Genomic DNA, 57,671 nt, shown 5'->3' with positions numbered 1-57,671 from the left:
ACATAAACTTCAGCGTATGATAGCTGAGGACTTCATTGTCCCTAGTGCTGAAGAAAGATCTCTAAAAGGATTTGAGAAAGACTATGCCAGTATTTATTTTGCGCACGCTATTTTTGGTGCTTGTCAAGCCTGGATAAATAAAGGAAAAAAAGAATCACCCCGAGAAATGACAGATTTTCTTCTACGATTTATTCCACAATAAAACAACTTCAAAAGCATAAAAAGCTGCAAACCATTTCAACAGTTAAAGCAGCTTTTTCTTTTACAATAAAATCCTTAAAATAAGGAAATGATAAGTGAAAGTAAGGTCAAGATTGCGGGTCCACCTTGCGTTAAAATAATTTTCTTATTTGCAGTTATAGCACCATAAATAGCAGCAAAGAAAACATTGAGTACAAAAACAGTTACAAGTAGCTGACTACTTGTGAAAATCCCATACAAGAGGAATACCGCAATCAAACCATTGTAAATCCCTTGATTTTTAAATAAGTGTGTAACAGAATCACGTTGAAGTTCTTCTTTACTCATATTGAAAACACGACTAGTCGTGTCTGAATGTGTCGCAAAAGTTTCCAAATACATAATATAGAGATGCTCCAAAGCAACAATCCCAGCTAAGATTAGTGTAATAATAGACATAGTAGCCTCCTTCTTAAATAACTTTGAGAGTATATCAAAAGTAAACTTTTAAAACAATATATTTACTTCATACAATTTGAAATATGGTAAAATAAAGAATGAAAGAGAGGTTCTTATGACAAAGACAGAAGTAATCCAACGTCTCCAAAAAGATTTGGGAATTCCTAGATTTCAGGCTTATATAGAGGATAAAGATTACTCCGAAGAGGAGTACGACCAACTAAAAAAAGATTTTGAAAGCTACTTCACCAACTACGTTTCAAACGTTTCAGCAGATTTTGAAGGCGGATTGGATAATAAATAATTTATACCTCAAAATCATCTATCATCATGTTACGAATCCCTTAGTCACTTTTATCAGACTAGGGGGCTTTTTAATATTCGAAAACAAAAAGCCGTCTCATTCTATGAAATAGCTTTAGGGAACTTGTAACTGAACAAACCTAGAAATCAATGATTTAAGACAAACAAAAAAGCCCATAATAACGGGCTTTTTGCAAAATGAATTTTAAAATTAAAGCATTTTGTTGTAGAGCTAAGCTAGGTTTTTCTTAGCTATCTATTCAACCTAAGAAGCTAGTAAAAACTAGCATTATATAGGAAGAAAGTTTTTATAGATTGCTTTACAATTTACCTAAAAGTTAGCAAATAGGTAAGCAAAATAGATTTACAACGTTGTCAATTTACGAGTTTAGCAGGCAAGAAACTAGCACCAGTAAGGTGCTTTTTTAGTTGTCCTCACCTAGTTCCTTTATTATATCCGATACCTTTTCTAAGCTCAAAATTTCGTGTGGCTCAACTCGTTCACCATCCAAAACATAGTCATGGATCTTACCATTCTTTCGGACAATCTGGACAGTATCACCTTTAATAAAACCATTGTCCATAGCCTCTTTAAATTCATCATAGGTTAGCATTATATTATTCTCCTTTCCTATACTATTCGTAATTAATACAGAAAAATACGTATCTTTTTTAGTAATTCTATTATAGCGAAAACCTCAGCATAAATTGGTATAGACACCCTATAAAAAACTGGAAAAATTGCGCGTGATGTAAGGCAACACCTTGTCGTGGCTCTCCAGACGGCAATATAGGGGCGGGGGTGCATTTAAAAATAGCCCGAATGTTATCGGACTATTCTTTGTATAGGGCGTGCTATGGACGTTATAGGGGTGTTTTAGTTTGTCTCTTTTGGGCTACCGTCTGGGTTAAGATAGCCTTGCTGAATACCCCATTCAACTTGGTCGTCATGCCATTGTTGACGTGCCTCATTCTGACCTTGCTCACGCGCAATCTCGGGTGAGTCTGCAGGTATGCCACCATAACCATACTGTTCTTGAGCTTGTTGTGACGTGTCTTGTGGTGGTGTTACTCCGTCAGCTTGCGTGCTAGGTGCTTGCTCGCTTTGTGTCGGTTGTTCCTGCGTTTGAGACGTTTCACTAGGTTTTTCTTTAGATGAACTATGTGAGCTATGTTTTGATACCTTTGTAACTGTCGTAGGTTTGTTTTTTACTTCCTTAGTTTTCTTACTTGGTTGCATAGTTACGATAGCAACAACAATTACAAGGATAGCTAATGGCAATATATACCACTTATATTTCTTAATGATACCCATATCTTCACCTTTTTCTACTTGGTTTCTATAACTCATTATAGACCAACTATTTCATTCATTCAATCCATTATCAAATATTGCTTTACTAATAACATTCCACTATTTATAGCGTTTCATTCCAACATTACCTATGCTTCACTACAACCCTTAGAATAGCTCTCAAAGCTCTTACAAATACGGTTAAACACCTTTGTAAGGTCTTCATCTTCCACGTACTCAATCACCAGTGTATAGGCGTTGTTAGCCTCGTTCTTGCTGATTGTGGTCTTTCCAGTCGGTTGTTCATACGTTCCGACCATGTAACCAAGGATAGCGCAAGATGTTGTCTGCGCGTGATCCATAGTTTCAAAGTCATGTTTGAAAGTGAACGACCTAGCGTTGTCAGTAAATAATTTAAGTGTCATGATGTTTCTCCTTTACTTAATCAGTATAAGTTACAAAGACACTATCTTTTAGGCTTTGCACACTTACAACTTTTTTATCAATCATAAAGTCATTGATACGAGTTTCAAACTCTACGTCGTTTTCAATTCTACCCTTTTCAAAACCAAATTTTTCATGTATTCCGTCTGATACGAGTTCCCTAGTAAATAGTTTAATTTTCATTGTTTGGTGTCCTTTCTTATTTTTCTAGCACACTTAGTACACTACAAAAAAGCAATGCGCTAAAAATAAACGTTGATATATCAAGGGTTTAGCACGGTTAGTACACAAAGTACACTTTTTTTTTGATATTTTCTCCTACGTACTTTTATTTTCTCCTACGTACTTTTTTATTTATTTTTATTTTATGTATTATATATTTTAAGTGTACTAGGTGTACTAGGTGTACTAAAGTATTGATATTAAAGCTTTTCTTTTTTTGATATACCGTACTAGAACCGTACTAGAACCGTGCTAGAAACTAAATTCTTTCATATCCACGCTCTTTTTTATCTCTTTTTTGGTTCTCTGCATGTTCTCTACCATTGGTATAAGCGTCAAAGTGCCAAGGGTTGTAAACTAATTTAGGGGAAAAATCCTCGAAAAATCTTCTTCCTTTTTTAATAGTTACTCCTTTAGCTCTAAACGTTTTAGGTAAAATTTGCTTTATCTGTTTGTGTAAAGCAGTTTCGTTTAAAAAATATTTGCTATTTCGGTGTTGTCTGCAATAGGCTTTAAAGCATTCAAAAACGTATCCGTTAGGGACGTACTTACATTGAATAACGTCATCATTGAAAAACCTATCTACGAAGTCCGCTACGGGGTTCATCTCTTTGTATTCTTCATCAAGAAATTTAATTGATTTTTGAGGTTCAACGTCCTTAAACGGTGTTTCAATGGCAACTTTAACAAGGTACTCCAACACTTCGGGGCGATTGATATAGTCACCCTTTATTCTCTTGTCTGGTTTTCCTTTGAGTTCGCTAAATGACAACACTCTAAAACGTCTGTCAATAGCTTTTTTATCTGCGTTCATTCTTGGAAAGCCATTAGATGACTGAACAACGGTCATTTTTAAACGTGTGGTATATGGTCGTTGTTTTTTATCCTCTATCCTAATCGGGTCGCCCGTAGCAAGACTGAATACAATAGAAGTGTCTTTGATAACAACGTCTTTTTGTACGTCATCACCAATGACTACCGACTTACCGATAAGAATAGAAGTCTCAAAGCGCCCGACAGTGGCATCAATTTTAAAACTAGCTATGTTCTCAGATCCCACTAAATTCTCTAACAAAGTTTGAAACGTTCCTTTACCCGTTCCACCTACTCCATGCAACCAAAATATATTTTCTAAGGTTTTGCCCGTGATAGTGGCTCTGATAATTTGTATAGCTAAGTCATAACTCTCTTTATCATTGTTAAAAAGCCCTTTTAGCCATTCAGTTGGTTTCCAGCCGTTGATAGTTGGTTCTTTTACGTGGGGATTGTACCCCACTTTAACTTTTCGGGTTACAATAATGCTCGGGTCAAACGGTTTAAATTTGCCCGTTTGGTTATTGTAAAGCTCGTTCCCAACGACTACAAAATTGTCTTGTTTATCTTTTAAAGGAACACTGTGAGATATTTTATATAGTGCATCATTAGCTAGTCTTTCCGTAGTGTCTGGGTTAATAGTTGCCATTAAATCTTGTAAGAACTCGTTATCCTCTGCGTAAACCCCACTATCTGGGTCGTAAAAAAATAATGGTGCTCTTTGTCCTTGCCCCTCGGGTCTAATTCGTACAAAGCGGATATATCTTTTTAAAAAGTCCGCACAACGCAGTGAAGTTGTGGGGACTACTTCCTTTTTAGCCTTTTCCCCCAGCTTAATTGCATCCGCCTCTACTTTTTTTCGTCTCAATTCTGAGTTGTTTTTGTCTTCTTCTGCGCTAGCTAGCTCCAGTAATGCTTTGGGGCTATTCATGTAAAAATCATAAGCCTTTTGATAAGCTATTTCTTTTCTTTTTTCTAAAATACTTATAAATTGTTTTTTGATACCCTTAAATGTTATTAGATGTCCGTCTTTATCAAACTGAGATTGTTCATCTTTCTTGCTTTTATCTAATTCTTTCTGCAAGTCATCAAAGTTTATTTCCATTGGCACCTCTCTTTCTTATTTCTGATCTAACAATACTTTCAAAAGTCCTTGCTAGTTCCTCGACTGGTAAAGGGTTATCTGTAACGCTATTCGCTATGGTTGTTAGCTCATAGGCAGTGGCTACGTCAGCATCAACCCACTTTGATAGTAATAATCCTACAAACCTAGTTACCGCAACATTACGCCCACCCTCGTCACCAAAGCCATGTAATAGGGTATCAAGCACGCGCATGGTAATTGTTTTATTACCGCTTGGGCGTGGTGTGTGATAGTGTGGTTTCTGATTAGCCGTAACTGTATTTGCTACGGGATAATCACGCCCTCTATTTACTATCTTTTCATAGTCAGCAGGGTCTCCCGTGGTTACTGGTAAGCCTTGTAACTGCGACCATGTTAGGCTTGTACTATCAAAAGGTAGCCCGATTTTGTCTGCTATCTCTTGGACAGTCTGCCTATAGGTTTGTTCATTCATTACGTCGCTAGGCTTCACTACAAGCCTATAACGTGGCTTTTCTTTGGTGTGTTTAATTGTGGGATAAACGATATATGAATAGCCATGTAAGGCGTTCTCGACAACGCTAGGAAAGTCTATGTTAGCCTCTAGCTCGTCATAGTCCAAGAAAATCAAGTCACGATAAACCAAACTAGCGTTATTGCGTTTGTAGTTGCCGTTCTCGTCTTGTTTCACCTTGCCAGTAATACAGTAAGGGGCTGAACTGCGCTTAAAATCGTCTATATTTGTACCTTGTGGCACTCTACTAGGTCTAAATTCAGCGATATAGTCAAAGGGGGCTTTTTTATCGAATAAATGCAAATCATTTCCAAAGCCCTTGCTTTCGTAGATAGGCATATTTAGCACCCCCTTTTTAGTTATACACGCCTAGAAAAGCTAGAATATCACTGACACGATAATATACTTTTCGAGTGTCTTCCACTGGTGGCTGATAGCGTTTAAGCCCTGCCTCTTCCCAGCGTCTTAGTGTGTTATACTTAAGCCCTAGCTCATCCATAGCTTGCTGGGCAGTGATTAACCCTAACTGGTGTTTATCGAGCTTAGAATAGCCCTCTAGGGCTTTATCTAGTACCGATATAACCCCTTGGGCAAGCTCTTTTTGGTATTCTTCACTCAATACTTGCATAGCAGTTCCTTTCTAGCGATTTTTCATACTCGGTCACGTCTTCAATAGACATTAGAACGTCGAGCCTTTTCTGCTCGTTCTTGACTTGGTTTTTAAGAGAAATAAGCCCCTCTAATAGTTCCTCTCTGCTTTCTGCGATATAGTAACCACTACGGATACCAACCCTAACACCAATGATAGGAACACCATAGCGAATAACTAGGTTACTGATAGCACTATATATTAGACGGGACTTGTAACCCGTGATAGTGGCTAGCTCTTTGCCAGTCGTAGCGTTAGCACGTCCTTTCTTTAGGATTGCTAAGACTGCCATTTCTGCCTCTTGTAGTCTATTTCTTTTCATTCATACCTCTTTCTTGACTACTTACAATAATTTGCCCATTCATCCACATATCAGTGACGTCCATTAAAAACTCAAGCACACTTTCTAACTTCTTGCGGTCTTGTGGTGGGTAACAATCTAATTTATTTTCAAGGGAAAAAGCCAACATAGTGTTATAAGCCTCTTCAAGATCTAAGCCAAAGTTTTTAGCTCTTTCTGCTGATAAGTTAAATTTTTCTGTCATGATATTCCTCTTTCTAGTTGTAATACTTGCCTTGAGATTGAATATAAGCCCCGTAACGTGTGCCTACGTTGCGCGTGGTGTTATCTGTCACGCTATCAGTTTTAGGCTCTATATCAAGCTGAAAATAGCTTTTCTTGAGCCATAAAGCAGTTAAAGCAAGCGTTAAAATGATAGCTAGGATAATAAACTGGTTTGCTGATAAGTTCAATTCAGTAGCCATGATTTACTCTCCTTTTTCCTCTGCCTCGTACGCTCTTAATTCCTCTGGGTTGTCACATTCGAGTAGGTAAAAGGCAACTCTATCTAACTCGTTAGAATAAATTTCTACCATATCAAAGACTGTTTCCAGAAAGTTATCTGTTTCAAGGCGTAGTAGTCCATTGTCTGCCCCTGCGTGCTTTGCGATCATAAGAGTGTTAGCATGGTGGCGTAGTGCTTGTAAACCAGACATGATATTAGTTAGGTCAGTGCCTAGTTTGTTAGTTTGTTTCACGGTAAGTGTGTTATTCTTTGTTTTTTTAGCCATTGTATTTTCCTCAATCATATTTTTTATCGCTATTTTTAAGAGGTAGCGCTCTAAGTAGGGGTATGCGATACCAGCAATTCATGGTATAATTGAGGTATCTAATTTCGATTGCTAAAACCTACTGAAATACAGACTTGCCTAGTTGTATTTATGTTATTTAGCAAAATTCAGTTAAAAGCCTCGTTAGTTTGGTCGCTCTCGTAGGCTTTTTTTGTTGTCTTTCTCCTAATAAAATAATTCATCAATAGTGATATCGGGTTTGATTTTAGCAACCATAGATTTTATAGCTAGTCTTTGCTTGTCGTTAAATGCAGTTTTACCAGTCTCTTTATTGTTATATGACTGAACAGAAATATTTAGTTCTTTTGCCATATCACGTTGAGTCTTACCTAGCATTACTCGATAACCTTTTAACTTCGTCATGTTGTTTACTCCTTTATTATTTTTTTGAAATCAGACAGTTATGTCTTATTCGAGAATAGTATATCAGACTTTTTTGTACGTTGCAAATAAAAATTTTATCTTTGTTAGGACATTTTTGTCTTTTTTATGTTACAATCAATAAGAAAGGTGATGAGTATGAGTAAATTAAGAGAATTACGAAAAGCAAGAAATATGACTCAAAGCGAGTTAGCAAAAGAGATAAAAGTATCTGAAAAAACTATCTCACGTTGGGAAAAAGATGAAACATTGATGAAAGCCAATAAAGCAAAAGAGTTAGCAAAATTCTTTGATGTTACTTTAGGTGATTTATTGGGCTATACCAATACGGGCGAGAATTATCTAAGTGACGAAATATTTATAGGCGACGGAAAAGGTGGCTACACTTCTTTAAGTGATGAACGTGAGGAAAAACTTAGCGAACTATTCTACAATCATGTAGAGGAAAAATTCACCGATTTTCTTAAGAGTTTTGATTTCGTTATCAGTGATAATGAGATAAAAGCAGTTCTAAGCCATATTTCAAACTTAAATATTAACAATGTAAAAAGCGATGAATACTCTCGTTTAATCGCTCCAGTGATGGATGATAAGATAAACTTAAAATATATGGGGTATTCAAAACTCGGTGATGGCTTTCATTCTTGGAAAGCATACGAAAATTTTAAAAAATCACTAGGCATTGATACCGAACACACTTTATAGATTATCGAGATAAACCAATCTAAAACCTACTGAAATACAGACTTGCCTGCTGATGTTTAGAAAGGTTTATCATGGAAATTAACGAGATAAAGAAAAAAGACGGGTCAACCGTCTATCGTGCTAATGTTTATCTTGGTGTTGATGTAATCACTGGCAAGAAAGTTACAACTAAAGTAACTGCTAGGACAAAGAAAGAACTCAAGACCAAAGTCCAACAAGCGCAATTTGATTTTAAAGCTAATGGATCAACACGCTTTAAGGCAAGCACTATTACAACATATAAAGAACTAGCTTTTTTGTGGTGGGATAGCTATAAGGATACTGTAAAGCCTAACACCCAAGATAATGTTTACAAGATTTTAAATAACCATATCTTGCCTTTGTTTGGCAGTTTTAAACTAGATAAGCTAACAACTCCACTAATACAGTCGATTATCAATAAGGTTGCTAATAAGACCAACAAAGGAGAAACGGGGGCTTATCTCTATTATGACAAGATACACGCGCTTAACAAGCGTATTTTACAGTATGGCGTAGTCATGCAAGCTATACCGTTTAACCCTGCGCGTGAGGTTATTCTCCCTAGAAATATCCAAAAAGCAAAGCGACAAAAGGTTAAGCACTTTAACAACGAGGAACTAAGACAATTCATTGATTACTTAGATAGCCTAGATAGTAATAGATACCGTTATTACTATGAAACCGTGCTATATAAGTTCTTACTTGCCACTGGTTGCCGTATTAACGAGGCTTTGGCTCTCTCATGGTCTGATATTGACCTTGATAACTCGGTTGTCCATATCACCAAGACTTTAAACTATAAACAAGAGGTAAACAGTCCTAAGTCAAAAGCTAGTTACCGAGATATCGACATAGATCAGCAAACCATAACCATGCTGAAAAGATACCAACGTAAACAAACCCAAGAGGCTTGGAAACTAGGCAGGACTGAAACAGTGGTATTCTCGGACTTTGTACACGAATACCCTAATAACCGTACCTTACAAACTCGATTAAGAACACACTTTAAACGTGCTGGGGTAAATAATATAGGTTTCCACGGTTTCCGACATACTCATGCTAGCTTGCTCCTTAATTCGGGTATTCCTTATAAGGAGTTGCAACACCGCCTAGGACATTCTACTCTTTCAATGACTATGGACACATACAGTCACTTATCAAAAGAGAACGCAAAAAAAGCCGTCTCATTCTATGAAATGGCTCTAAAATCTATATAAAAGTAAGCAAAAAGGTAAGCAAATTGCTGAAACAGTATTTTAAAACAAAGAAAAAGCCCATAACAACGGGCTTTTTGCAAAATGAATTTTAAAATTAAAGCATTTTGTTGTAGAATTCAACGACAAGTGCTTCGTTGATTTCTGGGTTGATTTCATCACGTTCTGGAAGACGTGTCAATGAACCTTCAAGTTTTTCAGCATCGAATGATACAAATGCTGGACGTCCGATAGTAGCTTCTACTGCTTCAAGGATAGCAGGAACTTTAGCTGATTTTTCACGAACTGAGATTACTTGACCAACTTCAACGCGGTATGAAGGGATATCAACACGTTTACCGTCAACAAGGATGTGACCGTGGTTTACGAATTGGCGTGCTTGACGACGAGTAGTTGCAAGACCAAGACGGTAAACAACGTTGTCAAGACGACGTTCCAAAAGAACCATAAAGTTGAAACCAAGTGTTCCACCTTTAACTTTAGTAGCTTGTACGAACAAGTTACGGAATTGTTTTTCACCCAAACCGTATGAGAAACGAAGTTTTTGTTTCTCAGCCAATTGCAAACCGTATTCTGAAAGTTTTGAACGGTTGTTTGGACCGTGTTGACCTGGTACGTAGTTACGACGTGCCAATTCTTTACCTGTGCCTGTAAGTGAGAAACCAAGGCGACGTGATTGTTTCCATGATGGACCTGTATAACGTGACATTAATAATGTCCTCCTATAAAAAATATTTTTAGGAAATAACGTTTTAGATAAACCTGATTCGTTCAGAAAGACTTCGCCCAAACAGCAAAGGTTACTTTTCTAGCCGACTTCCTGTTGACGAGCTTCATTTTATCCTGCTATTATTTCACATACCTAAATATTTTACCACGAAAAAAAGCCCAAGTAAAGGCTTTTTCTTATTTATTTTCGATTTCAGCTTGTTCCTCAGGACTCAAATAACGAATGAGAGTCTTCTCAGTCAAAATATCTGAATAAGTGTAAGATTCAACATAACTATTATTAATAGCTCCTGCTTGGGAACTGAAGTCTTGATATTCAACAATAAACAATGATGGATAAACTTCTGTCAATCGACCAATTTTATTCTTTTCACGTTTACGCCCATTCTCTAGGGTCAATTCTACTAGCTGACCTTCATGTGACTTAATAGCTTCCTTGATGTTTTTCATCTTAGCAACATCTGCAAATGCATCACTCATATATATATCTCCTTAAATCTGAAAATTATGATTCCTCAAACTGAGCAATCGATGAAAATTTATTGTATTCTTTTTGGAATAGTAACTTGACTGTTCCACGCGCACCAGCACGATTTTTTTCTAGGATAACTTCGATGGTATTATCTTCAATCGCATTTTCTGGTTCTTCACCCTCTTTTCGGTAGTAATCATCACGATACAAGAAGGCGACAATATCGGCATCCTGCTCGATAGATCCTGACTCACGGATATCAGATAAGACTGGACGTTTGTCCTGACGTTGTTCAACCCCACGAGATAACTGACTCAAGGCAATTACAGGAACTTTGAGCTCCTTGGCCAGGATTTTTAACTGTCTTGAAATATCTGAAACCTCTTGTTGACGATTTTCTGGTCGCGTACCTGTAATCAACTGCAAGTAGTCAATCACAATAAGACCAAGACCACCCTCTACTTCTTGTGACAATTTACGGGACCGTGCACGAATCTCAGTAATCTTTATACCAGGGGTATCATCTATGTAAATCGGTGCCTCAGCCAGTGCTCCTTGAGCAATCATAACATTATTCCAATCTTGCTCTGTCAATTGACCTGTACGTAAAGCATGAGAATCAATCATCCCTTCAGCTGCCAACATACGATCAACCAAGCTTTCTGCACCCATCTCTAATGAAAAGACTGCAACAGCTTTATTTTGCTTGGTGCCAACATTCTGAGCAATGTTCAACACAAAGGCTGTTTTACCAACTGCGGGGCGAGCTGCTAAAATAATTAATTGATCAGGGTGTAAACCTGTTGTAATCTTGTCAAGGTCACGGAAACCTGTTGGTAATCCTGTAACATCTGATGTTTGCTGGGAACGCATCTCCAAGGTATTAAAATTAACGTCAAGAACTTCAGATATTTTGCGGAAACCACTACGATTACTATGCTCTGAAACATCAACCAAGGCTTTCTCAGCATTCGCAATAATTTCATCAGATTCCGTTGCGCCCTCATATGCTTGGTTGACAGTCTCTGTCAGCCTATTTATAATACGTCGAAGCATGGCTTTCTCAGCCACAATCTTAGCATAGTACTCAGCATTTGCGGATGTTGGGACACTATTGACCAAATCTACAAGATAAGAAATACCCCCTATATTTTGGAGGTCATCTTGGTCATCTAAAATGGTACGTACTGTCGTGGCATCAATGGCATCATTTCGATCCGACAGCGTTACCATTGCTTTAAAAATGACACGATGGGAATACTTGTAAAAGTCGTCTGCTTCGATAAATTCTCGAACTGTAATCAACTTTTCTGGGTTAATGAGAATAGCCCCTAGAACAGACTGTTCCGCTACTAAATCATGAGGTTGTACTCGTAATTCTTGAGCCTCTGCCACAATTATTCCCTCCTTTACAAGATTTACTTATAGTGTCAACGAATTACTCAGCACTATTTTTGATGTTAAGTTTAATTTGTGCGCTAACTTCTTTATGAAGCTTTACAGGAACCTCAATCAGACCAATCGCACGAATAGGATGTTCAAGTTCAATATGACGTTTATCAACTTTTATACCAAATTGTTTTTGAAGTCCTTCTGCAATCTTTTTGGCTGTAATTGAACCAAAAGTACGTCCGTCTGGTCCGACCTTCTCAGTAAATTGAAGACGATTTTCTTCTTTTTCAAGTTGCTCTTTAACTTGCTTCGCTTCAGCCAACAACTCTGCTGCATGTTTTTCTTCAGATTTTTGCTTGCCTTTCAACTCACCGATAGCTTGGTTTGTCGCTTCCTTAGCAAGATTCTTTTTAATCAAGAAGTTTTGAGCATAACCTGATGGTACTTCTTTAATTTCGCCTTTTTTACCTTTACCTTTAACGTCTTGTAAGAAAATAACTTTCATTTTAGTCCTCCTTGGGAGCCAACTCTCCCATAATAGTTTCAATCAATTTATTTTTTGCTTGAGCAACACTACAGTCTCGCAATTGGCAGGCAGCTAAGTTAAAATGGCCACCACCACCCATTTTCTCCATAATACGTTGTACATTAATCGTTTTATGACTTCGAGCAGAGATATTCACAGTAGAATCGCTTGTCCTAGCGACAACAAAAGTTGCTTCAATACCTGCCATGGCAAGCATCGTATCTGCTGCCTTAGAAATCACAACATTATTATAACATTTAGGATTATCACCTGAGGCAACAATGATATCATCTGTAATACGTTCACCTGAGAGAATTAGCTCATTGATACGTCGATACTCTTCAAAATCAGTAGCAGAGATTGTTTGGATTTCTCCACTGTCACTTCCTAAACTACGTAGATAAGAGGCGACATCAAAGGTTCTACTAGTCACACGAGTTGAGAAATTTTTAGTATCTAGCATGATACCTGCCATAAGGATAGAGGCTTGGATTTTACTCAAACGTTCTGGGGCACCTTGGAATTGCAACAACTCCGTAACCAATTCACAGGCTGAGCTTGCCCCACTTTCAATAAAGGTCAAAACAGCATTTTCAGGAAAATCGTCATCTCGACGGTGATGATCTACCACAATAACTTCATTAAATCGATCATAAAAATCCTTAGACAAAGTTAAATTGATTTTAGAATGGTCAACCATAATTAGTAATGACTGTTGGTTGACTAACTCTTCAGCCTCTGAAAGTGTAACAAGAGGTGATTGACCATCTTCTTTTAAGCGTTCGACCGCACGCTCAATATCTGCATTCATAGCCGTATCATCGTAAACAGCATAGCTTTTTCGAACAATTTGACTAGCAAAATGAGCCATACCGACAGTGGCCCCTAGGGCATCCATATCGAGATTCTTATGTCCGACAACAAACACTTTTTCGACTGTTTTCAACTTATCTGAGATTGCAGTCATCATAGCCCTTGTTCTTGTACGAGAACGTTTTACTGTTGAGACAGAACCTCCTCCAAAATAAAGAAGTTCCTTGTGATCATCGTTTTCCTTGACAACAGCTTGATCTCCACCGCGAACTAGTGCGATGTTCAGATTCTGCAAGGCAACCTGACCGATTTGATCATGCTTAAGCGTGCCGAACGAAATTCCCATGCTCAAAGTCAGTGGTAAACCACGCTCTTGAGCCTGCTGACGAAAGTCATCCAAGACAGAAAACTTTTGATACATGAATTCTGTCAAGACACTGTAATTGGTGAAGAAGTAAAAACGATCGCCTTCAATACGTCGATAATGAATATGCTTAGCCTTAGCAAACTCAGAAATAAACCCTGCCACGAATGTGTTGATTTTTGAAACATCGGCATCGGGTAAACTTCCTGTCACATCGTCGTAGTTATCAACTGAAATAATCCCGATAACAGGACGAGTCATATTTGGATCAGCATTTTCATCTTGATCATAAACATTGTCAATAAAATATGTCAACTTATTGTCAAAATCCACAAAAGCGGCATATTTATTGTCACCAACGGTTATCACATTCGAAGGCGAACCTTTTCGTTTCTGGGAAATAAAATCCGCAATCAACTGTTTATTGAAATTTCCATTTTCATCCGAAAGTACTAGCTTCGCATAGGGGTTGAACCATTCAATATGATCGTTCTCATCAAAAGTAATAACCCCAACAGGCATCTTTCCGAGAAGGGTCTTCAAAGAATCTTCAACATCCTGATTCAGTTCATCTAATTGCTCTATTTCTAAGGACTCATATGTTGTCTTTTGGTAATGCAATAAGGCAACAACTACTACCATAATAATAAAAAGCGCAAAAATGAGGGCAGACTCCGATTTTAGTACGCGAACAAAAATAGTAGCAATTCCAAAAAGAATTAACCCAATCATTATAAGATGAATCGTTGCAAAGTGAAATCTTTTCATATAAAACCTCTTAATCTAACAATTATAACATAAAAAAGCCTTAATTAAAAGGCTTTTAAACGTGTTACCACCGTTAATCTACTTTTCTGCGGGCCTTATTATTGCCTTCAAGATAAACCATCAGAATTGAGATATCTGCTGGATTGACCCCTGAAATACGACTCGCTTGACCAATGGTCTCAGGATTGATTTTCTCAAATTTTTGACGAGCTTCAGTAGCAATAGAATCAATAGCATCCCAATCAATATTTTTGGGAATCCTCTTTTCTTCCATACGCTTCATCTTAGCTACTTGATCCAAAGCTTTATTGATATAACCTTCGTACTTGATTTCAGTCTCAAGCAACTCTATAATCTTAGCGTCCAAATTTTCTGCAGCTGGACCCACAAACTGAGTAGCTGTGGCGTAATCAATCTCTGGTCTACGCATAAACTCTTTAGCTGTCATGGCATCTGTCAATGGCTTAAAGCCTAGAGCTTGAATTTTCTCATTCGTTTCTTTAATTGGTTTTAATTTTTCTTTTGACAAACGTGTCAACTCGCTGTCAAACTGATTTTTCTTAATTTCAAAGATATTCCAACGTTCATCGTCAACCAAACCAACTTCTCGACCAATAGGTGTCAAGCGCATGTCAGCATTATCATGACGTAATATGAGACGATACTCTGCGCGTGATGTCAATAAACGATATGGCTCCAAGGTTCCTTTCGTGACAAGATCGTCAATCATTACACCAATATAGGCATCACTACGTTTGAGAATAAGCTCAGGTTTACCTTGGACTTTCAGAGCTGCATTGATACCAGCAACTAGACCTTGACCTGCTGCTTCCTCGTATCCAGAAGTTCCGTTGGTCTGTCCTGCTGTAAAGAGACCTGAAATTAACTTCGTTTCAAGTGTTGCACGTAATTGATGAGGGAGCACGATATCATATTCAATCGCATAACCAGTTCGCATCATCTCTGCCTTCTCGAGACCTTTAATTGAGTGAATCAACTCTTTTTGAACATCTTCTGGAAGACTAGTTGACAGGCCTTGCACATAGACTTCTTCAGTCTCTCTTCCTTCAGGTTCAAGGAAAAGTTGATGGCGATTCTTATCGGCAAATCGGACAATTTTATCTTCGATTGATGGACAATAACGAGGTCCTACACCCTTGACAATACCTGAAAACATTGGGGCACGGTGTAAATTGTTATTGATAATATCGTGGCTCTCTTGATTCGTATAAGTTAGCCAACAAGGAATTTGATCCTGAAGATAATCTTCATCCTTCGACAAGAATGAAAAATGATTCGGCTTTTCGTCACCTGGTTGAATTTCAGTTTCTTCATAATTAATTGATGATGCCTTGACACGAGGAGGGGTACCCGTTTTAAATCTTCCTATTTCAAGGCCAAGATCCCTCAGGTTATCTGCCAATGTAACAGATGCAAGGCTATTATTAGGACCTGAAGAATATTTGAGCTCACCTAGGATAATTTCACCACGCAAAGCCGTTCCTGTTGTTACAATAACCGCTTTTGCTCCGTATTTTTGATTTGTGGCTGTTCTGACACCAACTACCTTACCATCTTCAACAAGAATTTCATCAACCATTGACTGACGGAGAGTTAAGTTTTCCTGACGCTCAACTGTATGCTTCATCGTCATAGCATACAAGGCTTTATCTGCTTGTGCACGTAAAGCTCTGACAGCAGGTCCCTTACCAGTATTCAACATTTTCATTTGAATATAAGTTTTATCAATATTTTTACCCATCTCTCCGCCGAGGGCATCAATCTCACGGACAACAATACCCTTGGCCGATCCTCCAATAGAAGGATTACATGGCATAAATGCCAGCATCTCTAGGTTAATAGTCGCTAATAAAACCTTACATCCCATGCGGGCTGCAGCTAGGGAGGCTTCTACACCAGCGTGACCAGCACCAACAACAATTACATCAAAATTTTCATCAAACTCGTAAGACATTTTTTAGATTTATGCAGTGATTTACAATCAACTGCCCCATCCTTTCTTTATTTTTTTCCTACAAAAATAGCCAAAACTCCAGAAAACTGTACGCAAAAACGTACAATTCTCATGAGCTTTGACCATCATGACTATTGTTAAAGTTATTTTATCAAATCAAATCATTTTGTCAATGCAAATCACTGTTTGATCAAGGTCTGCACACTGACGATAATCATCTGTATTCCTATCGAGAATAGTAAAAGTCCCATCATTTTCGTTATAATTTTCATCAAATTTTTTCCCAAGAAGCCTGCAATTTGTTTTGCACTTCTTAGTAGGAGATAAGTGATTACACATAGTATAGCAAAAGCAACTACGGTTATTAGTTGATTCCGCAAACCTCCATTAGCCAAGCTTAAGGCAGTTGTAATTGTTCCTGGTCCTGCAAAAAGCGGCATTGCAAGAGGAGAAATAGCAATAGACATTGGATCTGAATTTACTGCTTGCTGCTCCATTCCTTTATAGCTAGGTGAATGATTACCATTAATCATATGATAACCGATAACGGCCACTAATATTCCACCAGCAATTCTGAAAGAAACAATTGTAATTCCAAATACTTTAAAAATGAAATCTCCTGAAAAGATAAAAACAGTTATAATAACAAAGGCAATCAAAAGACTCCTAAAAGCAATTTTTCGTGAAATTTTTTGACTATCATCTGCTACTAAAGCCATGTAAGCAGGAAGATTTGAAATTGGATTCATTATAGCGAAAAATGCCATAAATGCATAAAACAATTGGGAACCCATCGTTAATACTTACCTCCAGTTAGATATACTGACAAACTTTTCCGTCTTTATACGCTTGGTCAATAATACCGCCGCCCAAACATTCCTGACCATCATAGAAAACAACGGCTTGACCTGGTGTAATAGCACGCTGAGGTTCAGCAAAAATCACCTCTGCTTTATCACCTTTAACCTTTACAGTAACTTTACTATCAGGTTGACGATAACGGAATTTTGCTGTACATTCCATTTCAAATTCTTCTGGCATATCTCGAGTAAAGTGAATCATTGAAGCGTCAAGAGAAGTTGACATCAAGGACTCATGGTGGAAACCTTGACCCACGTAAAGAATATTTTTAGAAAGATCTTTTCCTACTACAAACCAAGGAGCATTATCTCCACCTTTTTGGCCACCAATACCCATACCACCACGTTGACCAATGGTATAATACATGAGTCCATTGTGTTCACCCATATCACGACCATCGACAGTCATCATACGACCTTTTTGAGCTGGTAAGTATTGACTAAGAAACTCTTTAAAGTTTTTCTCACCAATAAAACATATTCCTGTTGAATCTTTTTTATTGGCTGTTGCAAGACCTGCACGTTCAGCAATCTCACGAACTTCTGGTTTTTGTAGATGTCCTAAAGGAAACATCGTTTTCTGCAACTGCTCTTGCGAAAGTTGACTAAGGAAGTAGGTTTGATCTTTATTGTTATCTGCACCACGCAACATATGGAAAATGCCATCTTCATCGCGAACAACTTGAGCGTAATGTCCTGTAGCCACATAATCCGCTCCCAATGTCATCGCATAATCTAAGAAAGCCTTAAACTTGATTTCCTTATTACACATAACGTCTGGATTAGGGGTACGGCCTGCACGGTACTCTGCTAAGAAATACTCAAATACACGATCCCAGTACTCTTTTTCAAAGTTGACAGAGTAATAGGGGATACCAATCTGATCAGCTACTGCTGCTACATCTTTATAATCTTCGGTTGCTGTACACACACCAAATTCATCTGTGTCATCCCAGTTTTTCATGAAAACACCGATTACATCATAACCTTGCTCTTTTAAAAGTAAGGCTGTTACTGATGAATCAACGCCACCACTCATACCGACAACAACACGTGTTTTTGAATTATCAGTCATAGATAACTCCTCCCATCAAATAAAAATTAACATAGACTTGAAGGGTCTAGTTATTCAAATATCGATTTGAAGGTCGATTTTGAAGCGTAAAAGCACGCAAGCTTAATTATATCATGATTAAAGAATAATGCAAAAAGGTTACCACTAGGCAACCTTTTTGATACTTATTTTTGTGTAAAGCCACTGTAAACCTATTACTACCAAGACTATTATTGGAATCAATAACGCTACAAATAGCCATCCTGGCTCCTTATAACTTAATAAAAGTTTATTTTGTCCTTCTTGTGAGGAAACGGTCGGTGTACCAATCGTTGACAAGTCATAGTCATCCTTGTCTAGTTCTTTACCATTTAGTGTCAAGATAGAATCTTTATAGACAACTATCGGTAGATTCAGTTCCTCCCCTTCAGCAGCCTGCCAAGTTAATACAAGATAACCATCTTCGAGTAGCTTTTCTGCCTTCTGATTCGTAACGATATTTTCGTAATAAAGATCATAAGTGTTCTGCTTACCTATTGTCCCATAAATAGGTACGTAATCTGGTGTGGGTTTGACAACTAAATTTAAAAACTGTGACAAGTCACTGTCATTCATGGTAAGACTTATCGTCTGATAATCTCCTTCAACGTAAGTATGTTTAACAATGGAAATAAGTTCACCATCTTGTGCCGCCGTTTTTACACGATCGGTAGTATCCATCATGTTCTGAATAAGACCAACACCCGCAAAGGCAAAGAGTAAAACAGCAATACTTTTTCGCCAGTTTACAAATCGCGTGACCGTTAACCCCGTAATTGCTAAAAGTAAAATAGTGGCAGGAACAAAGAATCTAAATGGAAATTGAATCAGTTCAGCAAATGTATTTCCATTTTCTACTAGATACTGCCACGGAAAAAGACCTGTCGACAAGAAGAAGAAGACAAAATAAATAAAATGTAGTATTTTTTTCCATCTAGCAAATTTCTTCCAATTCAAAACAGCGTAAAGAAACTGTAAAATGAGTAACACCATTAAAGAAATTGGAGTATATAGCCAGTATCTTGCTGTTCCATCTATCCCATTCTTACCTATTTCTCTATTTATAAATGGATCTAAAAGGTGATTAGTCCCTCTCAAATATAGAAGTACTAACCAGACATTAACAGTCAGTAAGAGGAACAGAATGACTGCTATAAGGACTTGCACGAAGGTTTCCTTTTTCTTTGCGATAGGAGACTTTACAAAAGTGTAAAGATAAAAAGGAAGATACATCATCACTAGCATCAAAGCACTAAGTACGTGAACCTGAAAAATCAACGCCATAGATAAGGCAAGTCTAATTGGTTCTACTTTTTGATAAAAGACATAGTGAATTGCTGGAATAAAACAAAAAGGTAGTAAAGCTGCTCCCCAACTAGAGAACCCCTGACGCATCGTCCAGTATTGAATAGAGAATGTTGTCGCATAAAGTAAACCTAGTGACAAGGCAATTGTTGTCTTAACTTTACACTGCTTGAGCAAAGCATACATTGAAGACTCAGACAGTATATGTAGTAATACCCTTGACACAATCTGATAACGAAACCAAGTGCCACTTATTAAAACAAGCCCTCCTTGTAAATAGGCAAAAAAAGGACCGTAAAGAGCATTGACAATGCGGCCTGACTGTTGGAATCCATATAAAGATAAAAAGTAAGAAAGGTTACCATTTTTTAGTTGCATAGCAGCTTCATAGAATCTGTTATAGTGAAAGATGGAATCTGAACCTAAAATGACTTTTCTTGTAAATAGTTGTGGTGTAACCAATAACACAGCAAAAGCTATAATAATAAGAGAAACCCACAACTTTTCTCTTGATTTAAAAATTTGTTTCATTGCTATACCTTTCATTCCTATTATAACAAAAAGCTCTATAAAACATATTACCCACATCCAAATTAAAAAGCTGAGAGTATGCTCCCAACTTCTATTAATATTAGTAATTCCAAGCTGACAAACCTTGTGCGTTATAGGCATTCAAGGCTGATTGAATTTGATCCTCAACCGTTGCAGTAGAGCCCCATCCAGGCATTGTCTGAAAAAGACCTGATGCACCTGAACCATTTGCTGCAGTATGATCACCATTTGACTCACGCGCAATAATTGACTCCCAAGTTGACTGAGGAACACCAGTAGCTGCTGCCATCTGTGCCGCTGCATAAGAACCAACTTCTCCTGCAGTGTTACCATTTGAGAGAACAACTGACCCGCTACCAGTTGCAGCAACCGAAGGAGCTGTTCCAGTATTTTGAGTCGACGTAGTATCAGTATTCGTTGAAGCAACGCTTGTAGTAGCAGTATCTGACTGAGACTTTTCAGCTGCTTCTACCGATTCTCCTGTTGTTTCTGACTGAGGCTTACTTTCTTCAACCTTTTCTTTATTAGCTTTATTCTCTTTACTTGAGCTAATTTCTGTTGATTTAACTAAATCTGCTGTCGATTCTGATGTTGTTGATGCTGTTGAAGGTGCTGGGGTAACAGAATCTGAAAATGCATTAACCAACCCTTTATTAATTAGTGTAGACAGTGATACTGCCAAAATGACAATAAAACTTGTTACAATTGCCACTGGTACCGCCAATGATTTCTTCGCTGCTAATTTGATACGGCGTCCCTTATAACTTTTTTTAAACATAAATCCCTCCTAGTTAATTCTAGTTACATTCATCATAACTTAGTAATATTACTGCCGATTATTTGTATTATGTCTAATGTTACAATGATTTATCATTTTAATAAAAAAATGCCAAAAATCTGGCATTTTCCCCTTATTTGTATGAGATTTTACTAGTTTTCCTCATAAGTCAGTAATAATGATTTAGTACCAACCATTAGCATTCCAGAAAGCAAGAGCTGCTGTCCATGAACCATAACGGCTTGCTACATAATTATCTGCTACCTTCTCTTGATTTTCAGGAGACAAGTCTCCGTTCAAATATGATGAGGCTAATTGGTAACGTCCATAATATTGCCCATTTTGAGCTGTATAGCTACCGCTTGACTCACGTTGCGCGATTTCTTCTTTGGCAGCTGCCTCTGAAGAAGAAAGATTTGTATTGGTTGCTTGAGTATCTTCACTTTGTGTAGATTCTGTTGATTGTGTTGATTCAGCAGCTGCTTCTGTTGTAGCTGTTGTAGCTGTTGTAGCTGAAGGTTCTGTAGTCTCTTCAGTTGTTTCATTAATTGTTAAGTTTTGACCAATAGAAATCTTATTGGCGTCTTGAATACCGTTTTTTGAAACGATTTCATCTACGGTCGTACCATTTTTCTTAGCAATAGCTGAAAGTGTATCGCCTTTTTGAACTGTGTAAGTTTCTGCATTAGCTAAAGCTGTTGTCCCAAGTGTTGCTACTGTAACAAGTCCAAAAAGACCTAATTTTTTAGTGTTAGATGTATTCTTTTTTTGCATGATGATGCTCCTTTATCTATTTATAGTCCAATCCATATTAGTCAAAGATATTAAGTTATTTTATTGTTTATGACTAATAGGTAAATCAACTGGCTTACTCTATATAGGGATTCCTCAATCCAGACTAAGCTGAAGAACTATAACCATGTATCTATGATACCTTGGAAATATAACATCCCCTTGTTAGGGATATTAAAAATATTACAAGTAGGTTGGGATTAGACGAAAAAAGAACGCCTACGTGGGCGTCCATCTAAAACTTCTAGGTCTTAAGACCTAGTTTTTATTTATCTCAACGAATTAACTCTTAAGATAAAAAAGCATTAATCCTAAAGCTAAAATAGCAATAATTGATAAGGTATCTCGACCATTCCATGAAAGTCGACGATATTTTGTTCTTCCTTCACCACCTTGATAGCCTCGTGCTTCCATAGCAATCGCCAGAGCATCTGCTCGTTTAAAGCTTGATGCAAACAAAGGAATTAAAATAGGTATTATTGACCGTACCTTCTGAATAATATTTCCTTCACCAAAGTCAACACCACGCGCCTTTTGAGCATTCATAATACGAGTCGTATCATCCATCAAAGTTGGTACAAAACGTAGACTCAAAGATAGCATTAAACCAATTTCATGTGCTGGCACTCTGAAAACAGTAAGAGGTTTTAAAAGTGATTCAACTGCATCAGATAAACTTAAAGGTGTTGTCGTTAGAGTAAGTAGGGTGGAAAAACTAATAATGAGGATAAATCTAAGGAATATCATCCAACCTTGATTTAAACCGACTTCCGTAATCTTTAAAAAGCCGATAGACCAAAGCACACTCCCTTTTGTATTGAAGAAAACTTGAAATAGGGTAGAAAATAAAATAATCCAAATCATTGGTTTGATTCCACCTAAAAAGAAACCAAGTTTTATTTTAGACAAGAAAACCAAGAAAAGTGTAAATAAAGTTATTACAGCATAAGTTAAGGGATTATTAGCCCAAAAGATAATAACAATATAAATCAGCATGGCTAATAATTTACTTCTAGGGTCTAATCGGTGTATAAAAGAGTCCCCAACAATATAACGTCCAATAATTAACTTATCCATGCGACACCACCTCTACGAATTCCTCGATTGTAATAGGGAGACTTTCAAAGTGATAACCTTTTTCTTGTAGCTGTAGCGCAAACTCTGTGATTTTAGGAACACCTAACTGCTTTTCTTTAAGAAAAGTAACCTTTTGAAAAACATCTTTAGGAGCTCCCGACAACACTAGTTGCCCTTTTTCCATAACATTCACAGCTGTTGCATAATCGGCAACATCATCCATCAAGTGAGTTACTAAAACAATCGTCATTCCAGAAAGATGTAACTCCTTAAAGAGAGACATCAATTCCTTCCGGCCCTGTGGATCTAGACCAGCAGTCGGTTCATCCAGTACTAAAATATCTGGTTGCATAGCTAGAATCCCTGCGATGGCAACACGTCGCATTTGTCCCCCTGATAAATCAAAAGGATTCTGTCCATGAAACTCTTCTGGGAGTCCAACTAATTTTAGACTTTCAATAGCACGTTGTTCTGCTTCTTCCTTAGAAACTCCGAAATTTTGAGGTCCAAAGGCAACATCTTCTAAAACAGTTTCTGCAAATAACTGACTTTCTGGAAATTGAAAAACTAAACCTACCTTCTTACGAATTGGTTTTATGTCCTTATTCTTTGATTGACTGGTTATGATCGTATCATCAACGTGAACCTGACCACTAGTGGGTAAATAAAGGCCATTCAAGAGCTGCATAATAGTAGATTTACCACTTCCTGTATGTCCAATAAAGGCCGTATATGAACCATCTTTTACCGTCGTCGTCATATCAAAAAGGGCACGCCCCTCAAAAGGAGTACCCGCTTGATAGATATAACTTACATTTTTGAGAGAGATTCCCATAGTTGTTCTACCAATTCCTTTTCTGTCAGATAGTCTTCACAATCTATCAGACCTTTATTTCTTAGCTTTTGAGTTAATAATGCACTAAAAGGGATATCCAAACCTAAGTCAACCAACTCTGAGCCTCTACTAAATAGTTCACGAGGACTTGAAACAGACTCCACTTTACCTTTTTTCAAAACCAAAACACGGTCACTCAAAGCGACCTCATCGAGATCATGAGTAATTGATAAAACAGTCATTCCGTACTCTTTACGAATAGCTTTAATAGATTGAATCAATTCCTGGCGACCTTCTGGGTCAAGCATGCTGGTTGCCTCATCCAAAATCAAAATAGATGGTCTCATAGCTACAATACCTGCGATAGCCACACGTTGTTTTTGACCTCCAGATAATCTAGCTGGCTCTCTATCCTTAAATTCTGACATTCCTACAAATTCCAGAGCCTCTTGAACTCTTGAAGCCATTTCTTCATAGGGAACACCTTTATTTTCAAGACCAAAAGCAACATCGTCTTCAACAGTTGCCCCAACAAATTGATTATCTGGATTTTGAAAGACCATGCCAATCTTATCACGAATATCCCAGACATTCTCTTCTGTTAATTCTTGACCATCAACGATAATCTGCCCAGACTCTGCCACTAATAGTCCGTCAATAAGACGTGCTGTCGTGGATTTTCCAGAACCATTATGCCCTACAATGGATAGCCACTCCCCACGTTTCACGTGAAACGATACATCATCAAGAATATAGGATGGTTGATCTTGATGATATTTAAATTTTAAATTTTTTATTTCAATCATTTGTTTATCGTACTACTTGAAAGTATCCTTAAATAAGAAACCTGCACCTTTGAAATAATCATAGCCTGAGTAAATTGTAAAGAACAAAGCGATATAAAGCATAATTGTTCCAATAAAATGCAAATGACACAATAATAGAATGATAGATAACATCTGAGTCACTGTCTTAATCTTACCAGGCATAGCTGCAGCGAGAACTGTACCACCGTTTTCCACTAATAAAAGACGAAGACCTGTGACTGCAAGCTCACGACAGATAATAACTGAAACCACCCAGGCTGGCGCTTGATCAATACCGACTAACATAATAAATGCTGACATCACTAGCATCTTATCTGCCAATGGATCTGCAAATTTCCCGAAATTAGTAACAACATGCCATTTTCGTGCCAAATAGCCATCTAAATAATCTGTAATACTGGCAATAGCAAAGACAACCGCCGCAGCAATATGCATAACATTACTTGACGCAAGTGATGTCATCAGTAAAAAGATAGGAATCAAAACAATTCTAGCAAGTGTCAATAAATTAGGTAAATTTTCTTTTTTAAACATTTCTTCTCGATTCTATTGGATTCTTAATGTGAGGTAGCTAGGTGTATTTTTATCTAATTGAGATAAATCAAGTGACTCCCCATTTACCTTTAGAGTTACTTTTGAAGATTGAGCAATAATAATTTGAGTTGGTTTCGTTTTATCAGAAAAATCTAAAGAGTATTTTGAATTTTTCGTTTTTGAAAGGAGGTAACTCTCTGAAGTCTCTGAATTATCTACTGAAAACCAGGTGTCATCATTATTTTCTGATAACTCTACATCTAAAACTACTGAAGAATTTACATTGGAGAAATCAACCATTAGCTGATTTCCTTGAGTTGTCGTTGTTACATTTGCCCCCGAAACGGTAACCTCAGAAATGCTTCGTGACGATTTAGCCTTACTAGCCGTTGATAGATGATTAACTGTAGAGATAGTATTCGGTTTTATCACCTGAGGTTGATTAGAAAGATGTCTAATAATAATATAACCTACTGAACAAATGATAAGTAACGAAACCGCACTAAGAATTAGTAAAGGTAGATAGTTAGACTTTCTTTTTTCTTCACGTTTATGCTTTAAAAAGCGTGACATAGGTGCTTTGGTAGCTATGCTTTCTTCCTTACGTTCAACTGGTTTCTTTTCTTTTTTTAGTTTTTGCTCGCTCTGTCTCTGCTCCTCAAACAGACGCTTTCCATCTAAACCAACCGAAGTGGCATACTTTTCAAGCGCTTCTTGCTGAATGTCCTCTGGCAAAGCTTTAAGTTGATCCATTTCCATAGCCAGAAGAAACTGAGCTTCTACTCCAGAAATTTTTTCTACATCATATAAACTTAATTCTTTCTTTATACGTGCTGCACGTAATTGCTCACCTAGAGAGTGTAACTTCATTTTTCCCCTTTCTAATATTCTTCTTTGTTTTCGTGTCTCTATTATAGCAAATAATCACTTATTTAGGGAAGACAACAAAATCGGTAATCTCTGTATTTGAGAGATAGTGATTCAAAAAATCCTTCAAATCCTTGGAAGTAATGCTCATTAGTTCCTGACCAAAATCAAAGTATGTTTTATCATTCTCAAAATAAGCTAAATACTGACTTCCTAAATTCTGGATATTGTCTAGACTACGTAAAAATTCACCATACAAAGCTTTCTTTTGCAAATCCAATGCCTCATCCGTCAACAGTCTTTTTTTATCTGCCGACGTCATCACTTGACGAATTAAACTTGACATACGGATAGGTTCTGCAGTGTCCATAGTCATAATGACAAATGAATATCGATTAGATACCTCGTATTCAATTGACACAGACTCATCTATTTTTCCTTCAGCATACCAATTTTGATAATAAGGAGACGTCCAGCCAAACAGTAAATTAAACAATAACTGTACCAGTATGTTTTCTCTCATACGATTATCAGTAAAAGGAACACTCTTAAAACCAATGGCTAGCTTTGAGATGAAAATCTCCATTTGAAGACTATCTAATTTTTGGATATCTGACTCAATGGGGTTCTTTTCTTTTTCAACTATTCTCTCAGGTAGTGTAAACTCGCTTTGTTTTTCATTGACAAAAGTGTAAATATCTTCAACATCAAAATCACCTACCAAAACGAGATGACAGTTTGCTGGTTTGTAAAAGCAGTCAAAATTATCTTTCAAATCCTTTACAGTAATTTTTTCAATGCTATCAACACTTCCAGCAATGTCTTGCCCTAATATAGTATTGGGATACAAACTTTGTAAACAACCCAGATATACTCTATAATCAGGATCATCCTGATACATATTTATTTCTTGTTCAATAATTCTTTTTTCATGGTTGACAGCATCTTCGGAACTTGTAAACTTTGATGTAAACTTTAATAAAAGTTCTAAAGACTCCTCAAAGTGGTCAAGGGTAGAGAAATAATATGTTGTCTTATCCAAGGTTGTAAAAGCATTGACATCAGCTCCAAGCTTGACAAAATCCAATGTCACATCCCTTCCCTGTTCATCCTCAAATAGCTTGTGTTCTAGAAAATGAGCAATACCTGCAGGGTAAGATTGTAACTCACCATCAATATAAAAGTGATTATCTAGCGCCCCAAAATTCGTTGACAGAAAGGCGGCTTTTTCTAAAAATCCTTTTTTCTTAATAATTGATAAAGACATACCATTATCTAAAATTGCTGAATAAACTTCTTCATCAATTTTTTGATAATAACGTTTCTTCAAAGCAGCCATTCTAAGACACTCCTTCTAAAAAGAACAAACTCTGTAGCTTAACTTGACGCGCTACACGGCAAACATCTTTTTTAGTAACCTTCTCAATCTCATCTAACCAATTCTCTAATGAAAGACTTTTATCGCCAAAAATCACCTTATTAAAACGTTGTTCCACCAATGTCAAGGCATGATCTTCAGAGAGTAGGGCATTCATTCGTATGATTTTTTTGGTTTGATTCAGGAGAGAACTTGAAAAACGTCCTAATTTAATGTAATTCAATTCTCTACTAATTCCTCGCATAGCCTGATTTCTATTAGATTTTTCAATTCCAGCGTAAACTTCTAGTAAACCTGTAAAGACATCAAATTGACTACTAATTGAATAAGCCAATCCTTCTTTTTCTCGAAGCGTTGTAAATAAAGCAGAGTGGGCAAATTCACCAAACATGGCATTGAATACAATTAAAGCAAAGTAATCTTTATCTCCATATTGACATGAAAATTGGTACCCTAATTGTAAAATAGATTGACTACTCTGTCTAGGTTCTATCTTTTCTTTCACCACATTGACATAAGGTTGACTATAGCTAAACTGTAAATCAACTTGACGTCCCTCCAAAGGAAAACGATGTAAACCTTGGAGTACTTGATAATCATCAAATTCTCCAACCATAAAGATATCAATACGATCTCTTGTCAACATACTTTGAAATTCTTGATAAGCTGTAAACGAAGTCTCGGCTTCAACAAGTTCTGCTTGACCATATTTGGGAACTTTCAAGCCCTCATTTACAAAATAAAGCTCTCTTCCCTTAACTTCACTGTAATAGTAATTATTCTCTGTGTCAACATCAAGGTAGGTCTTTAAATTTTGTTTCTCTACATCAAATACTTTATTTTGGTATTGAGCTACTCTTGACAGTGGCTTGTAAAGACACTCTTTCAAAAATCCTAGAACTTCCCAAAATAATCCATTATTCGTAGGGATAAAGGCATCCTTCAGGTATGTCAACTCTATGTCAACACTATGTGTCAACCCTTTAGTTAACACTCTAGTTGACAACTGTGTTCCATAAAGAGAAGCTAATCTCTCTTTAAAAGACTGTACTGTTGGATACGTCTGATTGGCTGTAGCCAACATTTGTGAAACCAGAGCTCGTTTAGCAATTGTTTGTTTATTCAAAGAACCTGTCATTCGAAAAACAATACGATTAGTTTTATATTTTTGTGTTGGAATGAAGTGTACATAGACACCATCAGCAATTTTCATTGATAACCTCTAAAAAGTTTATGCTTCCAATTATACCATTTTTATGCTATCTTATCTCAAGAGAAAGTTGAGGTACTATGGAATATAAATTATTTGATGAATACATCACACTGCAGGCACTTTTAAAAGAATTAAGTATCATTCATAGTGGCGGAGCTATTAAAGGTTTTTTAGCTAACAATACCGTTTTATTCAATGGTGAAGATGAAAAACGTCGTGGAAAAAAACTTCGTTATGGAGACGTTATTACCATTCCGTCTGAGAAACTTGAAATAACGATTGTAGCTCCTACAACAAATGAAATTGAAGAGCATCAAAAAGAAGTCGCTGAAAAAGCACGTGTTGCTGCCATTGTTAAAAAAATGAATCAGGATAATAAAAAGAAACAAAAGGCACATCCGTCAAAAGAAGGCAATAAAACTAAACGAAAACCCGTTCGTTTCCCAGGAACCTAACTATGTGGCTCGAAAATATTGATATTCAACACTTTAGAAATTATACTGAAGCCTCTGTGAGCTTCTCACCTCATCTCAATATTTTTCTTGGTCGCAATGCTCAAGGAAAAACAAATATTCTTGAGGCCATCTATTTTCTAGCATTGACACGTAGTCATCGGACCCGTTCAGATAAGGAACTGATTCAATTTCAGCAAAATACTCTCAAACTGAACGGCATCGTGCATCGTCATAGTGGAAAGCTACCTCTGGAAATCAGTTTATCTAATAAAGGCCGCATAACAAAGGTCAACCACCTCAAACAAGCTAAATTATCCGATTATATCGGTCACATGACAGTGGTACTCTTTGCTCCTGAGGATTTACAACTTGTAAAGGGATCTCCAAGCCTAAGACGTAAATTTATAGATATTGATTTAGGACAGATTAAGCCTGTTTACCTTTCAGACCTATCAAGTTATAATCATGTACTCAAGCAACGTAATGCTTATCTCAAATCTACTGACAATGTAGACATTAATTTTCTCTCAGTGTTAGATGAACAGCTTTCCGATTTTGGAGCACGCGTTATCGAACATAGACTAGAATTTATCAAGCAATTAGAGGAAGAGGCAGATAGACATCATAGTAATCTCTCAAATCAGATAGAGCGCCTTAAAATCTCCTACGAATCTAATATACCATTCGGGAATAACAAAGTTATTCGTGAATCATTTTTAACCACGTTAAAGCAAAATCACAAAAGGGATATCTTCAAAAAGAACACTGGTGTTGGTCCACATAGGGATGATTTGACATTTTACATTAATGACATGAACGCATCTTTCGGCAGTCAGGGGCAACAACGTAGTCTCATTCTTTCTTTAAAAATGGCTGAGATTGCTCTGATAAAAAAAGTAACAGGTGAATTTCCAATTCTTCTCCTCGATGATGTCATGAGTGAGCTTGACAATCACCGTCAACTCAAACTGTTAGAAAGTATTGACGAAGAGGTTCAAACCTTCATGACGACAACTTCACTTGATCATCTGAGTAAGCTACCACCCGATTTAAAGACCTTCTTAGTCAAGAATGGTATTATTTGTGAAAAACAAGTCGATTAAGCGACTTGTTTTTCTGTTTTTTGTGCTTTACATATATGACAAGTGATGTTAAAAAGAGTGTAAATGAAAACTCACCCAAACCCTTTGTTAACAATTTTGTTTGTGTAAATATATTGTAAACCTACTGTAAAAATTAATGTAAAGAAAAAGTACTTACCTGAAGTAAGTACTTTTATGTTTTTTTAATGAGCTGAGTAGTTAGGCGCCTCGTTTGTAATTTGAACATCGTGAGGGTGACTTTCAATAAGTCCTGCACCTGACATTTCAACAAACTGAGCTTTGTCATGTAAAGCCTGGATATCTTCTGCACCTGTATAACCCATACCTGCACGGATACCGCCAATCAATTGGAATACGATATCAGCAGCAGAACCTTTATAAGCTACACGGCCTTCAATTCCTTCTGGAACAAGTTTATTCGCTTCATTAACTGCACCTTGGAAGTAACGATCGCTTGATCCCTTCTTCATCGCTGCAATTGATCCCATACCACGGTAAGATTTGTATTTACGACCTTGGAAAATCTCAGTTTCACCTGGTGCTTCATCAGTACCAGCAAACATAGAACCAAGCATTACAGCATTACCACCTGCTGCAAGAGCTTTTACAATATCACCTGAGTATTTGATACCGCCATCAGCAATGATTGTTTTTCCGTATTCACGCGCAACACTAGCTGCATCGTAAATAGCAGTGACTTGAGGAACACCTACACCCGCAACCACACGTGTTGTACAAATAGAACCTGGTCCGATACCTACTTTAACAACATCGACACCTGCTTCATAAAGTGCACACGCACCTTCAGCTGTTGCGATATTTCCTGCAATCAAAGTACGGTCTGGGAAGTGGGCACGAATTTCAGCAATTTTACGAAGAACACCTGCTGAATGACCATGTGCAGTATCAATGACAATAGCATCTGCGCCTGCTTCAAAAAGAGCTTCTGCACGTTCAAAGGTATCAGAAGTAACACCTACAGCACCTGCTACCAAAAGACGACCGAACTCATCCTTAGCTGCATTAGGAAACTCGATAACTTTTTCGATATCCTTAATAGTAATAAGTCCTGACAAACGACCTTCTTCATCAACTAGAGGTAGCTTTTCAATACGATGCTCATGAAGAATACTTTCAGCCGTTTCAAGATCTGTTTCAACTGGAGCAGTGACCAATTTCTCAGAAGTCATGTGTTCTGAAATTGGAGTATCGTAATTAGAGATAAAACGCATATCACGGTTTGTGATAATACCAACCAATTTACGATTTTCAAGTGTCTCAACAATCGGAACCCCTGAGATACGGTAACGTTGCATCAACTCTTCAGCTTCAGCAACTTTATTTTCAGGCGTTAGGAAGAATGGATCAATGATGACACCATTTTCAGAGCGCTTTACTTTTCGAACTTCTTCAGCTTGTTCCGCAATAGACATGTTTTTGTGAATGACACCCAAACCACCTGCACGAGCAATTGAGATAGCCATCTTACTATCTGTGACCGTATCCATGGCTGCAGTGATAATTGGGATATTTAATGTCAAATTTTTAGCCAAATTCGTCTTCAAGTTGACGTTGTTTGGTAGAACATGACTTTCCGCAGGAATAAGCAATACGTCATCAAAAGTGTAACCTTTTTTCAAGAATTTAGTGTCCCAATTTGACATTATAATCGTCCTCTTTTCTCAAAGTTTTGAGGTACAAAAACCCCAGCCTATTTTTTAATTGTTAATATCATATCATGCTAAAATGATTTGTCAACAGATTTCGCATAAGATTCTAAGAAAACCTTTTTCCAAATAAAAATAGGGCTCCAGATTATCTTGAGTCCCTACTTTTTATTTCTTAGAAATACTTAATTCCCATCGCTTCTTTTACTTCCGCCAATGTTTGTCCAGCAACTTCACGCGCTGCTTGACTACCTTTTTCAAGCATACGGAAAACTTCTCCCATATCCTTGGCATATTCTAAACGACGTTCACGAATTGGAGCTAACTCACGTTCTAAGATTTCTAGAAGATAACGTTTTGTCTTCACATCTCCTAAACCACCTCGTTGATAATGTTCTTTCATTTCAGCAATTGTAGTAGCATCCTCTTCGCGACCAAAGATATCAAGATAATGGAAAACCATATTACCTTCAATTTGGCCTGGATCTTCCACACGAATATGATTTGGATCCGTATACATGCTCATGACTTTTTTACGAACAGTGTCCTCATCATCTGAAAGGAAGATACCATTACCCAAGGATTTAGACATCTTAGCATTACCGTCTAGACCTGGAAGGCGTCCCGCAGCTTCATTTTCAGGGTAGATCCCCTCTGGCTCAACCAAAATATCACAATGATAAGTATGATTGAAGCTACGTGCAATTTCACGTGTCTGCTCAATCATTGGCTTTTGGTCATTACCTACAGGAACATAATTTGCTTTAAAGGCCGTGATATCAGCTGCCTGAGAAATTGGATAAACTAGAAAGCCTGTTGGAATAGATTCTCCGAAGCCTTTTTGAGCAATTTCCGTCTTAACTGTCGGGTTACGCTCTAAACGTGCCAATGAAACTAGGTTCATGTAATACATAGTCAACTCAGCCAACTCAGGAATCTGACTTTGAATGAAAATAGTCGACTTCGTTGGATCCAAACCTACAGAGAGATAATCTAAAGCAACATTCCCAATTGATTCTTTGATAATCTCTGACTCTTTGGCGTGATCCGTAAGGGCTTGCTGATCAGCCAAAAAGACAAACATGTTATATTTATCTTCGTTTTGTAAAAGGACACGATTTTTTAAACTACCAACATAGTGTCCTAGATGAAGTTTCCCTGTTGGACGGTCTCCCGTCAAAATAATAGGTTTCGTCATATAATTACCTCTCTAATACAAAAAAAATCCCCACGCAAAAACATGCGTGAGGGCGTTAATCACTTTTGATACGCGGTACCACCTCAGTTGATAACTCTTTCTGAAGCTATCATCTCAAACCTTCTCAACAAAGAAGTTGCACGATAAGGGGTGCCAAACCTAACGTTTATGTGTTCACGTTAACCGTCAATTCTCTTCAGCCCATTCATTCCACCTTCATACTGGTTTTCAGCAACCACCAGCTCTCTATAAAAAAGGAAAGAATTACTCTTCTGATGACTATTATTCTACATTGTTTTATCTATTCTTGTCAAGATTATGTTTCTAGTTTCACGTGAAACACAACCTTAGATACAACCAAAATAGTCAATACTTGACGGAAACTTAAAAAGACTTGATAATAAGAATATCATTTCTAGGAGATAATATATGAAACGTCGAATAATAGATATACTTTTAGTTACAATCGGTTCTTTTATTGCTGCGGTTGGCTATAACTCACTTTTAGTTAAGAATAATATTGCCTCGGGTGGTGTCGGAGGGCTAGCCATTAGTTTAAATGCCCTTTTTGGTTGGAACAATGCTAACTTCGTCTTAGCAACCACCATCCCTTTGTTAATTTTATGTTGGTGCTTTCTTGGTCGCGAAGTTCTCCTAAAAACCTTCTATGGGTCTCTTATCTTCCCAACTTTTATTAAATTAACCGAGGGCTTACCTACACTCACCAAACAACCTTTGTTGGCTGCTATTTTTGGTGGGATTGTATTAGGGTTAGGACTAGGAATAGTCTTTTATGGAAATTCCTCAACTGGGGGAACTGGAATTATCACACAAATTCTCCACAAGTATACGCCACTCCCACTAGGAATGGTACTACTTATTGTTGATGGAATCATTGTCGCAATCAGTGCTATTGCCTTTCCACCTGATACTGTTATGTACTCCATCCTCTCACTTGGAGTTGTTTCTCTTACAATTGATAAAATGATGGTCGGACTCAATTCATCACGAAATCTTCTAATCATTTCGCAAAATAGTGAACAAATCCTAAAATACATCACTAGAGTGGCTGATCGAGGAGCAACAAAAATTCCAGTTCTTGGTGGACATACTGGACATGCACAAAATATGATTATGACTACCTTGTCAACTCATGAAGTTCCGAAAGTTCAAGAAGAAATCCAAAAAATAGATGAAACTGCCTTTATCGTCATTGTTCCTGCTTCTACAGTTATGGGACGTGGATTTAGCCTCCAAAAAGATTACCAAAGAGTTCCAAATGACTTTATTAATCCCTTATAAAATCGATTGAAATAAAGTCTAATTTCTCGTAAAATAGTAGTTAAGAATAAAAATAAAGGATATTATATGCTTACTGTATCGGATGTATCGCTTCGTTTTAGCGATCGTAAACTTTTTGATGATGTTAATATTGCCTTCACGCCAGGTAATACTTACGGTCTTATCGGTGCCAATGGTGCTGGTAAATCTACTTTTTTGAAAATTTTAGCTGGTGATATCGAACCAACAACAGGACATATCTCTCTTGGTCCTGATGAGCGTCTTTCTGTTCTTCGTCAGAACCACTTTGACTATGAAGATGAACGCGTCATTGATGTTGTTATCATGGGGAATGAACGCCTCTACGATATTATGAAAGAAAAAGATGCCATCTACATGAAGGAAGATTTTTCAGATGAAGATGGTGTCCGTGCTGCTGAATTAGAAGGACTCTTTGCTGAATTGGGTGGTTGGGAAGCTGAAAGCGAAGCCTCACAATTGCTTCAGAACCTAAATATCTCAGAAGACCTTCACTATCAAAATATGAGCGAATTAGCTAATGGTGACAAGGTGAAAGTCCTCCTTGCAAAAGCGCTTTTTGGTAAACCTGATGTACTTCTTCTTGACGAACCTACCAACGGTCTTGATATCCAGTCAATCTCTTGGCTTGAAGATTTCTTGATTGATTTTGAAAATACGGTCATTGTCGTATCCCATGACCGTCATTTCTTGAATAAGGTATGTACGCATATGGCCGACCTTGACTTTGGTAAAATCAAACTCTATGTCGGTAACTATGACTTCTGGAAACAATCTTCAGAATTGGCTGCACGCTTGCAGGCTGACCGTAATGCAAAAGCAGAAGAAAAAATCAAAGAACTTCAAGAATTCGTTGCACGTTTCTCTGCCAACGCTTCAAAATCTAAACAAGCTACTTCTCGTAAGAAAATGCTTGATAAAATTGAACTAGAAGAAATCGTCCCATCAAGTCGTAAATACCCATTCATCAATTTTAAAGCAGAGCGTGAAATCGGTAATGACCTTCTAACAGTTGAAAATCTCACTGTTAAGATGGATGGTGAGACTATTCTTGATAACATTAGTTTCATCTTACGACCAGGAGATAAGACTGCCATCATCGGTCAAAACGATATTCAAACAACTGCATTGATTCGTGCTCTTGCCGATGATATTGACTACGAAGGTACAATCAAATGGGGTGTTACTACTAGCCGCTCTTACCTTCCAAAAGATAATTCTAAAGACTTTGCATCCGGTGAATCAATTCTCGAATGGCTCCGTCAATTTGCCGAAAAAGGGGAAGATGATGATACCTTCTTGCGTGGATTCCTTGGACGTATGCTCTTCTCAGGAGATGAGGTTAATAAATCTGTTAGTGTTCTCTCAGGGGGAGAAAAGGTACGTGTCATGCTTTCTAAGCTCATGCTTTTGAAATCTAACGTCCTTCTTCTAGATGATCCAACTAATCACTTGGATTTGGAATCAATCTCAAGTCTGAATGATGGCGTCCGTGACTTCAAAGAGTCTGTTATCTTTGCCAGTCATGACCATGAATTTATCCAAACAATAGCGAACCACATCGTAGTCGTTTCTAAAAATGGGGTTATTGACCGTATTGATGAAACTTATGATGAATTCCTTGAAAATGAAGAAGTGCAAGCTAAAGTCAAAGCACTATGGGCTGATTAAACTATAAAAAGATGCAGGTTGGGATATCCCAACCTGTCTTAGTATCATTATGACAAATAAAAAATACCATACGACTTTATTATTTTATCTGGCTGCCTTTTTCTTGCCAGTACTAATCATGATAGGTGTGCTGTATAGCCAAAAAATCTATCCTGGTAGTGAGCGGACTATTTTAACAAGTGATGGTTTTCATCAGTATGTGATTTTTGCAACTGGACTTAGGAATATACTTCATGGAGATGGAAGCCTCTTTTACACCTTTACAAGTGGGCTAGGTCTTAATTTCTATGCTCTAACAAGCTATTACTTAGGTTCCTTCTTGTCTCCACTTTACTATTTCTTTACTGTCAACCAAATGGCCGATGCTTTTTATTATATAACACTGCTTAAGTTTGGTCTTATTGGGCTCTCAGGAGCTTTTAGCTTTAAGCGTCTCTTTACAAAAGTGTCAAGAAGTTTCATCCTATGTCTTTCTACAGGATTTGCTTTGATGAGCTTTGCTACCAGTCAGTTAGAAATTAACACCTGGCTAGATGTCTTTATTCTAGCACCTCTAATCATATTAGGTTTACACCTCTTACTAAGATTCAATAGACGGGGCTTATACTTTTTTAGTCTAACCTGCCTTTTTATCCAAAACTACTATTTTGGATATATGATGGCTATTTTCCTAACCCTTTACACCATAGTACAATTGATAACTATCAAGGGGTGGAAGAGTAAGATTCTTCATTTCATAGACTTTGGAATTGTCTCTATACTAGCTGGTTTAAGTAGTGCTATCATGCTGCTGCCAACGCTACTTGACTTGACAACACATGGTGAAAAATTTACAGGTGCGTCAAGTTTGTTGACAGAGTCTACCTATTATTTTGACTTCTTTGCGAAAAATCTCGTTGGAGTTTATGATACTACTAAATTCGGATCAATCCCTATGATTTATGTGGGAATCTTACCTTTGATTCTTTTTCTACTTTTCTTTATTAGTAGGGAAATCAAGCTATCATTACGTCTAGGTTACCTCTTATTAGTAGCTTTCTTTATCGCTAGCTTCTACTTACAGCCTCTTGATTTGTTTTGGCAAGGTATGCACGCGCCTAACATGTTTCTCCATCGCTATTCTTGGCTCCTATCTCTCCTAACTGTTCTTTTAGCAGGAGAAACACTCAACCGAATTAGAAAGTTTTCTTTTAAAAGGCTCCTCCTATCTTTCTTAGGATTGAGTACCACTTACTTACTAACTTGGATCTTTCAATCTCACTATAGCTTCATTGAACCAGTCTCCTGGCTATTAAGTCTAGCATTTCTCCTAGCCTATGCCATTCTATTTACTAGCTATTTTAGCCAGCAGATTCCTGGGAGTGTTTTTCGCTGTTTCACCTTCTTATTCTGCATTTTTGAGCTTACATTAAGTACTTACTATGTTGTTGGAGCTCTTGGAAATGAGTGGGTATTCCCAACTCGTGAAGGCTATCTACGAAATATGTCTGCCATTACAAAACTAGTTTCAAAAACTAAGCAAGCGAATAAGACTTTTTACCGTACTGAAAGGTTAGAGGCTCAAACTGGTAACGACAGTATGAAATTCAATTATAATGGTATTTCTCAGTTTTCATCCATTCGAAATACCGCTTCAAGCTCTACACTCGATAGGTTAGGCTTCAAATCTGAAGGGACTAATTTAAACCTACGTTACCAAAATAACACCATTATCGCTGATAGTCTCTTCGGAATAAAATATAATTTATCGAACTTTGACCTTAATAAGTATGGTTTTAATCACGTAACTTCTGAGAAAACAATGGGACTTTATCAAAATAATAATGCAAGCCAGCTTGCTATCTTAACTGATGGCATTTACAATAATATTGACTTCACTGTCAATACGCTTGACAATCAAACTAGCTTGCTGAATACTCTCTCTGGACTTAACTTAACCTATTTTAAACGAGCTCCATCTCAACTGTTTGATAAGGATGCTAGATCTTTGAATCAGCGCGTGGCTAAAAACGTTAGCAACTCGAATAAAGATTTTGTAACAATAACCTATCAAGTTATTGCTCCACCACATAGTCAACTCTATGTTAGTATTCCTAATATTTCTTGGTCTGATGACAATAACCACTCTCTGTCAATTACTGTAAATGGTGTGACAAAGAATCAAGTTACTGACAATACCTTTGATTTTTTTGACCTTGGCTACTTTGAAACAGAGTCAATGGTTACCATCAAACTTAGTTTCTCTGGCAATAAAGCAATATCCTTTGATAATCCTAGTTTTTATGCCCTTGATACTCAAAACTATCAGATAGCTATGGATACTATTAATGAACGTGATAGCAAGGTTACTACGTCAAAAAATAAAGTGTTCGTTGATTATAGCAGTAAAACGAATGCCTCACTATTCTTTACCATTCCATATGATAAGGGATGGACAGCGACCATAAATCATAAAAAAGTTAAGATTCAACGAGCCCAAAAGGGGTTCATGAAAGTCGATGTCCCTAGTGGAAAAGGAAAAGTTGTTCTAACCTTTATTCCCTATGGACTTAAGACAGGTTCATTGATTAGTCTATTGGCAAGTATCATATTTTGTTGCTACGCTTACTTCATCAGAAAAACAACTATTATTCAAAAAAGCTGATTATCTTAAATTAAATAGGTCTGGAACAAGTGTTCCAGACCTATTTAACTTTGGGTACAAAAAAACTCAAGCTATACAACTTGAGGTGTCTTATCACTCCGCCAGTAGGACTCGAACCTACGACATCATGATTAACAGTCATGCGCTACTACCAACTGAGCTATGGCGGATAAAACTGCTAAGTAGCAAAAATAGTCCGTACGGGATTCGAACCCGTGTTACCGCCGTGAAAAGGCGGTGTCTTAACCCCTTGACCAACGGACCAAGTTCTGAGATTTTTATCTCGTTAATACTCTTATTATTATATCAGAGTATTCGATTTTGTCTATACTTTTTTTCAAAAAAAATATTAAATTTTGCTAAATTTATTCGAATTTTACGTTCGTTTTTATCTTGCTTTTACAAAGTATTGACATGTTGCTATATATTTTGTAAACTAATAGAGTTATTGGTCCCATAGCTCAGCTGGATAGAGCATTCGCCTTCTAAGCGAACGGTCGCAGGTTCGAATCCTGCTGGGATCAGATAAAAAAACGCATTCTAGAATCTCTAGTTGCGTTTTTCTTTTGCCTCGATAAATAAGAAATAATTTAAAACAAACAAGGGAAGCAAAGTCGTATATAGGCTGTATTCATGTAAATATTGAGCAAACCAAGTTGAGGCTGCGACTCCTACCATGAATGTAAAGATGATAATAGTTGTATAAGAAGCTTGTTTAAGCGCTTTGGCATCACCCTCGTCAATAGCCCTAGCAATGGTTAAAGAAGTATTAGTAATATTACCAGTCATCATAAAGGAAGCATAATTTACACCTCTGACTCGCTTAAAAATACCTACTTGAAGAGAGGCGAAGAATGCCAAGCCTGCAATCGTAATAGTAGAATCAACGTATGGTGTAATAATTGCAAGAATAGTCATCAAGAGAAGGGCAAGTCTAATCGCTTGCAAATGCCATCCCCACTTATGGTTAATGAGCCACTTCTTAACAAAAAAAACAAAAAACTGACCTAAAACAAAGAAAAAGATAGGTATTACATAGCTAAAAGCTCTTGCAATATGCCCCTCAACAAGGTGAATGACCAAATAGAGGAGATTGCCTGTCTGGATACTTGCAAATCGACCGTCTTGAGTATTGTAAGTATAGGCATCAATGAAGCCTCCTATATAACTAACTAGAGTTGCTACTCGTAATCCTTCAAAAACACGATAGGAGCGTTTTTTCATTCTGAACATGTCTGTTTCCTTTTTTCTACTTATGATAAGGACTTCCCTGCTGAATCATGAATGCACGATAAATTTGTTCTACTAATACAAGGCGCATAAGCTGATGAGGGAATGTTAAGAGACCAAAACTCATCAATCGATTAGCTCTCTTTTTTACTGTTGGAGAGAGTCCCAAACTGCCCCCTATAATAAAAGTAATATCTGAATAGCCTCTAAGGGTCACTTGCTCTAACTCTTTAGCAAATTGTTCCGAGGGAAATTGTTTTCCTTCAATAGCTAAGGCAATGACATAATCACGATCACCTACTTTAGCCAAGATACGCTGTCCTTCTTTGTCTAGGATAGCTTTATTTTCAGCTTCACTTGCATTATCTGGCGTCTTTTCATCCGTTAATTCTATAGATTCAAATTTTGTGAAGCGTCCTAGTCGTTTGACATACTCCGCAATGCCATCTTTCAAATATTTTTCTTTCAGTTTTCCAACGGTAATCAATTTAACTTTCATAGGCTTATTATAGCACATATCCACAATCTTTTAACACCTTATCCACACCTTTTTCGTGTCAAGCATCTATAGTTATCCTTATAAAATCGCTTTTTATCTACACTTTTTGAAACTTATCCACAGACTGTTGATAACTGTTTTTTAAAATCACTTTATGATATAATTAAGCTTACTTTGATATGTTTATCAAAAAGGAGGACTAAACGTGAAAAAATTTAACTGGAAAAAAATAGTAGCGCCAATTGCAATGCTTGTTATTGGCTTACTAGGTGGTCTACTAGGTGCCTTTATCCTATTAACAGCAGCAGGGGTATCTTTTACCAATACAACAGATACAGGTGTTAAAACAGCTAAGACCGTATACAACAATACAACAGATACAACTAAGGCCGTTAAGAAAGTACAAAATGCCGTTGTTTCTGTCATCAATTACCAAGAAGGCTCATCTTCAGATTCCCTAAATGAACTTTATGGTCGTATTTTTGGTGGAGATGATAGTTCTGATTCTAGCCAAGACAAATCAAAAGATTCTGATGGATTGCAAGTCGCTGGTGAAGGTTCCGGTGTTATCTATAAAAAAGATGGGAAAGAGGCCTACATCGTAACCAACAACCACGTTGTTGATGGTGCTAAAAAACTTGAAATCATGCTTTCAGATGGATCAAAAATTACTGGTGAACTCGTTGGTAAAGATACTTACTCTGACCTAGCAGTTGTCAAAGTTTCTTCAGATAAAATAAAAACCGTCGCAGAATTTGCAGATTCAAACTCCCTCACAGTTGGTGAAAAGGCAATTGCTATCGGTAGCCCACTTGGTACCGAATACGCCAACTCAGTAACAGAGGGAATCGTATCTAGCCTTAGCCGTACCGTAACTATGCAAAACGACAATGGTGAAACTGTCTCAACAAATGCTATCCAAACAGATGCTGCCATTAACCCTGGTAACTCTGGTGGTGCCTTAGTCAATATTGAAGGACAAGTTATCGGTATTAACTCAAGTAAGATTTCATCAACGTCAGCAGTCGCTGGTAGTGCCGTTGAAGGTATGGGATTCGCCATTCCATCAAACGATGTTGTCGAAATCATTAATCAATTGGAAAAAGACGGTAAAGTTACACGCCCAGCCCTAGGAATCTCAATGGCCGATCTTAATAGCCTTTCTAGCAGTGCAACTTCTAAATTAGATTTACCAGATGAAGTTAAATCTGGAGTTGTTGTCGGTAGCGTTCAAAAAGGTATGCCAGCTGACGGTAAACTTCAAGAAAATGATGTTATTACTGAAATTGACGGTAAGGAAATCAGCTCAAAAACTGATATTCAAACCAATCTTTACAGCCATAGTATCGGAGATACAATCAAGGTAACCTTCTATCGTGGTAAAGAGAAGAAAACTGAAGAACTTAAATTAACAAAATCTACAGAAGACTTATCTGACTAAGTCATTGACAAATCTGTCAAAAGACCTTTACAATAATGTAAAGGTCTTTTTTGGAAAGGAATAACATGCAAGAACAACTCAAAGCTTTACCTATTAGTGAAATCTACCCAAATCCTTTTCAACCTCGTATAGAATTCTCTGATGAAGAATTAGCAGAACTAAGCCAATCAATCGCTGAAAATGGACTGATACAGCCAATCATTGTCCGAAAATCGGACATTATTGGTTATGAACTAATTGCTGGGGAAAGACGTTTACGTGCCTGTAAACGTCTGGGAATGACAGAAATCCCTGCAGTCGTAAAGGAAGTCTCAGATCAAGAGAGTCGTAAACAAGCTATTATTGAAAATTTACAACGCTCGAATCTCAATCCTATTGAAGAAGCAAAGGCCTATCGTAGTTTAATTAATGAGTTAGCTTACAGTCACGAGGAACTGGCAAAAGCTATGGGGAAATCCAGGCCCTATATCAGTAACGCTCTCAGACTCCTCCAACTTCCCAAAGAGATACAGACAAGTATCGAAAATGGCAAACTGAGTCAAGGACATGCTAGAGCGCTTTTATCTGTTGAGGATACCCAAAAGCAATTAACTATCTATCATCAGGTGCTTACTGAAAAATGGTCCGTTCGTACTCTGGAAAAAAGACTTCAAGAACTTCCTAAAAAACAAAAATCAAAAAAAGATATTCACATAAAAGATAAAGAAAAAGAACTAGAAAAATCACTTGGTCTCCCCGTTACTCTTCGTTATCACAAAAATCACTCTGGAACTATTCAGATCCACTTTTCGACGGAGGAAGATTTTAACAGAATTATCAACAAGCTAATTTGACCTGTGAATTGATGAGAAAAAGAAACAAACTTATCCACATCATAAAAATGTTGCCCTCCCTTTATTTACGAGGGTTTCTTTTTTTATTCACAACTTGTGGATAACTCTTGTGCACAATGTGAATTGTCTTTTTTTTAGCTGTGGATAACTCGAAAAACTTTTATCTTCTGACCTGTGGAAAACTTTTTTGTTTTATGATAGAATCAGAGAACAAGAATAAAGAAGGAGAATTGATGGAATGACCGAAAAAGAGCATTTTTTTTGGAATAAGCTCTTAGAGCTGGCCAAAGAGGAACTAACACAAGCCACTTTTGATTATTATGTCCTAGACACCAAGCTCATCAAAGTTCAAAATAACGTTGCTACAATTCTGCTTGAAGAAGTCAAAAAGCTATTCTGGGAAAAGAATATGCAATCTTTCATTTTGATGGCTGGTTTTGAAGCCTATAATAGTGAAATAAAAGTTGAGTACGTCTTTGACGAAGCGCTCATAAACGAGGCAAATTCAACTGTAGCAAATAATGACTTTGGTAATAAAAAGGAACAGCAGACCCCTGCTCTTCCTACATTGGACTCAGACTTAAATAGTAAGTATACCTTTGATAATTTTATCCAAGGGGATGAAAATCGTTGGTCAGTTGCTGCATCTTTAGCTGTAGCTGATTCACCAGGAGCTACTTATAACCCTCTATTTATTTACGGAGGACCTGGTCTCGGGAAAACTCACTTGCTCAATGCCATTGGAAACAAGGTCTTACATGATAATCCTCAAGCACGCATTAAATACATTACTGCAGAGAATTTCATTAATGAATTTGTTGTCCATATCCGTTTAGATAAAATGGATGAACTAAAACTTAAATACCGTCATCTGGACGTTCTCTTAATTGATGATATTCAATCATTGGCTAAAAAATCAACGCAAGCCACTCAAGAGGAATTCTTCAATACTTTCAATGTCCTTCACAATAATAACAAACAAATTGTCCTGACCAGCGACCGTAATCCAGATCAATTGAACGAGATGGAAGAGCGTCTTGTCACGCGCTTTAAATGGGGGTTAACCGTCAATATCACACCACCTGACTTTGAAACGCGAGTGGCCATTCTTACTAATAAGATTATGGACTATGATTATCATTTTCCTCCTGAAACAATTGAGTATTTAGCTGGCCAATTTGATTCAAATGTCCGTGACTTGGAGGGGGCCTTAAAAGATATTAGCTTAGTTGCCAATGTTCGCCAGTTAGATACTATCACAGTTGAGGTAGCTGCCGAAGCCATTCGCGCACGTAAAATGGATGGTCCTAAGTTAACTCTTATTCCGATTGAGGATATCCAAACTGAGGTAGGGAAATTTTATAATGTCACTGTAAAAGAGATTAAGGCAACTAAACGAACACAAAATATTGTCTTGGCACGTCAGGTAGCCATGTATCTTGCGCGTGAAATGACTGATAACTCCCTTCCAAAAATTGGAAAAGAATTTGGCGGAAGAGACCACTCAACTGTCTTACATGCATACAATAAAATCAAAAATATGATTGCCCAAGATGACAGTTTACGCATTGAAATTGATACCATCAAAAACAAGATAAAATGACACTTGTGGATAACTATTAAAAATCATTCAAACTCTTCCACAGGCTGTGCACAAGTTCAAAGCCTTGATAAAACTATGTTTTGTAGACTTATGCACAGTGTACACAAGACCTACTACTACTACTAAAATAATACTAATAAAATAAAGGAGCATCATGATTCAATTTGCGATTAATAAAGCTTATTTCTTACAAGCACTTCATACGACTCGCCGTGCTATTTCTTCTAAAAATGCTATCCCAATTCTATCGACGATTAAAATCGAAGTTACCAGTGATGGTATCTATTTGACAGGATCAAACGGGCAAATCTCAATTGAAAATAGTATCTCAGTTTCGGAGGAAAATGCAGGTCTATTAATTACACAACCAGGTAGTATCCTTTTGGAAGCAAACTTTTTCATTAATGTTGTCTCAAGCTTGCCTGATGTTACCCTTACTTTTGAAGAAATCGAACAATACCAAGTTTTACTAAAGAGTGGTAAATCAGAGATTACTTTAAAAGGGAAAGATGTTGAACAATATCCCCGTATTCAGGAAGTTGATAGCTTGACACCATTACTCATGGACACAAAAGTTTTAAAATCTATCATTGCTGAAACTTCATTCGCAGCAAGCACACAAGAAAGTCGTCCAATTTTAACCGGAGTTCACTTTGTTCTTTCAAATCATAAAGATCTCAAAGCTGTAGCAACTGACTCTCACCGAATGAGTCAACGTCAACTTGTTCTGGAACATTCTGCAGATAACTTTGATGTCGTAATCCCAAGTCGCTCACTTAAAGAATTGTCGGCAGTCTTTAGCGATGATATTGAAAACTTAGAGGTCTTCTTCTCAATAAATCAAATTCTATTCCGTAGTGAAACAATTTCTTTCTATACACGTTTACTTGAAGGAAATTATCCAGACACTAATCGTCTCTTGTCCGATTCATTTGAAACAGAAGTTGTTTTTGAGACTGCTAGCCTTCGTTCTGCTATGGAACGTTCATATTTGATTTCTAATGCTAGTCAAAGTGGTACCGTTAAACTCGAAATCATTAATGGTAGTGTCAGTGCCCATGTTAATTCGCCAGAAGTCGGAAAGGTGAATGAGGACATTGACGTGCAAGATGTTTCAGGTAGAGATTTGGTCATTAGTTTCAATCCAACCTACCTAATAGATGCTTTGAAAGCTCTTAAGAGTGAGACTGTCCGTGTACGTTTCATTTCACCAGTACGTCCATTTACATTGACGCCAGCAGATGACAGTGAGAATTTTATTCAATTGATTACACCTGTAAGAACAAACTAAAATCGAAAAAGTTATCCACTGTGGATAACTTTTTTACTAGAAAGGGAATTTATGTACCAAATTGGAAGTTTAGTTGAAATGAAAAAACCACATGCTTGTACTATCAAAGCAACAGGAAAAAAAGCTAATGAATGGGAAGTAATACGTCTTGGAGCTGACATTAAGATTCGTTGTACGAATTGTGATCATGTGGTCATGATGAGTCGTCATGATTTCGAGAAGAAACTTAAGAAGGTTTTGTAACAGGTGTTGGAGAGACTATATAACAAGAGTTTTATGTTAAGAAAATTACTTCACTAGCAATATAAAGACTTTCTAAAGTCCCTAATCATCTTCTTTATAGCATTCTTTGCCTTGCTTTCCTTTTTATGATTCTCAAAGGGAAGTTGCCTATTTTTAACAATTTTTGTGTTATAATTAACTGAATTACTTTTTTATGGAGAAATAAATTAATGGCTTTAACAGCAGGTATCGTCGGTTTGCCAAACGTTGGTAAATCAACTCTTTTCAATGCAATTACAAAAGCGGGTGCGGAAGCTGCTAACTATCCTTTCGCGACAATTGATCCAAACGTAGGTATGGTTGAGGTACCAGATGAGCGTTTGACGAAACTGACTGAACTTATTACCCCTAAAAAGACAGTTCCAACTACATTTGAGTTCACAGATATTGCGGGTATCGTAAAAGGAGCATCAAAGGGTGAAGGTCTTGGAAATAAGTTCTTGGCGAACATTCGTGAAGTAGATGCGATTGTCCATGTGGTTCGTTCTTTCGATGATGAAAACGTTATGCGTGAACAAGGGCGTGAGGATGCCTTTGTAGATCCGATGGCTGATATTGATACAATCAATCTAGAATTGATTTTGGCTGACCTTGAATCAATTAACAAACGTTATGCGCGTGTCGAAAAAATTGCGCGTACACAAAAAGATAAAGATTCTGTAGCAGAGTTTAACATTCTTCAAAAGATTAAACCCGTTCTAGAAGATGGTAAGTCTGCACGTACGATTGATTTTACTGAGGAAGAGCAAAAAATTGTTAAGGGACTCTTCCTCTTGACAACAAAACCAGTACTTTATGTGGCTAATGTTGATGAAGACCAAGTCGCAAATCCTGATGATATTGATTATGTCAAACAAATTCGCGAGTTTGCAGCGACTGAGAATGCAGAAGTAGTTGTTATCTCAGCACGTGTTGAGGAAGAAATTTCTGAATTGGATGATGAAGATAAGGAGATGTTCCTAGAAGACCTTGGTTTGACAGAATCAGGAGTTGATAAACTGACACGCGCAGCCTATCACTTGCTTGGTCTTGGAACTTACTTCACTGCTGGTGAAAAAGAGGTGCGTGCTTGGACCTTTAAACGCGGTATCAAGGCACCACAGGCAGCCGGAATTATCCACTCTGACTTCGAGAAAGGCTTTATCCGTGCCGTAACCATGTCTTACGATGATCTCATTAAATATGGTTCTGAGAAAGCTGTTAAGGAAGCTGGTCGCCTTCGTGAAGAAGGAAAAGAATATGTTGTCCAAGATGGCGACATCATGGAATTCCGTTTCAACGTTTAGAAAATAAAAAATAGTGCACAAGGCTGAAAAGTATTTTTCAGTCCTTTTGCTGTTTATCAAAGAGGAGAAATAATGACAAAATTAGTAGTTGGCTTGGGAAATCCTGGTTCAAAATACCATGAGACACGTCACAATGTTGGTTTTATGGCTATTGACCTAATGGCTAAGGAACTGGGATTAACTTTTTCTGAAGAAAGGACCTTTAAGGCTGAAGTGGCTTCGACCTTTTTAAATGGTGAGAAGGTTTATTTTGTGAAACCAACAACCTTTATGAATCTATCTGGCCTAGCTGTTAGAGCATTACTAGCTTATTACAATATTCCCATGGAGGATTTTATCGTCATTTACGATGACTTAGATATGGAAGTTGGGAAATTGCGCTTTCGTCAAAAAGGTTCAGCGGGTGGTCATAATGGTATTAAATCTATCATTGCTGAAACTGGCACTCAAGAATTTGACCGTATAAAAATTGGTATTGGCCGTCCACAGAAAGGAATGACGGTCGTTAATCATGTCCTTGGAAAATTTAGTGAAGATGACTATGCCACAATTTTACTGACTTTAGACAAGGTAGAGAAAGCCCTCAATCATTATCTGAAAACCAATGATTTCGAAGATACTATGAGGCGTTATAATGGCTAATACTCTATTAGATCTTTTTGAGAAGAATTATCAATTGCTTGAGTGGCGTGATAAAGTAACCCTATTGAGTAGGCAGTTGGTCATGGGATTTTCTGGTTCCAGCAAGGCAGTTGTCATGGCATCCGCTCTTTCTGAGCAAGTTCCTAAGATTTTAATCGTTACTTCAACACAAAATGAAGCTGAGCAACTGACAGGAGATTTGTCAGCTATCTTAGGAGAGGATAAGGTTTATTCTTTTTTTGCAGATGATGTAGTAGCTGCAGAGTTTATCTTCGCTTCTCCAGAAAAGACCCATTCTCGTCTTGAAAGTCTTAATTTTTTAATGGATAAAGAGGCCAGTGGGGTTTTGGTCACGAGTTTAGTTGGTACTAAGTTACATTTGCCTAACCCTAAGGTTTATAAAGACTCTCGCATTGACTTAACACTAGGGGAGGAACATGATTTAGAGGCTCTCAGTAAGCATCTGACTCATATTGGATACCAAAGAGTAGAACAGGTTCTCTCACCTGGTGAGTTTAGTCGGAGGGGCGATATTTTAGATATTTATGAACTGACTTCAGAGCTCCCCTACCGTTTAGAATTTTTTGGAGACGAGATTGATGGCATTCGTCAGTTTGATAGCGATAGTCAGAAATCTTTAGACAATTTAGAGCATGTTATCGTATCACCAGCAGATGATATTATCTTAACAAGAGAGGATTACCAGCGTGCTGAGAAGGCCCTAGAAAGTGCGGTCTCGAAGGCAGAAGGTCCTCATAAGGCTTACCTTGAGGAAGTTCTGTCGGTTACGATTGATGGATACCGTCATAAAGATTTACGTAAGTTTTTGTCTCTCTTTTATGATAAGGCTTATACCTTATTTGACTACCTTCCCAAAGGAACTCCTGTATTCATTGATGATTTTCAAAAGATAGTGGACCGCCATGGACGTCTTGAATTGGAGGTGGCTAATCTTTTAACTGAGGATCTTCACCAAGGCAAGTCTCTGAGTCATCTAAATTACTTAGTGGATTCATTTAAGACTTTACGTAATTATCAGCCAGCTGGTTTCTTTTCGAATTTTCATAAGGGTTTGGGAAATCTTAAATTTGATAAGTTGTATCAATTCACGCAATACCCTATGCAGGAGTTCTTTAACCAGTTTCCACTTCTAGTTGATGAAATACATCGCTATACCAAGAATAAGGCTACAGTTATTTTACAAGTGGGGTCTGAAAAGCAACTCAAATCTTTGAAGGAAACCTTGGAAGAATATGATTTAGATTTACCACTTAGTAGTTTTGGAGATTTGATTCCTTATAAGCCTCAATTAGTTCTAGGAAACTTATCCAATGGTTTTTACTTTGCTGATGAAAAGCTTGTTCTGGTCACTGAACGTGAGATTTTCCATAAAAAAGTAAAACGTCGTGCGCGTGCCAGTCACGTTTCCAATGCTGAGCGTCTAAAAGATTACAATGAGCTTGAAAAAGGTGATTATGTTGTACACCAGACTCATGGTATCGGACAATTTAAAGGTATTGAGACTATTGAGATTAAAGGGGTGCATCGTGACTACTTAACCATCCAGTATCAGGATGCTGCAACAATTTCTCTACCTGTTGAGCAGATTGAGAGTCTCTCTAAGTATGTGTCAGCGGACGGGAAAGAGCCTAAAATTAATAAACTCAATGATGGGCGTTTCCAAAAGACTAAACAAAAAGTAAGTAAGCAAGTAGAGGATATTGCTGATGACCTCCTAAAACTCTATGCCGAACGCAGTCAACTTAAAGGTTTTGCATTTTCACCAGATGATGATAACCAAAGGGATTTCGAAGATGATTTCGCCTATGCTGAGACAGAGGATCAATTGCGTTCTATCAAGGAAATTAAGGCAGATATGGAGTCAGACAAACCCATGGATCGTCTCTTGGTTGGTGATGTTGGTTTTGGTAAGACAGAGGTAGCTATGCGTGCCGCCTTCAAGGCAGTCAATGATGGAAAGCAAGTTGCTATCCTAGTTCCTACAACGGTTCTTGCCCATCAGCACTATTTGAATTTTAAAGAGCGTTTTGAAAATCATGCCGTTGAAGTAGATGAACTCAGTCGTTTTAGAAGTAAAAAAGAGCAGAATGAGACTATTGAAAATTTAGCTAAAGGGCGTATTGACATTATTATCGGTACCCACCGCCTGCTGTCTAAAGATGTTAAGTTCTTTGACTTAGGCTTGCTAGTAATTGATGAAGAACAACGTTTTGGCGTGAAGCATAAAGAGAAACTTAAGGAGCTGAAGGCTAAGGTTGATGTCCTTACGCTAACTGCGACACCTATTCCTCGTACGCTTCATATGTCTATGTTAGGTATTCGTGATTTGTCGATTATTGAGACAGCACCTACCAACCGTTATCCAGTTCAAACTTATGTTATGGAAACTAATCCTGGTCTTATTCGAGAAGCGATATTAAGAGAGATGGACCGAGGCGGCCAGATTTTTTATGTTTATAATCGTGTTGAAACCATTGATCAAAAAGTTTCTGAACTACATGAGCTGGTCCCTGAAGCACGTATCGGATTTGTTCATGGTCAGATGAGTGAGGTTATGTTGGAGAATACCCTCTTGGATTTCTTGAATGGTGATTACGATGTTTTGGTAGCAACGACCATTATCGAGACAGGGATTGATATCTCCAACGTTAATACGCTCTTTATTGAGAATGCAGATCATATGGGCTTATCTACTCTTTATCAGTTGAGAGGTCGTGTGGGGCGTAGTAATCGAATTGCTTATGCCTATCTCATGTATCGTCCTGATAAAGTGTTGACGGAAGTCTCTGAGAAGCGATTGGATGCTATTAAGGGCTTTACAGAACTGGGATCAGGTTTCAAAATTGCCATGCGTGATTTATCAATTCGTGGTGCCGGTAACATTCTTGGTGCTTCTCAAAGTGGTTTCATCGACTCAGTCGGATTCGAAATGTACTCGCAACTCTTGGAAGAGGCTATCAATAAACGTCAAGGTAAAACTCAAGTTCGCCGTAAAGGAAATGCAGAGTTCAATCTTCAGATTGATGCTTACCTCCCTTCCGACTATATTTCTGACGAGCGCCAAAAAATTGAAATTTATAAGCGTATTCGAGAAATTGAGAATCAGAAAGACTATCAAGACCTTCAAGATGAGCTTATTGACCGCTTTGGAGAATATCCAGACCAAGTTGCCTATCTCATTGAGATTGGTCTGGTTAAGGCCTATTTAGATGCTGCCTTTGCAGAATTAGTCGAGCGTAAGAACGATACTATTATTGTTCGTTTCGAACAAGCCTCTCTTAAATTCTTCTTGACTCAAGACTATTTCGAAGCCATCTCTAAAACGCATTTAAAAGCAAAAATCAGTGATAACCAGGGGAAAGTAGAGATTACTTTTGATGTTCGTAACAAGAAAGACTATGAGATTCTTGAAGAATTAAAAATTTTTGGACAGACATTTATGGAAATCAAAGAACGTAAAGAAAAAAAGGAAGCTTAAGGAAAGTTTAAGTAAGTCTCTCTATACTATAAAACATCCTAAAACTTTTCTTTTTCATAAATCTCCTGAGAGGGTCGACTAGTGTCGATTCTCTTATTTTTGTACTTGAAAAGGCTTTAGTCCCCTATTTTCTCAAAAAAATGCTATCATAGAAGAGATATCCTAACGAAAAGGAAACAGTAACATTGAGATTAGACAAATATTTAAAAGTATCACGAATTATCAAACGCCGTCCAGTTGCTAAAGAAGTAGCTGATAAAGGACGTATAAAAGTAAATGGTGTACTCGCTAAGTCATCTACAGATTTAAAAATTGGTGACCAAGTGGAAGTTCGTTTTGGAAATAAACTTTTAACTGTCCGTGTTTTAGAAATGAAAGACAGTACTAAAAAAGAAGATGCGGCAAAAATGTACGAGATTATAAGTGAAACAAGGATTGAAGCAGATGAGCAAGAAGCCTAATATTGTACAGCTTACGAACGATTACATTGATAATGCCAATCAAGAGCAACGATTAGAGCGTGCCGAACACGAACAAAGGAATCGCTTTATGGGGTGGATTCTTTTTGTGGTTGTTTTACTCTTTATCTTGCCAACCTATAATCTGGTTGAGACCTATATGAATATCAAACAGCAAGAGAAGGAAGTCTTGTCGCTTCAGAAAGACTATGATAAATTGTCGGATCAGACAAAGGAACGAAAGGATTTGGCTAAGAAACTTAAGGATGATGCTTTCGCCGAGAAATATGCGCGTGCTAAGTACTATTATTCACGTGAAGGAGAGTCAATCTATCCTGTACCAAGCTTATTACCCTAATGAAAGATTTACTAAAAACTGTAGAAACTTTTTTAACCTATTCAGAAGCCAAGTTAGAGGAACTATCAGAAAAAAATCAGCAACTTAAAATGGAATTACCGAGGAAAGAGGAGGTGAAGAAGCAAGCATGAAAAAGCTCTTAATAGCTGCAACTGTTGTGCTTGTATCTTCTAGCCCCCTAGTCTTACTTCCTATGGAGAAGGAGCTAACTCTGACCCAAAAACAGGTCCAAAAATTGACTCAAAATACTACAGCTAGTTTGGCTCAATTTAAACAGATTCCTAAAAATCCAAGAACGATAACAACTATCCTAACTTATAAGAACAAGGATTTAACAGAATTTAAAACCAGTATCCAAGCGGATACCAAACTATCAATTTCTGCTATTTTTTGGAATGCTAAAGGTGAGCCTGTTTTCCAACTTCAAGATGGTGATTATGTAGCCGCTAGTCAGAAATCAATTGTAGACGACAGTATCTATAATGAAAAACCAGTAGATATGACCTTATGGACTAAAGATGGTTTAACGGTATACAAAGAACCTTACGTTTTAGGAACTGAAAAAGCTGACTCCAAACTCGCTAGTTTTAAACCCATTAAGGTTAGCCAAGCAGCTCAGACGCATGCAGGGACCTACTATTTGGTAGACGGTGAGGGGTGGATCAACGCTTCTGATTTATCAACGACTGACAATCGCATCGAGGCTGTTCAAAAAGTCCTTAATGAGAAGTATAACAATCAAGAGCGCATCTCAGTTTATGTTAAACAGCTTGATACGGACCGAGTAGCTGCTATCAATGACGAAAAAAGCATGTATGCAGCAAGCGTAGCCAAGCTTGGAGTACTCTATTATGCACAGGAACGTCTGTCTCAAAAAAAATTATCATTATCAGATGAGTATCAATATACCGCAGCTGTGAATGGTTTTCCAGGTGCCTATGATCCAGATGGTTCTGGAAAGATTAGTAAGATACCTGATGATAAGAATTATAGCTTGGAAAATCTGTTAAAGGCTGTAGCCCAAAACTCAGATAATGTAGCGACAAATATATTAGGTTATTATGTAACCAATCAGTATGACAAGGCCTTCCAAAAATCAGTAGATAAAGCCGCAGCGACTTCGTGGAATATGGATAAAAAGGAGTTGACTGCTAGAGCCGCAGGTACTTTGATGGAGGCTGTTTATAGACAAAATGGAGATATTATCAATTATCTTTCAAGTACGGACTATGATGGCGAACGTATTTCCAAAAACATTGATGTGCCTGTCGCTCATAAAATTGGTGATGCCTACGACTTTAAACATGACGTCGCTATTGTTTATGCAGATTCTCCCTTTATTCTATCGATTTTTACGGATAAAGAGGGCTATGACAAAATCACCTCAATTGCAGATGATGTTTATGGAATTTTAAAATAATGACACAAAAATTGTTGCAAATGATGCAAGCCAAGGGTTATTTTAACCAGCACAAGAAAATTTTAGTAGCAGTATCAGGTGGAGCAGACTCTATGAGTTTGCTGCACTTTTTGTATAACCATCAAAAAGATTTGGATATTCAGTTGGGGATTGCTCACGTTAACCATAAACAACGACAAGAGTCGGAGCATGAAGAAGCGTATTTACGTCATTGGGCAGAGGAACATAAGGTCCCTTTTCACTATAGTGCCTTCTCAGGAAAGTTTTCAGAAAATGCTGCCCGTACCTTTCGCTATGAGTTTTTTAAGCGGGTCATGAAAGATTATGATTACTCTGCTCTTGTAACAGCCCATCATGCAGATGATCAAGCAGAGACGATTTTTATGAGACTGTTGAGAGGAAGTCGTTTAAGACACCTGACAGGAATTTCAGCTATCAGACCATTTGGTACTGGTCAGATTATTCGTCCCTTTTTGCATCTTACGAAAGATCAGCTTCCCGTAACTTTCCATTTTGAGGATAGGAGTAATACGTCACTAGCCTATCTTCGGAATCGCATCAGACTGTCCTATCTTCCTACCTTATCTCAGGAAAATCCTAAATTTAAGGAGCACCTTTGTCTTTTAGCCGAGGAGATTGGTCTTATGAAGCAAGCTTTAGGGGAGTTAACAAAGGATATTACTATCACTGATTTATCTGTTTTTCAGCAACAGTCAGATCCTGTCCAGCTCTTTCTTCTTCAGAACTATTTAGATACCTTTCCTGATTTACAGCTTTCTAAAGGCCAATTTAATCAATTGATAAGTTATCTAAGAAAAAATGGTTCAGGGAAGATACCCCTAAAAAATGGTTACGAACTAGTAAAAACACAGACTTCTTTCCTAGTAAGGAAAGAAGAGGTTATCTCTTTATCCCCTTCTTGTCTCTTAGAATTTGGAAAATCTGTTGAGTTTGAGGATTATACCTTGACTTTTTCAGAATTCAATGACGTTTCTAACACAGATGCTATTAGCATTTGGTCAGATGCCCCAATAGTGATTCGTCATAGAAAAGAAGGAGATAAGATTGACCTTGGTAGTCACCATAAAAAATTAAGACGACTGTTTATAGACAATAAGATTTTAGAGAAGGATCGTCAAAAAGCCATTATAGGAGAACAAGATGGCCAGATTATTTTTCTTTATGTTGCTGGGCGTCTCTATTTGAAAAAAAGACCTGAAAATGCTATACTTTATGGCACTGTAGTCATTTATAAGAATTTCTAATCAAATACCATGTTCAAATAACGATGATTGAAGTAAAAGTGGTATAATAACAGAACATTGACTTCGAGAAAGGGAACCCAAATGTTAGAAAAAGACATTAAAAAAGTCCTCTTTTCCCAAGAGGATATCGTAGCTAAAACTAAAGAACTAGGACAACAATTGACAGAGGATTATGCGGGGAAAAATCCTCTACTAGTCTGTGTTTTGAAAGGTGCTGTTCCATTTATGGCAGAACTTATCAAACATATCGATACCCATATTGAGATGGACTTTATGGTCGTTTCAAGTTATGGTGGTGGAACTGTCAGCAGTGGTGAAGTAAAGATTCTTAAAGATGTTGACACTAATGTTGAAGGACGAGACATCATCTTTATTGAAGATATCATTGATACAGGTCGTACGCTCCTTTATCTTCGAGATATGTTCAAGTACCGTAAAGCCAATTCAGTCAAAATCGCAACTCTTTTTGATAAACCAGAAGGTCGTGTTGTTGATATTGAGGCAGATTACGTATGTTACGATGTTCCTAATGAATTTATCGTTGGTTTCGGACTAGACTATGATGAAAAATACCGTAACCTCCCTTATGTCGGTGTCCTAAAAGAAGAAATTTATACAAAATAAGTAAAGGTCTAATTAATTTATGAATAATAAAAATAATAATGGCTTCTTACGGAACGCTTTTCTCTACATCATAGTTATTATTGCGGTTGTAACCGGAGTACAATACTTTGCAGGAGGAAGCCAAAGCCCAAGTCAACAATTGTCTTACACACAGTTGGTTAAGAAAATTGAAGATGGTAAGGTAAAATCTATCACTTATCAGCCAGACGGTAGTATCATTGAAGTTAAAGGTAGCTACAAAAAGGCCGAAAAGGTTGATACTGATCTTAGTCTACCATTTTTAGGTAGTGCATCATCAGAGACACGTAGCTTTACATCGACTGTGCTGCAGAATGAAACAACCATGCAGAAATTGCAGTCAGCATCAGAAGCAGCTGATGTTAATGTTAAAATGATACGTGAAAGTTCAAGTGGTGCTTGGATTTCATATCTTTTTAGTTACCTACCTTTGATTGGGATTGCTATTTTCTTCCTTTTCATGATGAATCAAGGCGGTAACCGCGGTGCTATGAATTTTGGCCGCAACCGTGCTAAGACTCAATCAAAAGAGAATATTAAAGTTCGTTTCACAGATGTGGCTGGTGCGGAAGAAGAAAAAGAAGAACTTGTAGAAGTCGTAGATTTCCTCAAAAATCCACGTAAATATAAAGCACTTGGTGCACGTATCCCTAAGGGTGTTCTCCTTGAAGGCCCTCCAGGGACAGGTAAAACTCTGCTTGCTAAAGCTGTTGCTGGTGAAGCAGATGTTCCTTTCTTTAGTATCTCAGGTTCTGATTTCGTAGAGATGTTTGTCGGTGTCGGAGCAAGTCGTGTTCGTAGTCTTTTTGAAGACGCTAAGAAGGCCGAACGTGCTATTATCTTTATTGATGAAATCGATGCGGTTGGTCGTCGTCGTGGTACTGGAATGGGCGGCGGTAACGACGAACGTGAACAAACCCTTAACCAACTGTTGATAGAAATGGATGGATTTGATGGAAATGAGAATATCATTGTTATTGCTGCAACCAACCGCAGTGATGTTCTTGATCCAGCCCTCCTACGTCCAGGACGTTTTGACCGTAAAGTTCTTGTTGGTCGCCCAGATGTAAAAGGCCGAGAAGCTATCTTGAAAGTCCATGCCAAGAATAAACCATTGGCTGAAGATGTTGACCTTAAAGTTGTTGCTCAACAAACTCCAGGTTTTGTTGGAGCTGACTTAGAGAATGTCTTGAATGAAGCAGCCCTAGTTGCTGCACGACGTAGTAAGACTAAAATTGATGCTAGTGATATCGACGAAGCAGAGGATCGTGTTATTGCTGGACCATCTAAGAAAGACCGCCAAGTTTCAGAACACGAACGTAAAGTTGTGGCTTACCATGAAGCCGGCCATACAATTGTTGGTTTAACACTTTCTAGCGCTCGTGATGTTCACAAGGTTACTATTGTTCCACGAGGTCGCGCAGGTGGTTATATGATTTCTCTACCAAAAGAGGATCAGATGTTGTCATCTAAAGATGAGCTAAAAGAACAATTGGCAGGTCTTATGGGTGGACGTGTTGCAGAAGAAATTATTTTCAACGTTCAAACCTCAGGCGCTTCAAATGACTTTGAGCAAGCAACACAGTTAGCACGTGCAATGGTTACTGAATATGGTATGAGCGAAAAACTTGGACCAGTCCAATATGAAGGTAATCATGCGATGAATCCAGGACAATTTACGACAGATAAGTCTTACTCAGCTCATACAGCTCAACTTATTGACGAAGAAATTCGATCACTTTTAGTTGAGGCACATGACAAAGCAGCTGAAATTATCAATGCAAACCGAGAAACACATGCACTCATTGCAGAAGCTTTGCTTAAGTATGAAACACTTGATGCTGCACAAATCAAGTCAATTTATGAGACTGGTAAGATGCCGGAGGATTCTCTTGGAGATTCAGAAGAAGATAATCATGCCCTATCTTACGATGAAGTCAAAGAAAGAATTGAAAATAAAAATAAAGATGAAGAAGAGTAAGGAGTTTTACTCTTCTTTTTTTAGATAAATCGAGAGAAGAAATACTATTAAAAAGTATTATAAAAAAAGAAAATTAAAATCAACACAAGTTATTGACAAGACAAGCTAGAGATGATATTATAAATAAGCTGTTTCGGGAGAGACAGCGGACACGAGAAGTGAAAAAACTTCAAAAAAGTGTTGACAAGTCATTCTAGATTTGCTAGAATATAGAAGTTGTCTTAAGAGAGACAAAGACCTTTGAGAACTGAATAAGAAACCAAGTGCAGGGTTATGATAGAAGAAATTATAACCTGTCAAT

59 protein-coding genes, 3 tRNA genes and 1 other annotated feature (1 of these 63 running past the window's edge) are annotated in these 57,671 nt (G+C 37.5%); of the genes, 25 read left to right on the top strand and 37 right to left on the bottom strand.

Going from position 1 to position 57,671, the window contains the following annotated elements; all coding sequences use genetic code 11:
* Window positions 1-202, top strand: partial view of a TetR/AcrR family transcriptional regulator gene (locus H7T98_RS02705; RefSeq protein ID WP_201061219.1) — the 3' end only. It extends 338 nt beyond the left edge of the window; 202 of the gene's 540 nt are visible here — the last part of the coding sequence; the start codon falls outside the window, past its left edge; its stop codon occupies window positions 200-202.
* A gap of 74 nt (window positions 203-276) precedes the next feature.
* Here H7T98_RS02705 and H7T98_RS02700 read toward each other — a convergent pair whose 3' ends face one another.
* The gene (locus tag H7T98_RS02700) at window positions 277-639 is read right to left on the bottom strand and encodes a DUF1304 domain-containing protein (RefSeq protein ID WP_037601225.1); all 363 of its coding nucleotides are present in this window, start codon (window positions 637-639) and stop codon (window positions 277-279) included.
* Between the two features lie 115 nt (window positions 640-754).
* Here H7T98_RS02700 and H7T98_RS02695 point away from each other — a divergent pair, with 115 nt between their 5' ends.
* Window positions 755-943 (top strand): hypothetical protein, encoded by a 189-nt coding sequence (locus H7T98_RS02695; protein WP_003095232.1) that lies wholly within the window; start codon window positions 755-757, stop codon window positions 941-943.
* A gap of 424 nt (window positions 944-1,367) precedes the next feature.
* On the opposite strand, the gene H7T98_RS02690 is transcribed toward H7T98_RS02695, so the two are convergent.
* From H7T98_RS02690 to H7T98_RS02635, 12 genes are all read right to left on the bottom strand, one after another.
* On the bottom strand, window positions 1,368-1,556 hold the full coding sequence (locus H7T98_RS02690) for a hypothetical protein (RefSeq protein ID WP_118171948.1): 189 nt from the start codon (window positions 1,554-1,556) through the stop codon (window positions 1,368-1,370).
* Window positions 1,557-1,819: 263 nt separating this feature from the next.
* Entirely contained in the window at window positions 1,820-2,293 is a 474-nt protein-coding gene (locus H7T98_RS02685; protein ID WP_260319150.1) for a hypothetical protein, read from the bottom strand.
* Between the two features lie 92 nt (window positions 2,294-2,385).
* The gene (locus H7T98_RS02680; protein WP_201061217.1) at window positions 2,386-2,661 is read right to left on the bottom strand and encodes a hypothetical protein; all 276 of its coding nucleotides are present in this window, start codon (window positions 2,659-2,661) and stop codon (window positions 2,386-2,388) included.
* 16 nt (window positions 2,662-2,677) lie between these two features.
* Entirely contained in the window at window positions 2,678-2,863 is a 186-nt protein-coding gene (locus H7T98_RS02675; protein WP_183139969.1) for a hypothetical protein, read from the bottom strand.
* Window positions 2,864-3,161: 298 nt separating this feature from the next.
* Window positions 3,162-4,820: a phage/plasmid primase, P4 family gene (locus tag H7T98_RS02670; RefSeq protein ID WP_201061215.1), complete on the bottom strand. Its 1,659-nt coding sequence runs from the start codon at window positions 4,818-4,820 to the stop codon at window positions 3,162-3,164.
* Complete coding sequence (locus tag H7T98_RS02665; protein ID WP_201061213.1) at window positions 4,804-5,670, bottom strand: primase alpha helix C-terminal domain-containing protein; 867 nt, start codon at window positions 5,668-5,670, stop codon at window positions 4,804-4,806. Before H7T98_RS02665 ends, H7T98_RS02670 begins: the two co-directional genes overlap by 17 nt.
* Window positions 5,671-5,686: 16 nt before the next feature.
* Window positions 5,687-5,959, bottom strand: a complete 273-nt coding sequence (locus H7T98_RS02660) for a MerR family transcriptional regulator (RefSeq protein ID WP_023909303.1) — start codon at window positions 5,957-5,959, stop codon at window positions 5,687-5,689.
* On the bottom strand, window positions 5,943-6,302 hold the full coding sequence (locus H7T98_RS02655; protein WP_260319149.1) for a hypothetical protein: 360 nt from the start codon (window positions 6,300-6,302) through the stop codon (window positions 5,943-5,945). Before H7T98_RS02655 ends, H7T98_RS02660 begins: the two co-directional genes overlap by 17 nt.
* Window positions 6,289-6,525, bottom strand: a complete 237-nt coding sequence (locus H7T98_RS02650) for a hypothetical protein (protein WP_201061211.1) — start codon at window positions 6,523-6,525, stop codon at window positions 6,289-6,291. The genes H7T98_RS02655 and H7T98_RS02650 overlap by 14 nt, the downstream gene beginning before the upstream one ends.
* Window positions 6,526-6,538: 13 nt before the next feature.
* Window positions 6,539-6,745 carry a hypothetical protein gene (locus H7T98_RS02645; RefSeq protein WP_201061209.1) on the bottom strand — a complete coding sequence of 69 codons (207 nt, stop codon included), beginning with the start codon at window positions 6,743-6,745 and terminating at the stop codon, window positions 6,539-6,541.
* 3 nt (window positions 6,746-6,748) lie between these two features.
* Complete coding sequence (locus H7T98_RS02640; RefSeq protein ID WP_311636374.1) at window positions 6,749-7,018, bottom strand: hypothetical protein; 270 nt, start codon at window positions 7,016-7,018, stop codon at window positions 6,749-6,751.
* A gap of 258 nt (window positions 7,019-7,276) precedes the next feature.
* Window positions 7,277-7,474, bottom strand: a complete 198-nt coding sequence (locus H7T98_RS02635; RefSeq protein ID WP_183139963.1) for a helix-turn-helix transcriptional regulator — start codon at window positions 7,472-7,474, stop codon at window positions 7,277-7,279.
* A 156-nt stretch (window positions 7,475-7,630) separates the two neighbouring features.
* On the opposite strand from H7T98_RS02635, the gene H7T98_RS02630 reads away from it, so the two are divergent.
* Both H7T98_RS02630 and H7T98_RS02625 read left to right on the top strand, forming a co-directional pair.
* Window positions 7,631-8,197: a helix-turn-helix transcriptional regulator gene (locus tag H7T98_RS02630; protein WP_201061205.1), complete on the top strand. Its 567-nt coding sequence runs from the start codon at window positions 7,631-7,633 to the stop codon at window positions 8,195-8,197.
* Between the two features lie 71 nt (window positions 8,198-8,268).
* The gene (locus tag H7T98_RS02625) at window positions 8,269-9,435 is read left to right on the top strand and encodes a tyrosine-type recombinase/integrase (protein WP_201061202.1); all 1,167 of its coding nucleotides are present in this window, start codon (window positions 8,269-8,271) and stop codon (window positions 9,433-9,435) included.
* A gap of 94 nt (window positions 9,436-9,529) precedes the next feature.
* Here the strand turns inward: H7T98_RS02625 and rpsD are convergent, their stop codons facing one another.
* The 18 genes from rpsD to yfmF form a co-directional block, all read right to left on the bottom strand.
* Window positions 9,530-10,141: a 30S ribosomal protein S4 gene (gene rpsD / locus H7T98_RS02620; protein WP_002885833.1), complete on the bottom strand. Its 612-nt coding sequence runs from the start codon at window positions 10,139-10,141 to the stop codon at window positions 9,530-9,532.
* Between the two features lie 197 nt (window positions 10,142-10,338).
* On the bottom strand, window positions 10,339-10,641 hold the full coding sequence (locus tag H7T98_RS02615; protein ID WP_002885699.1) for a Veg family protein: 303 nt from the start codon (window positions 10,639-10,641) through the stop codon (window positions 10,339-10,341).
* A 25-nt stretch (window positions 10,642-10,666) separates the two neighbouring features.
* Complete coding sequence (gene dnaB, locus H7T98_RS02610) at window positions 10,667-12,028, bottom strand: replicative DNA helicase (RefSeq protein ID WP_002892156.1); 1,362 nt, start codon at window positions 12,026-12,028, stop codon at window positions 10,667-10,669.
* Window positions 12,029-12,071: 43 nt separating this feature from the next.
* Window positions 12,072-12,530, bottom strand: a complete 459-nt coding sequence (gene rplI, locus H7T98_RS02605) for a 50S ribosomal protein L9 (RefSeq protein ID WP_002885729.1) — start codon at window positions 12,528-12,530, stop codon at window positions 12,072-12,074.
* A gap of 1 nt (window position 12,531) precedes the next feature.
* Window positions 12,532-14,496, bottom strand: a complete 1,965-nt coding sequence (locus H7T98_RS02600; RefSeq protein WP_037602376.1) for a DHH family phosphoesterase — start codon at window positions 14,494-14,496, stop codon at window positions 12,532-12,534.
* Between the two features lie 73 nt (window positions 14,497-14,569).
* Window positions 14,570-16,471 carry a tRNA uridine-5-carboxymethylaminomethyl(34) synthesis enzyme MnmG gene (mnmG, locus tag H7T98_RS02595; protein ID WP_201061200.1) on the bottom strand — a complete coding sequence of 634 codons (1,902 nt, stop codon included), beginning with the start codon at window positions 16,469-16,471 and terminating at the stop codon, window positions 14,570-14,572.
* A 179-nt stretch (window positions 16,472-16,650) separates the two neighbouring features.
* Window positions 16,651-17,265 (bottom strand): MarC family protein, encoded by a 615-nt coding sequence (locus H7T98_RS02590; protein ID WP_073686048.1) that lies wholly within the window; start codon window positions 17,263-17,265, stop codon window positions 16,651-16,653.
* 19 nt (window positions 17,266-17,284) lie between these two features.
* Window positions 17,285-18,406, bottom strand: a complete 1,122-nt coding sequence (gene mnmA, locus H7T98_RS02585) for a tRNA 2-thiouridine(34) synthase MnmA (RefSeq protein ID WP_021144749.1) — start codon at window positions 18,404-18,406, stop codon at window positions 17,285-17,287.
* A gap of 144 nt (window positions 18,407-18,550) precedes the next feature.
* Window positions 18,551-20,260 (bottom strand): hypothetical protein, encoded by a 1,710-nt coding sequence (locus H7T98_RS02580; RefSeq protein ID WP_201061198.1) that lies wholly within the window; start codon window positions 20,258-20,260, stop codon window positions 18,551-18,553.
* A 100-nt stretch (window positions 20,261-20,360) separates the two neighbouring features.
* Window positions 20,361-21,059: a transglycosylase SLT domain-containing protein gene (locus H7T98_RS02575; protein WP_014635194.1), complete on the bottom strand. Its 699-nt coding sequence runs from the start codon at window positions 21,057-21,059 to the stop codon at window positions 20,361-20,363.
* Window positions 21,060-21,242: 183 nt separating this feature from the next.
* Window positions 21,243-21,833, bottom strand: coding sequence for a LysM peptidoglycan-binding domain-containing protein (locus H7T98_RS02570; protein ID WP_195187940.1), 591 nt, complete (start codon window positions 21,831-21,833; stop codon window positions 21,243-21,245).
* Between the two features lie 300 nt (window positions 21,834-22,133).
* Window positions 22,134-22,928 carry an energy-coupling factor transporter transmembrane component T family protein gene (locus H7T98_RS02565; RefSeq protein ID WP_022496149.1) on the bottom strand — a complete coding sequence of 265 codons (795 nt, stop codon included), beginning with the start codon at window positions 22,926-22,928 and terminating at the stop codon, window positions 22,134-22,136.
* Window positions 22,921-23,763, bottom strand: a complete 843-nt coding sequence (locus tag H7T98_RS02560) for an energy-coupling factor transporter ATPase (RefSeq protein ID WP_073687252.1) — start codon at window positions 23,761-23,763, stop codon at window positions 22,921-22,923. The genes H7T98_RS02565 and H7T98_RS02560 overlap by 8 nt, the downstream gene beginning before the upstream one ends.
* A complete protein-coding gene (locus H7T98_RS02555) occupies window positions 23,739-24,569 on the bottom strand; it encodes an energy-coupling factor ABC transporter ATP-binding protein (protein WP_201061196.1) in 831 nt (276 codons plus the stop codon). The genes H7T98_RS02560 and H7T98_RS02555 overlap by 25 nt, the downstream gene beginning before the upstream one ends.
* Window positions 24,570-24,581: 12 nt before the next feature.
* Window positions 24,582-25,124 (bottom strand): CDP-diacylglycerol--glycerol-3-phosphate 3-phosphatidyltransferase, encoded by a 543-nt coding sequence (gene pgsA / locus H7T98_RS02550; protein WP_002892178.1) that lies wholly within the window; start codon window positions 25,122-25,124, stop codon window positions 24,582-24,584.
* 12 nt (window positions 25,125-25,136) lie between these two features.
* Entirely contained in the window at window positions 25,137-25,994 is an 858-nt protein-coding gene (locus H7T98_RS02545) for a helix-turn-helix domain-containing protein (RefSeq protein WP_073689262.1), read from the bottom strand.
* Between the two features lie 58 nt (window positions 25,995-26,052).
* Window positions 26,053-27,330 (bottom strand): EF-P 5-aminopentanol modification-associated protein YfmH, encoded by a 1,278-nt coding sequence (gene yfmH, locus H7T98_RS02540; RefSeq protein ID WP_175057872.1) that lies wholly within the window; start codon window positions 27,328-27,330, stop codon window positions 26,053-26,055.
* Between the two features lies 1 nt (window position 27,331).
* A complete protein-coding gene (gene yfmF / locus H7T98_RS02535; RefSeq protein ID WP_175057873.1) occupies window positions 27,332-28,582 on the bottom strand; it encodes an EF-P 5-aminopentanol modification-associated protein YfmF in 1,251 nt (416 codons plus the stop codon).
* Window positions 28,583-28,659: 77 nt separating this feature from the next.
* Here yfmF and yaaA point away from each other — a divergent pair, with 77 nt between their 5' ends.
* Complete coding sequence (yaaA, locus tag H7T98_RS02530; protein WP_037599372.1) at window positions 28,660-29,037, top strand: S4 domain-containing protein YaaA; 378 nt, start codon at window positions 28,660-28,662, stop codon at window positions 29,035-29,037.
* 2 nt (window positions 29,038-29,039) lie between these two features.
* A complete protein-coding gene (recF, locus tag H7T98_RS02525) occupies window positions 29,040-30,140 on the top strand; it encodes a DNA replication/repair protein RecF (RefSeq protein WP_175057874.1) in 1,101 nt (366 codons plus the stop codon).
* A 182-nt stretch (window positions 30,141-30,322) separates the two neighbouring features.
* Here the strand turns inward: recF and guaB are convergent, their stop codons facing one another.
* Window positions 30,323-31,804 carry an IMP dehydrogenase gene (gene guaB, locus H7T98_RS02520; RefSeq protein ID WP_175057875.1) on the bottom strand — a complete coding sequence of 494 codons (1,482 nt, stop codon included), beginning with the start codon at window positions 31,802-31,804 and terminating at the stop codon, window positions 30,323-30,325.
* Between the two features lie 178 nt (window positions 31,805-31,982).
* Complete coding sequence (gene trpS / locus H7T98_RS02515) at window positions 31,983-33,005, bottom strand: tryptophan--tRNA ligase (protein WP_175057876.1); 1,023 nt, start codon at window positions 33,003-33,005, stop codon at window positions 31,983-31,985.
* Between the two features lie 45 nt (window positions 33,006-33,050).
* Window positions 33,051-33,290: a binding site (T-box leader), on the bottom strand.
* 144 nt (window positions 33,291-33,434) lie between these two features.
* Between trpS and H7T98_RS02510 the strand changes: the two genes are divergently transcribed.
* The 3 genes from H7T98_RS02510 to H7T98_RS02500 all read left to right on the top strand — a co-directional run bounded on the left by H7T98_RS02510 (window position 33,435) and on the right by H7T98_RS02500 (window position 38,640).
* Window positions 33,435-34,307: a YitT family protein gene (locus tag H7T98_RS02510; RefSeq protein WP_073686054.1), complete on the top strand. Its 873-nt coding sequence runs from the start codon at window positions 33,435-33,437 to the stop codon at window positions 34,305-34,307.
* 66 nt (window positions 34,308-34,373) lie between these two features.
* The gene (locus H7T98_RS02505; protein ID WP_037602413.1) at window positions 34,374-35,996 is read left to right on the top strand and encodes an ABC-F family ATP-binding cassette domain-containing protein; all 1,623 of its coding nucleotides are present in this window, start codon (window positions 34,374-34,376) and stop codon (window positions 35,994-35,996) included.
* A gap of 49 nt (window positions 35,997-36,045) precedes the next feature.
* Window positions 36,046-38,640 carry a YfhO family protein gene (locus H7T98_RS02500; RefSeq protein WP_175057877.1) on the top strand — a complete coding sequence of 865 codons (2,595 nt, stop codon included), beginning with the start codon at window positions 36,046-36,048 and terminating at the stop codon, window positions 38,638-38,640.
* Window positions 38,641-38,736: 96 nt separating this feature from the next.
* Here H7T98_RS02500 and H7T98_RS02495 read toward each other — a convergent pair.
* Together H7T98_RS02495 and H7T98_RS02490 are read right to left on the bottom strand one after the other, a co-directional pair.
* Window positions 38,737-38,810, bottom strand: a tRNA-Asn gene (locus tag H7T98_RS02495).
* A gap of 22 nt (window positions 38,811-38,832) precedes the next feature.
* Window positions 38,833-38,904: transfer RNA gene (locus H7T98_RS02490), tRNA-Glu, on the bottom strand.
* A 186-nt stretch (window positions 38,905-39,090) separates the two neighbouring features.
* Here H7T98_RS02490 and H7T98_RS02485 point away from each other — a divergent pair.
* Window positions 39,091-39,164 (top strand) — tRNA-Arg (locus tag H7T98_RS02485).
* Between the two features lie 25 nt (window positions 39,165-39,189).
* Here H7T98_RS02485 and H7T98_RS02480 read toward each other — a convergent pair.
* Together H7T98_RS02480 and rlmH are read right to left on the bottom strand one after the other, a co-directional pair.
* Window positions 39,190-39,873 (bottom strand): YoaK family protein, encoded by a 684-nt coding sequence (locus H7T98_RS02480; protein WP_002892206.1) that lies wholly within the window; start codon window positions 39,871-39,873, stop codon window positions 39,190-39,192.
* A gap of 16 nt (window positions 39,874-39,889) precedes the next feature.
* Entirely contained in the window at window positions 39,890-40,369 is a 480-nt protein-coding gene (rlmH, locus tag H7T98_RS02475) for a 23S rRNA (pseudouridine(1915)-N(3))-methyltransferase RlmH (RefSeq protein ID WP_037598563.1), read from the bottom strand.
* Window positions 40,370-40,574: 205 nt separating this feature from the next.
* On the opposite strand from rlmH, the gene H7T98_RS02470 reads away from it, so the two are divergent.
* From H7T98_RS02470 to ftsH, 15 genes are all read left to right on the top strand, one after another.
* Window positions 40,575-41,810, top strand: coding sequence for a S1C family serine protease (locus H7T98_RS02470; RefSeq protein WP_002892211.1), 1,236 nt, complete (start codon window positions 40,575-40,577; stop codon window positions 41,808-41,810).
* Between the two features lie 65 nt (window positions 41,811-41,875).
* Entirely contained in the window at window positions 41,876-42,643 is a 768-nt protein-coding gene (locus tag H7T98_RS02465; protein ID WP_037598566.1) for a ParB/RepB/Spo0J family partition protein, read from the top strand.
* Window positions 42,644-42,881: 238 nt separating this feature from the next.
* On the top strand, window positions 42,882-44,246 hold the full coding sequence (dnaA, locus tag H7T98_RS02460; RefSeq protein WP_037599382.1) for a chromosomal replication initiator protein DnaA: 1,365 nt from the start codon (window positions 42,882-42,884) through the stop codon (window positions 44,244-44,246).
* Between the two features lie 154 nt (window positions 44,247-44,400).
* Window positions 44,401-45,537, top strand: a complete 1,137-nt coding sequence (gene dnaN, locus H7T98_RS02455) for a DNA polymerase III subunit beta (RefSeq protein WP_049528165.1) — start codon at window positions 44,401-44,403, stop codon at window positions 45,535-45,537.
* Window positions 45,538-45,588: 51 nt separating this feature from the next.
* Window positions 45,589-45,780 (top strand): DUF951 domain-containing protein, encoded by a 192-nt coding sequence (locus H7T98_RS02450; protein WP_037599384.1) that lies wholly within the window; start codon window positions 45,589-45,591, stop codon window positions 45,778-45,780.
* A 209-nt stretch (window positions 45,781-45,989) separates the two neighbouring features.
* Window positions 45,990-47,105 (top strand): redox-regulated ATPase YchF, encoded by a 1,116-nt coding sequence (gene ychF / locus H7T98_RS02445; RefSeq protein WP_175057339.1) that lies wholly within the window; start codon window positions 45,990-45,992, stop codon window positions 47,103-47,105.
* A gap of 72 nt (window positions 47,106-47,177) precedes the next feature.
* Entirely contained in the window at window positions 47,178-47,747 is a 570-nt protein-coding gene (gene pth / locus H7T98_RS02440) for an aminoacyl-tRNA hydrolase (RefSeq protein ID WP_201061194.1), read from the top strand.
* On the top strand, window positions 47,740-51,246 hold the full coding sequence (gene mfd / locus H7T98_RS02435) for a transcription-repair coupling factor (protein ID WP_201061187.1): 3,507 nt from the start codon (window positions 47,740-47,742) through the stop codon (window positions 51,244-51,246). Before pth ends, mfd begins: the two co-directional genes overlap by 8 nt.
* Window positions 51,247-51,431: 185 nt before the next feature.
* Window positions 51,432-51,707 (top strand): RNA-binding S4 domain-containing protein, encoded by a 276-nt coding sequence (locus H7T98_RS02430; RefSeq protein ID WP_002883975.1) that lies wholly within the window; start codon window positions 51,432-51,434, stop codon window positions 51,705-51,707.
* Window positions 51,691-52,062, top strand: coding sequence for an FtsB family cell division protein (locus H7T98_RS02425; protein WP_002886276.1), 372 nt, complete (start codon window positions 51,691-51,693; stop codon window positions 52,060-52,062). The genes H7T98_RS02430 and H7T98_RS02425 overlap by 17 nt, the downstream gene beginning before the upstream one ends.
* On the top strand, window positions 52,062-52,193 hold the full coding sequence (locus tag H7T98_RS02420; protein WP_021144772.1) for an SP_0009 family protein: 132 nt from the start codon (window positions 52,062-52,064) through the stop codon (window positions 52,191-52,193). The genes H7T98_RS02425 and H7T98_RS02420 overlap by 1 nt, the downstream gene beginning before the upstream one ends.
* Window positions 52,190-53,482 carry a serine hydrolase gene (locus tag H7T98_RS02415; RefSeq protein ID WP_021144773.1) on the top strand — a complete coding sequence of 431 codons (1,293 nt, stop codon included), beginning with the start codon at window positions 52,190-52,192 and terminating at the stop codon, window positions 53,480-53,482. Before H7T98_RS02420 ends, H7T98_RS02415 begins: the two co-directional genes overlap by 4 nt.
* A complete protein-coding gene (gene tilS / locus H7T98_RS02410) occupies window positions 53,482-54,747 on the top strand; it encodes a tRNA lysidine(34) synthetase TilS (protein WP_084915162.1) in 1,266 nt (421 codons plus the stop codon). The genes H7T98_RS02415 and tilS overlap by 1 nt, the downstream gene beginning before the upstream one ends.
* Window positions 54,748-54,828: 81 nt before the next feature.
* Window positions 54,829-55,371: a hypoxanthine phosphoribosyltransferase gene (gene hpt / locus H7T98_RS02405; protein ID WP_002883962.1), complete on the top strand. Its 543-nt coding sequence runs from the start codon at window positions 54,829-54,831 to the stop codon at window positions 55,369-55,371.
* Window positions 55,372-55,390: 19 nt separating this feature from the next.
* Window positions 55,391-57,370, top strand: coding sequence for an ATP-dependent zinc metalloprotease FtsH (ftsH, locus tag H7T98_RS02400; protein ID WP_049553502.1), 1,980 nt, complete (start codon window positions 55,391-55,393; stop codon window positions 57,368-57,370).
* The last annotated feature ends 301 nt before the right edge of the window (window positions 57,371-57,671 follow it).

Source organism: Streptococcus sp. 23.2, from assembly GCF_016648665.1.
GTDB classification, from domain to species: domain Bacteria; phylum Bacillota; class Bacilli; order Lactobacillales; family Streptococcaceae; genus Streptococcus; species Streptococcus salivarius_E.
This window is presented reverse-complemented; position numbering and strand designations above follow the sequence as displayed.

What these genes read in the sequence shown, in the direction of transcription:
- H7T98_RS02700 (WP_037601225.1), bottom strand. Translation starts at nt 639, where the DNA reads ATGTCTATTATTACACTAATCTTAGCTGGGATTGTTGCTTTGGAGCAT.
- H7T98_RS02695 (WP_003095232.1), top strand. Translation starts at nt 755, where the DNA reads ATGACAAAGACAGAAGTAATCCAACGTCTCCAAAAAGATTTGGGAATT.
- H7T98_RS02690 (WP_118171948.1), bottom strand. Translation starts at nt 1,556, where the DNA reads ATGCTAACCTATGATGAATTTAAAGAGGCTATGGACAATGGTTTTATT.
- H7T98_RS02685 (WP_260319150.1), bottom strand. Translation starts at nt 2,293, where the DNA reads ATGAGTTATAGAAACCAAGTAGAAAAAGGTGAAGATATGGGTATCATT.
- H7T98_RS02680 (WP_201061217.1), bottom strand. Translation starts at nt 2,661, where the DNA reads ATGACACTTAAATTATTTACTGACAACGCTAGGTCGTTCACTTTCAAA.
- H7T98_RS02675 (WP_183139969.1), bottom strand. Translation starts at nt 2,863, where the DNA reads ATGAAAATTAAACTATTTACTAGGGAACTCGTATCAGACGGAATACAT.
- H7T98_RS02670 (WP_201061215.1), bottom strand. Translation starts at nt 4,820, where the DNA reads ATGGAAATAAACTTTGATGACTTGCAGAAAGAATTAGATAAAAGCAAG.
- H7T98_RS02665 (WP_201061213.1), bottom strand. Translation starts at nt 5,670, where the DNA reads ATGCCTATCTACGAAAGCAAGGGCTTTGGAAATGATTTGCATTTATTC.
- H7T98_RS02660 (WP_023909303.1), bottom strand. Translation starts at nt 5,959, where the DNA reads ATGCAAGTATTGAGTGAAGAATACCAAAAAGAGCTTGCCCAAGGGGTT.
- H7T98_RS02655 (WP_260319149.1), bottom strand. Translation starts at nt 6,302, where the DNA reads ATGAAAAGAAATAGACTACAAGAGGCAGAAATGGCAGTCTTAGCAATC.
- H7T98_RS02650 (WP_201061211.1), bottom strand. Translation starts at nt 6,525, where the DNA reads ATGACAGAAAAATTTAACTTATCAGCAGAAAGAGCTAAAAACTTTGGC.
- H7T98_RS02645 (WP_201061209.1), bottom strand. Translation starts at nt 6,745, where the DNA reads ATGGCTACTGAATTGAACTTATCAGCAAACCAGTTTATTATCCTAGCT.
- H7T98_RS02635 (WP_183139963.1), bottom strand. Translation starts at nt 7,474, where the DNA reads ATGACGAAGTTAAAAGGTTATCGAGTAATGCTAGGTAAGACTCAACGT.
- H7T98_RS02630 (WP_201061205.1), top strand. Translation starts at nt 7,631, where the DNA reads ATGAGTAAATTAAGAGAATTACGAAAAGCAAGAAATATGACTCAAAGC.
- H7T98_RS02625 (WP_201061202.1), top strand. Translation starts at nt 8,269, where the DNA reads ATGGAAATTAACGAGATAAAGAAAAAAGACGGGTCAACCGTCTATCGT.
- rpsD (WP_002885833.1), bottom strand. Translation starts at nt 10,141, where the DNA reads ATGTCACGTTATACAGGTCCATCATGGAAACAATCACGTCGCCTTGGT.
- H7T98_RS02615 (WP_002885699.1), bottom strand. Translation starts at nt 10,641, where the DNA reads ATGAGTGATGCATTTGCAGATGTTGCTAAGATGAAAAACATCAAGGAA.
- rplI (WP_002885729.1), bottom strand. Translation starts at nt 12,530, where the DNA reads ATGAAAGTTATTTTCTTACAAGACGTTAAAGGTAAAGGTAAAAAAGGC.
- H7T98_RS02600 (WP_037602376.1), bottom strand. Translation starts at nt 14,496, where the DNA reads ATGAAAAGATTTCACTTTGCAACGATTCATCTTATAATGATTGGGTTA.
- mnmG (WP_201061200.1), bottom strand. Translation starts at nt 16,471, where the DNA reads ATGTCTTACGAGTTTGATGAAAATTTTGATGTAATTGTTGTTGGTGCT.
- H7T98_RS02590 (WP_073686048.1), bottom strand. Translation starts at nt 17,265, where the DNA reads ATGGGTTCCCAATTGTTTTATGCATTTATGGCATTTTTCGCTATAATG.
- mnmA (WP_021144749.1), bottom strand. Translation starts at nt 18,406, where the DNA reads ATGACTGATAATTCAAAAACACGTGTTGTTGTCGGTATGAGTGGTGGC.
- H7T98_RS02580 (WP_201061198.1), bottom strand. Translation starts at nt 20,260, where the DNA reads ATGAAACAAATTTTTAAATCAAGAGAAAAGTTGTGGGTTTCTCTTATT.
- H7T98_RS02575 (WP_014635194.1), bottom strand. Translation starts at nt 21,059, where the DNA reads ATGTTTAAAAAAAGTTATAAGGGACGCCGTATCAAATTAGCAGCGAAG.
- H7T98_RS02570 (WP_195187940.1), bottom strand. Translation starts at nt 21,833, where the DNA reads ATGCAAAAAAAGAATACATCTAACACTAAAAAATTAGGTCTTTTTGGA.
- H7T98_RS02565 (WP_022496149.1), bottom strand. Translation starts at nt 22,928, where the DNA reads ATGGATAAGTTAATTATTGGACGTTATATTGTTGGGGACTCTTTTATA.
- H7T98_RS02560 (WP_073687252.1), bottom strand. Translation starts at nt 23,763, where the DNA reads ATGGGAATCTCTCTCAAAAATGTAAGTTATATCTATCAAGCGGGTACT.
- H7T98_RS02555 (WP_201061196.1), bottom strand. Translation starts at nt 24,569, where the DNA reads ATGATTGAAATAAAAAATTTAAAATTTAAATATCATCAAGATCAACCA.
- pgsA (WP_002892178.1), bottom strand. Translation starts at nt 25,124, where the DNA reads ATGTTTAAAAAAGAAAATTTACCTAATTTATTGACACTTGCTAGAATT.
- H7T98_RS02545 (WP_073689262.1), bottom strand. Translation starts at nt 25,994, where the DNA reads ATGAAGTTACACTCTCTAGGTGAGCAATTACGTGCAGCACGTATAAAG.
- yfmH (WP_175057872.1), bottom strand. Translation starts at nt 27,330, where the DNA reads ATGGCTGCTTTGAAGAAACGTTATTATCAAAAAATTGATGAAGAAGTT.
- yfmF (WP_175057873.1), bottom strand. Translation starts at nt 28,582, where the DNA reads ATGAAAATTGCTGATGGTGTCTATGTACACTTCATTCCAACACAAAAA.
- yaaA (WP_037599372.1), top strand. Translation starts at nt 28,660, where the DNA reads ATGGAATATAAATTATTTGATGAATACATCACACTGCAGGCACTTTTA.
- recF (WP_175057874.1), top strand. Translation starts at nt 29,040, where the DNA reads ATGTGGCTCGAAAATATTGATATTCAACACTTTAGAAATTATACTGAA.
- guaB (WP_175057875.1), bottom strand. Translation starts at nt 31,804, where the DNA reads ATGTCAAATTGGGACACTAAATTCTTGAAAAAAGGTTACACTTTTGAT.
- trpS (WP_175057876.1), bottom strand. Translation starts at nt 33,005, where the DNA reads ATGACGAAACCTATTATTTTGACGGGAGACCGTCCAACAGGGAAACTT.
- H7T98_RS02510 (WP_073686054.1), top strand. Translation starts at nt 33,435, where the DNA reads ATGAAACGTCGAATAATAGATATACTTTTAGTTACAATCGGTTCTTTT.
- H7T98_RS02505 (WP_037602413.1), top strand. Translation starts at nt 34,374, where the DNA reads ATGCTTACTGTATCGGATGTATCGCTTCGTTTTAGCGATCGTAAACTT.
- H7T98_RS02500 (WP_175057877.1), top strand. Translation starts at nt 36,046, where the DNA reads ATGACAAATAAAAAATACCATACGACTTTATTATTTTATCTGGCTGCC.
- H7T98_RS02480 (WP_002892206.1), bottom strand. Translation starts at nt 39,873, where the DNA reads ATGTTCAGAATGAAAAAACGCTCCTATCGTGTTTTTGAAGGATTACGA.
- rlmH (WP_037598563.1), bottom strand. Translation starts at nt 40,369, where the DNA reads ATGAAAGTTAAATTGATTACCGTTGGAAAACTGAAAGAAAAATATTTG.
- H7T98_RS02465 (WP_037598566.1), top strand. Translation starts at nt 41,876, where the DNA reads ATGCAAGAACAACTCAAAGCTTTACCTATTAGTGAAATCTACCCAAAT.
- dnaA (WP_037599382.1), top strand. Translation starts at nt 42,882, where the DNA reads ATGACCGAAAAAGAGCATTTTTTTTGGAATAAGCTCTTAGAGCTGGCC.
- dnaN (WP_049528165.1), top strand. Translation starts at nt 44,401, where the DNA reads ATGATTCAATTTGCGATTAATAAAGCTTATTTCTTACAAGCACTTCAT.
- H7T98_RS02450 (WP_037599384.1), top strand. Translation starts at nt 45,589, where the DNA reads ATGTACCAAATTGGAAGTTTAGTTGAAATGAAAAAACCACATGCTTGT.
- ychF (WP_175057339.1), top strand. Translation starts at nt 45,990, where the DNA reads ATGGCTTTAACAGCAGGTATCGTCGGTTTGCCAAACGTTGGTAAATCA.
- pth (WP_201061194.1), top strand. Translation starts at nt 47,178, where the DNA reads ATGACAAAATTAGTAGTTGGCTTGGGAAATCCTGGTTCAAAATACCAT.
- mfd (WP_201061187.1), top strand. Translation starts at nt 47,740, where the DNA reads ATGGCTAATACTCTATTAGATCTTTTTGAGAAGAATTATCAATTGCTT.
- H7T98_RS02425 (WP_002886276.1), top strand. Translation starts at nt 51,691, where the DNA reads ATGAGCAAGAAGCCTAATATTGTACAGCTTACGAACGATTACATTGAT.
- H7T98_RS02420 (WP_021144772.1), top strand. Translation starts at nt 52,062, where the DNA reads ATGAAAGATTTACTAAAAACTGTAGAAACTTTTTTAACCTATTCAGAA.
- H7T98_RS02415 (WP_021144773.1), top strand. Translation starts at nt 52,190, where the DNA reads ATGAAAAAGCTCTTAATAGCTGCAACTGTTGTGCTTGTATCTTCTAGC.
- tilS (WP_084915162.1), top strand. Translation starts at nt 53,482, where the DNA reads ATGACACAAAAATTGTTGCAAATGATGCAAGCCAAGGGTTATTTTAAC.
- hpt (WP_002883962.1), top strand. Translation starts at nt 54,829, where the DNA reads ATGTTAGAAAAAGACATTAAAAAAGTCCTCTTTTCCCAAGAGGATATC.
- ftsH (WP_049553502.1), top strand. Translation starts at nt 55,391, where the DNA reads ATGAATAATAAAAATAATAATGGCTTCTTACGGAACGCTTTTCTCTAC.